Source organism: Ornithinimicrobium ciconiae, assembly GCF_007197575.1.
Classification (GTDB): Bacteria; Actinomycetota; Actinomycetes; order Actinomycetales; family Dermatophilaceae; genus Ornithinicoccus; species Ornithinicoccus ciconiae.
Genome location: NZ_CP041616.1, coordinates 3,538,783 through 3,595,804, shown reverse-complemented (window position 1 = coordinate 3,595,804; position 57,022 = coordinate 3,538,783). Strand labels below are relative to the sequence as shown.

The following is a 57,022-nucleotide window of genomic DNA, read 5'->3' as shown; positions in this document are numbered from 1 at the left end:
CCGTCGACCGCACCGCGTCCGATCTGGTCTGGCTCTACACCACCGATTTCCTCACCCCGACCAGGCTGTCTCTCGCCGACGTCTTCGGCGCCGCCGACCCGGAGCTGCTGAAGTCGATGCCCACCTTCTTCGACAGCAGCGGGTTGGTCGCCACGCAGCGGTTCGTCACCTCCGCGGACGGCACGCGGGTGCCCTACTTCCTGGTGCACCGCGCCGACCTGCCCGCCGACGGCACCACCCCGACGCTGCTCTATGCCTACGGCGGTTTTGAGATCTCCCTGACGCCGACCTACTCGGGTGGCCTCGGCTCGGCCTGGCTGGAGCGGGGTGGGGCCTACGCGCTGGCCAACATCCGCGGTGGCGGGGAGTATGGCCCGGCTTGGCACCAGAGCGCGCTGAAAGCCAACCGGCACCGCGCCTACGAGGACCTGGCGGCAGTCGCGCGCGACCTGATCGACACGGGGGTCACGCAGGCGAAAAAGCTTGGGGTGCAGGGTGGCTCGAACGGTGGATTGCTCACCGGCAATATGCTCACGCAGTATCCCGACCTGTTTGGGGCCGTGGTCATCCAGGTGCCGCTGCTCGACATGGCGCGCTACTCCCACCTGCTGGCGGGAGCCTCCTGGGTGGCGGAGTATGGCGATCCCGACGTGCCCGAGGAGTGGGAGTTCCTCCGGACGTTCAGCCCCTATCACCTCTTCGACCCCGCCCGGGACTATCCGCCGGTGCTGTTCACCACCTCGACACGGGATGACCGGGTGCACCCCGGGCACGCGCGCAAGATGGCGGCCCGGATGCTGGCGGCCGGCAAGGACGTGACCTACTACGAGAACATCGAGGGCGGCCACGGGGGTGCCGCCACCAACAGCCAGCTCGCGCACATGCAGGCGCTGGCCTACCGCTTCCTCGCCGAGCGGCTCGGCGTGGCGGGCCCCGGGTCGATGGGTGACGGGTCAGCGGACGGCAGTGGGGTGGCCTGACCGCGGCGCGCATACCAGCGCTGCATGACCCCGTCCATCTCCTCCAGGAGGAAGGCGAAGAACTCCTGCAGGTCGGTCAGCCGGCGGGCCGCCTCGCCCCCCGGCTCCACGACGGCCAGGCCCCGGCCGAAGCCGACAATCCAGGCGTGCAGCGAGTTGGTGTCCTGCGCCAGCAGCCGGATCAGGGAGTCGCTGTCCACGACATACTGCTCCCGGCGGGTGCCGGGCACGGTGCGCCGGGAGATCATCCCGATCTGGGCGAGCCAGCGCACGGCCGAGGAGACGGCCGCGGGGCTGATCTGCAGCGCTGCCGCCAGCTCTGCTGCGGTCATGCTGCCCTGCTCGCTGACCAGGATCGCGGCATAGACGCGAGAGGGCATCCGCTGGACCCCGGAGGCCGTGATGGTCGCCGCGAGGTCCTCGACATAGGCCAGCTGCTCTCGGGTGAACTGCCGGGACGCCGTCTCGTCGGACATCGCACCGCCCTCCTGGAGTTTATTAGATTCACAAGATCGTGAATATCCTGTAGATTCTAACTCATGGACAATCCCATTGTCGTGGACCAGCTGCACAAGTCCTTCGGCTCGACCCAGGCGCTCGACGGACTCGACCTGTCCGTGGCGCAGGGGGAGGTGCACGGCTTCCTGGGACCCAACGGTTCGGGCAAGTCAACGACCATCCGGGTGCTGCTGGGGCTGCTCCGTCCCGACGGGGGGCGCGTCAGTCTGCTCGGCGGCGACCCGTGGCGTGACGCGGCCCGCCTGCACCGGCAGCTGGCCTATGTCCCCGGAGACGTGGCCCTGTGGCCCGGCCTGACCGGCGGCGAGGTCATCGACCTGATCGGCCGGCTGCGCGGGGGACTCAACGAGAGCCGGCGCGCCGAGTTGCTGGACGACTTCGAGCTCGACCCGACCAAGAAGAGCCGGACCTACTCCAAGGGCAACCGGCAGAAGGTCGCCCTCGTCGCAGCGCTCGCCTCCGACGCCGATCTGCTCATCCTGGACGAGCCGACCAACGGCCTGGACCCGCTCATGGAGGAGGTCTTCCAGACCTGGATCCTCCGCGCCAAGGACGACGGGCGCACGGTCTTGCTGAGCAGTCACATCCTCGCTGAGGTCGAAGCCCTCTGCGACCGGGTCTCGATCATCCGGGCCGGCGTCTCGGTGCAGAGCGGCACGCTGGCCGACCTGCGCCATCTCACCAGCACCACCGTCACCGCAGAGACCGGGCGGCCGGCCGATGGCCTGGGCACCATCGCCGGGGTGAGCGACCTGCAGCGCACCGACGGCCGGGTCACCTTCAAGGTGGACACCGATCACCTCGATGAGGCGATCGCGCACCTGTCTGAGCTGGGCATCCGCTCCCTGCAGGCTCACCCGCCGACGCTCGAGGAGCTCTTCCTCAAGCAGTATGGCGACCGCCTGCCTCCGCAGGACGACGAGACTGAGCGCGGTGGACCCGCGTCCGGCAGCGGTGGGGCGGGAGCGGACCGGTGACTACGCAGACCTCCTCGAAGCAGGTCCGCAGTCACGGCGCCGACTCCACGGAGCGGGCCTCGGGCCTGACGGGCACCGGCGAGCTGGTTCGGCTGTTCCTGCGCCTCGACCGGCTGCACCTGCCCCTGTGGATCCTCGGCATCGTCGGCATCGTGGCGGCCTCGGCGTCTGCCGTGCAGGGTTTCTATGACACCCCCGAGCTGCGGGCGGGCTACGCCGCGACGGTGAGCAGCAGCCCGGCAGCCATCGTGATGAGCGGCCCACCGCAGGCGCTGGACACCGTCGGGGGCATCACGCTCTTTGAGATCAACCTGACCTCGCTGGTGGGCATCGCGCTGATGGCGATCTTCCTGACGGTGCGGCACACCCGCGCGGAGGAGGAGGCCGGGCGCACCGAGCTGCTGCGGGCCGGGGTGCTCGGCCGGCATGCACCGCTCGCGGCGGCGCTGATCGTCGTCGGAGCGGCCAGCATGCTGGTCGGTGCCCTGATCGCCCTGAGCCTCATCGGGCTGGGGCTGCCGGCCGACGGGTCGCTGCTGTTCGGCGCGGCCACGGCCTGCCTGGGGCTGGTGTTCGTCGCGGTGAGTGCCGTGACGGCACAGGTGAGCGAGCATGCCCGTGCCACCCTCGGCCTGGCGGTCGCCGTCCTCGGTGTCGCGTGGGCCCTGCGCTCCCTCGGGGACGTGCGCGACAACGGCGCCTCCTGGCTCTCACCGGTGGGCTGGGTGCAGGCGGTGCACGCCTTTGGAGACCAGCGGTGGTGGCCACTGGTGCTGCCCGTGGCGCTGACCGCCGTGCTGATCATGGTCGCGGCCCTGCTCACCCGGCGCCGAGATGTCGGCGCCGGGCTGGTGGCGACCCGGCCGGGCCCCCCACGAGCCTCGGCGGTGCTCTCCTCGGCAGCGGGCCTGGCGCTCGTGCAGCAGCGGGCCACGCTGTTCTGGTGGAGCGTCGGACTCTTCCTCACCGGCCTGACCTTCGGGTCCTTCGGCAACGAGATCAGCACCATGGTGGAGGACAACCCGACCCTCTCGGAGGTCCTGGGTGGTGCGAGCGGGGAGGATCTGATCGCCGCCTACTTCGGTCTCATCATGCTGATCCTGGTCCTGATCGTCTCCTGCTTCACCGCCTCCTCGGTGCACCGCCTGAGGGGCGAGGAGGGGGCCGGCCGGACCGAGCTCGCCCTGTCCACCCGCACGCCGCGGACAGCCTGGCTGCTCGGCTGGCTGACCGTCAGCATGCTCGGCTCCGTGCTGGTCCTGACCGCTGCGGGGGCGGGGGTGGCTGTCTCCGACGCCGTGGCCAGCGGCTCGGCCGCGCGCACCGGGGAGCTCATCGGTGCGGCCCTGGCCTACCTGCCCGCGCTCGGTGTGATTGGTGGGCTCGCCACCGCGCTCTACGGCTGGGCGCCCCGGCTGGGCGTGCTGACCTGGGTGGTCATCGCAGGGTGTTTCGTGCTCGGCTGGCTGGGCGAGCTGCTCAGGATCCCGGAGCAGGTGCGTGACCTCTCGCCCTTCAACCTGACACCGCGGCTTCCGGCGGAGACGGTGGATTGGTCCGTGCTGATCCTGCTCTTGGCCGTCGCCCTGGCCCTGCTGGTGCTGGGGGTCGTGGGATTCAGGCGCCGGGATGTCGTCAGCAGCGCGTGATGAGGTGGTGACATGATGGGTGCCGTGAGGATGACAGCAACTTCCCTGACCCGTTCCGGGCGCGCGGGCACCCGTGCAGCCCGCTTCGCCCCCGCGCTCGCCGCCGTCGCGGTCGGTGCCCTGGCGCTCTCCGGCTGCGCCGGGGAGGTGCCCTCCGGAGTCGCCGCCGTCGTGGACGGCCGACAGATCTCCGTCGCGGAGGTGCAGGAGGCCACGGAGCAGTTCAACTCGCTGCCGGTCAGCCCGATGACATCCAGCGACACACTCACGCTGCTGATCTACGGCGAGGCCGCCGAGGCTGCCTACACCGAGGCGGGCCTCCCGCCGATTCCCGACTCACAGCTCGTCGCCCAGTTGCAGGGCGGCGGCGTCGACGAGCCCAGCGACGGGCTGGTGGACCTGTTCCGTGCAGTCAGCCACCTGCAGGGCGTGGGCGGTCTGCCGCCCGTTGACGACATGGAGGTCGCAGTCAACCCCCGCTTCGGCGGGTGGGACGACTCCGTGGGCCAGATCATCGCCCAGACGCCGGCCTGGATCACCGAGGTCACCACCGGGGCGCAGAACTGAGCGCTGCTGCCGGACTGAGCGCTGTGCCCGGTGCCGGGCCAGCGAGGGGTGACGCTATGGCGTGGTCGCCGGGACCGAGCACCGGACGCCTCAGCCTGCTGCTGACCACCCCTCGGCTGGCCCCCGGGCTCCTCTCCCGCGAGGCATGGCGGCGTCTGGAGGAAGCCAGCGCGGTGCTGGCCCGGTCCCTCGCGGACCCGCAGCCCCGTGCCATCTCGGCCGCCGGCCCGGCGGTGAGCGTCGCTGAGGGCGACCCACGCGCGCTCGCGCGAGAGCTGCTGGAACGTGCCGACCAGAGTCCCGTCGTGTGGATCGGGTCGCCCGATGGTGACCCGGGGCTCACGGAGGCGCTCGCGACCGAGGCCACCCGCCGCGGTGGGGCGGCCACCCCCGAAGTGGAGGTGTTGGTCGGGTCCTGGGACCAGCCCGGTGCCCGGCTGCTCGACGTCATCACGGTGATGGACCGGTTGCGCTCACCCTCCGGCTGTCCGTGGGACGCCGAGCAGACCCATCAGAGCCTGGTCCCCTATCTCGTCGAGGAGGCCCACGAGGCGGTCGAGGCGATCGAGTCCGGGGATGACGAACACATCCTGGAGGAGCTCGGCGACGTGCTGCTGCAGGTCGTCTTCCACGCCCGGATCGCCGCCGAGCGGGAGGACGGGTTCGACATCGACGACGTCAGTGCCCGCCTGGTCGACAAGCTCGTCCACCGGCACCCGCACGTCTTCGGCGACGTGGATGCCGCCGATGCCGCTGCGGTGGAGGCCAACTGGGAGGAGCTCAAGGCCGCCGAGAAGCCGGACCGCGAGCACCCCCTGGACGGCATCCCGGCTGGTATGCCGGATCTCGCCCGCGCCGTCAAGGTCACCACCCGCCTGGAGCGGGCCGGTCTGGGCCAGTGGCTGCGAGCCGAGGTGGATCGGCGACTCGTGGGTGGGTCGGCCGCCGGGGAGTCGGTGGCTTCGGGCGAGTCGGCGACCGCAGGAGTGCCGGTGACTGCGGGGGAGGACTCTGTCGTCGCGGCGCGACTGTTTGAGGTCGTGCTGGACGCCCGTGCGCTCGGGGTCGACCCGTCGGCCGCGCTGCGTGCCCTGCTGCGTGACCTGCGAGCCGCAGACCTCGACACACCCTCGCCGTGAGCGCCGACCAGCGGCGCCACGTGCGCATCAGCACCCGCAACGCCACCTTCCAGCAGTGGCAGTCGCTGCTCGGCAACCGGACCAAGCGCAACCGCCACCGGGAGTTCCTCGTCCAGGGGGTGCGCCCGCTGACCCTGGCCCTGGAGCGCCAGTGGCCGGTGCGTGCCCTGCTGCGCGGAGACGCCCCGTTGTCGGACTGGGCTCAGGGAGTGTGGGAGCAGACCGCGGCCGGGCTGCACGGCATACTCACCCCCGAGCTGATGGCTGAGCTCGGCGGGAAGCAGGAGGCCACCCCGGAGTTGCTGGCCGTGCTCGAGCTGCCCCCGGACGATCTGGACAGGCTGCAGACGCCGGCCCGGGTGCCGCTGGTGACGGTCTTTGACCGGCCGGGCAGTCCCGGCAACATCGGCACGCTGACCCGCTCGGTCGATGCCTTCGGTGGCAGCGGGGTGGTGGTGACCGGTCACGCGGCCGATCCCTATGACCCGCGGTGCGTGCGCGCCAGCACCGGCTCGATGCTGACGGTGCCGGTGGTGCGGGTGCCCTCGCACGTCGAGCTGCTGGCCTGGATCGCACAGCCGGCCCAGGCGGTGGTGGGTGCCGGCGATGCGGCGGGCAGTCCCGGTGGGTTGAGCGCGCGCGAACAGTGGCAGGTCGTCGGGCTGGACGAGGCCGGTGACGTCCCGGTGCGCGAGGTGGATCTGACCCTGCCGACCGTGCTGGTGATCGGCAACGAGACCCGAGGCCTCACCCGGGCCTGGCGGGAGGCGTGTGACCACCTGGTGAGCATCCCGATGGTCGGGTCGGCCAGCTCGCTGAACGCCGCGGTTGCCGGTTCGCTCGTGCTGCACGAAGCGCTGCAGCAGCGACTGAGGACCTGACCTGGTCAGTCCTCGGCTGCGCCGGTGCCCACCAGGGCGGCGTAGACGTCGAGCACGGTGCGCTTCTGCGCGGGAGTCAAGTTGGGGTCCTCCTGGAGCGCCGCGCGCGTGCGTCGACGGCCAGCCTCCAGCTCATCGGTGGTGCGGGTCTCCTCGACTAACTCGTCGGGGTCGATGCCGAGGATGGTCGCCAGGCTCCGCAGGACCTGGTCGCTCGGGGTGCGCAGACCGTTCTCGATCTGGGACAGGTAAGGGCCCGAGATCCCCGCCATCGTGGCCAGCTGGCGCATCGGCAGCGCAGCCAGCTCGCGCTGCTGACGGATCAGCGCGCCGAGGGAGGAGGGGATGGAGGTCATCGACCCAGGGTAATGGCTGGGGGCTAGTGTGAGGTTATATCGGTCCGAGGCGGGAAGGCAGGACGAGATGTCGAGCACGCACGAGGTTGTCCCTGGTCAGCGCACGGTATTCCTGGCAGATCTGCCGGATCTGGTGGGGCAGCAGCTCGGACCGTCCCGACCGATCGTGGTCACCCAGGAGCGCATCGATGCGTTCGCCGAGGCAAGCGGTGACCGGCAGTGGCTGCACACCGATCTCGAGCGGGCTGCCCGCGGCCCGTTCGGCGGTACCATTGCGCACGGCTATCTGACGCTCGCACTGCAGACCGTGATGCTGTGGGATGTGCTCGAGGTCAGTGACGCCGACAGCGTCGTCAACTACGGACTCAACAAGGTCCGGTTCATCACACCGGTTCCGGTCGGGTCCGAGCTGGTGATGACCGTTGAGGTCACCGACGTCTCACCCGTGCGTGGCGGACACCAGCTGGCCTACACCGCCACGATCAGCCTCCCCGGAGCCTCCCGGCCCTGTTGCGTCGCCGAGGTGCTCTTCCGTTATCTCAGTTCAGAAGGTTCGTGACCATGTCTATCCCTGGAATGTCCGGTGCAGGCGAATCCTTGTCGGTGCCCGGCGCCTCGTTGCTGCGGCTGATGACGCAGAAGGCGACCACGCCTGACCCACGGCTCGTGGAGGCGATGGCTCCGGTCATTGAGTTCCTGGGCAAGAACGACCCGCTCGGGCTGGTCCCGGCGACCGTCACGGTCCTCCAGCGTGCGCTGAAGAGCCCGTTGGCGATGTTCAACGCCTACGCCCGGCTGGGCCAGGGCATGGTCCAGCTGCAGATGGCCACCACCGCCAAGGCCGTCGGGGTGGCCACGGAGCCAGTCCTTGCCCCCGAGCCCGGCGATCGACGGTTCACCGAACGCACCTGGAGCGACAACGCCGCCTTCTTCGCGCTGCAGCAGACCTATCAGCTGGCGTGCCGGTTTGCTGAGGACGTGCTCAAGGCCGGCTCCAGCGGTGACCCGGATGACCTCAATGACCGCAAGGCGGCCTTCCTGGTCCGGTTGGCAACGGAGGCGCTGTCGCCCACAAACTTCCCCGCGACCAACCCCGAGGCGCTGATCAGGGCCTTCCAGACCGGCGGCCAGTCCCTGGTGAAGGGGGCGGCCAACATGCTGGAGGACTATGTCGAACGAGGGGGGATCCCGGAGCAGGTCGACAGTTCCGGGTTCGAACTCGGCGACAACCTGGCTGCGACCCCCGGCAAGGTGGTCTTCCGCAACGACTTGATCGAGCTCATCCAGTACGCTCCGCAGACCGAGCAGGTGCACGCGGTCCCGATCCTGTGCAGTCCGCCGTGGATCAACAAGTTCTATGTGATGGACCTCGCCCCCGGCCGCAGCCTGGTGGAGTGGATGCTCACCCACAATCGCACCGTCTTCATGATCAGCTATCGCGACCCGGGGGTGGAACTCAGCCACCTGACGATGGATGACTATCTCGCGCAGGGTGTGCTGACGGCCCTGGACGTCGTCGAGGAGATCACCGGGGCACCCAAGATCGACGTCATGGGCCTGTGCCTCGGTGGTGCGATGGCGACGATGGGAGTGGCCAACCTCACGGCCAAGGGCGACAAGCGGGTCAACTCGTTGACGACGCTCAACACCCTCATCGACTACTCCGAGCCGGGCGAGCTGGGCATCTTCACCGACGACCAGACCCTCAAGCGGATGAGGGCACGGATGGCGGACCGCGGCGGTGTGCTGCCGGCCAAGGACATGTCGACGACCTTCGACCTGCTCCGGGCGCGAGACCTGGTCTTCCGCTATGTTCCCGGCCGGTGGCTCATGGGGGATAAGTCCCCAGCCTTCGACGTGCTGGTCTGGAATGCCGACTCCGTCCGGATGCCGGCCACCATGCACACCGAGTATCTTGAGGCGCTCTATGGTCAGAACCGGCTGGCCCGCGGCGACTACGAGCTCGGTGGCGAGCGGCTAGACCTCAAGAACGTCAAGGTCGACCTCTATGTCGTCGGTGCCATCAACGACCACATCGTGCCGTGGACCTCGTCCTTCGCGGTGACCGGACTGACCGGGGGCAAGGTGCGCTATGTGCTGAGTAATGGCGGGCACATCGCTGGTGTGGTCAACCCGCCCGGCCCCAAGGCCTGGTATGAGGCGCTGCCGGCAGGCAAGGACAGCACGACCGGCACCGCCGAGTCCTGGCGTGGGTCGGCGACCCGCACGCCAGGCACCTGGTGGGAGGACTGGGTCACCTGGGCCACGAAGCGCGCCGGCAAGCTGGTCGACCCGCCCCAGCTCGGCAGTGAGAAGCACCCACCGCTGACGGACGCCCCGGGTGACTACGTCCGCTGACCCGCAGCGCGGACCGGAGCGGCGCGCGGTGAGGAACGCGGTGTGCCCGGCCCCACGGCATACGCGCATTTGACCGTGTTAGCAGATGTCTGCTAACGTTGCTAACAAGCAGCGAGGGAAGACTTCCTGCAGGCACCAGATCCCCACACCTGAGGAGAATCACCATGGCTGACGCCAAGACCACCGCCCAGAACGTGACCGCCGACCTTGAGGCCACCGCGGGCCGCATCCGTGAGCTCAACGAGAAGCTCATCACGGCCGCCAAGCAGAACGGCAACGTCTCGCTGGACGTCTACGAGAAGACGCTGACCGACATGCTGTCCTTCTCGCAGCAGGCCGCGGACTCGACCCAGAACGAGGTCATCTCCGCGATCACCAAGGCCCACAGCGACTACATCACCTCGATCACCAAGGTCTTCACCGGCGCCGCTCGTGACGCCCTGAAGTGACTCTGAGCATCATCGCCTGAGGGGAGGCGCCGTCCACCGACGGTGCCTCCCCTTAGTCATGCTCACTCGCTGTCCCCGTAACATCGGCGGAGCTAGTGCCGGGGTCGGCACCGCCGCACACCTTTTCCGTGAGTCCGACAGGAGTCTGCTGACATGACCGAAGCAGTGATCGAACCAACGCCGGTAACCGACAGTTCCACCTCAGCGACGGACGTCCCGTTCGAGCCGATCGTCGGGGCGCACCTGGAGCACAGTGCGGATCCACAGGTCCGGCGGTGGACGTTCGCCGCCTTCGACATTGCTGCGGCCTGGACCACCAGTTGGATCGACTATGCCAACGCCGCGATGGCGCGACGCAGCACTCCACTTGATGTCCTCGACGACGTGCAGCGCTTCTGGTCTGCTGCCCTCGACCGGCCGAGTCCGACCTGGTCCACCCCCTTTGAGGTGGTCCGCGAGTGGCCCGCTGCGCGGCTGCTGGACTTCTCCACCGGGTCGGGCGCGGACGTGGTCCCGACGCTCTTCCTGCCGCCTCAGGCGGGCCACGCCTCGACGATCGTGGACTACACGCCTGAGCAGAGCCAGGTGCGCACCGCCTTGGAGCAGGGGTTGACACGCCTGTATGTCCTGGACTGGTTGGGCGCGACCCCGCAGACCGCGGACACCACGATCGAGGACTACGTCGCGGTCCTGGACGAGACCGTCAAGTGGATCGGCGGCCCGGTCAACCTGGTGGGGGACTGCCAGGGCGGGTGGCTGGCGACGATCTATGCCGCGCTGCGTCCGGAGGCCGTTGCCTCTTTGTCCATCGGTGCTGCGCCGATCGATTTCCACGCGGGACAGAGCGCCATCCACGACTGGATTTCTGAGCAGCAGGCCACCCAGGACCCGATGTGGATCTACCGTTCGCTCGTGGAGGCCAACGCCGGTGTGCACAAGGGCGACTTCCAGGTCGCCGGGTTCAAGATGATGGAGCCCGCTGGAGAGCTAAGCCGCCTGGCAGACCTGTGGGCGCACATCGACGACCCGGAGTTCGTGGACCGCTATCGCGACTTTGTCTCCTGGTTTGAGACTCCGCAGGACATGGCCGGCGCCTTCTACCTCTGGACTGTCGAGCACCTCTTCGTCAACAACGAGCTGACCGCCGGCGTCCTCCGGGTCGGAGACGAGACCGTCGACCTCTCCCGGATCTCCATGCCTATCCATCTGCTTGCCGGCAGCAATGACCACATCACGCCTCCGGAGCAGGTGTGGGCGCTGGCTGAGCACGTGTCCACCCCGGCCAAGGACATCGGCAGCCACCTCGTGGAGGCGGGGCACCTTGGGTTGTTCATGGGACGTCGCGCGCTGACGGAGCACTGGGCGCCACTGTTCCGCAGCGTGAGGGAGAGGAATGCCCGCGAGGCACGGACCGCTGCGGCGCCAGCTGTGAAGGCCCCAGCTGTGAAGAAGGCTCCGGTGGCGAAGTCGGCCCCGGCGGCCAAGGCTCCCGTTGCGAAGAAGGCTCCGGTGGCCAAGGCTCCCGTTGCGAAGTCGGCTCCGGTGGCCAAGGCTCCGGCCGCGAAGTCTGCTCCGGTGGCGACGTCTGCTCCGGTGACGAAGTCGACTCCGGTGGCCAAGGCTCCCGTTGCGAAGTCTGCCCCGGCGGCCAAGGCTCCCGTTGCGAAGAAGGCACCGGTCACGAAGTCGGCTCCGGCGGCCGAGGCTCCCGTTGCGAAGAAGGCACCGGTCACGAAGTCGGCTCCGGTCGAGAAGAAGGCCCCGGTCGCCAAGGCTCCCGCTGCCAAGCAGACACCGGCCTCGAAGTCGGCTCCCGCCGAGAAGGAGGCCCCGGCGACGAAGCCCGCTCAGGCGGCCCAGGCCACACCGGCGAAGTCGGCTCCGGCCGCAAACCCGACTCCGGTTGCTACGCCTGCGCCAGCCAGCGAGTCCACAGGCGTGAAGGCTGACTCAGCGAAGGCAGACGCCCCGCGCGAAGGCACCTCGCCGCAGAACTGAGTCCCGTCTCACTCGACAGGTGCCCACGTGTTGCGCGGACGCACCTGTCGAGTGAGGGGGTCACATATCCATGCCGCCGTTGACGCCCCAGACCTGTCCGGTGATGTAAGAGGACCTGTCGGCGCAGAGGAAGTGCACGACGCGTGCGATCTCGTCGGGGTCAGCGAGGCGAGCCATCGGGATCTGGCCCTTGATCTTGTCGAGCACCTTCTCGGGGACCGCCTCGACCATCTCCGTGTTGACGTAGCCGGGGGTGACCGTGTTGACCGTCAGTCCGATCGAGTCCACGTTGAGTTTGCCGGACCGCTGCAGGTGGAAGGCGGCCTCTCGGGCGAGGGTCTTGGTCAGACCGAAGAGCCCCGACTTGGACGCGGCGTAGTTGGCCTGACCGATATTGCCCATCTCGCCGATAATTGAGGACACATTCACGATGCGTCCGGTTCCACGCTCAAGCATGTGCTTCAGAGCGGCCTGAGCCATATAGAAGGTGCCCGAGAGGTTGACCTGGACCACCGCATCCCAGTCGTCGTCCTCCATCTTCAACACCGTGCGGTCGCGGGTGATGCCGGCGTTGTTGACCAGGATGTCGAGCCGGCCGTGCTGCGCGATGACGTCCTTGATCGTGCGGCGGCAGTCCTCGGCGGAACCCACGTTGCCCTGGTGCGCGGAGAAGGCGCTATCCGGGAACTGCTCGCGCAACTGACCGAGAAACTCATCGGCGCGCTGTTGGTCCCGTCCGAACCCCATGGCCACCGTGGCTCCCTGGTCGGCCAGGCTCCGGCTGATGGCGGCCCCGATGCCTCGGGTGCCTCCAGTGACGAGGGCGACGCGGTCGACGAGCTTGCTCCCGCGTGGACCGGTAGTTGACACAGACATCTGGCACTCCTTGGGCGAGGGTCGACTTCCGCTCACGCTATCGCTCCCCGCCGACTCGTGCACTGGGCGTGATCAAAGCACCCGAGGTGCAGGCGGCCACCGGTTCGTCCGGCGGGGTGGATTGCCGCCACGCGGTGCGCCCGGTGGGGGTTGGGCAGGGTGGGCCGTTAGGCTCGGGTCAGACCTGACGTGTGCTCATCCAGTGCATGTCTCTGCGCACAGCGTGAAGGAGTAGTCGTGGCTGTCATCGACGCGATCATCGCCCGGGAGATCCTGGACTCTCGGGGCAACCCGACGGTCGAGGTCGAGGTGGGACTGGACGACGGCACCGTCGGCCGGGCCGCCGTGCCCTCCGGCGCCTCCACCGGTCAGTTCGAGGCTGTCGAGCGCCGGGACGGCGACGAGGGCCGCTATCTCGGCAAGGGTGTGGAGCAGGCCGTCGCCGCCGTGATGGATGACCTCGAGCCGCGGCTGCTCGGATTCGACGCCAGCGAGCAGCGCCTGGTCGACAACGAGATGCTGGCCATCGACGGCACCGACAACAAGGGTGAGATCGGCGCCAACGCGATCCTCGGTGTGAGCCTGGCCGTGGCCAAGGCCGCTGCGGAGTCGGCCGGGTTGCCGCTGTTCCGCTATGTCGGCGGCCCCAACGCCCACGTCCTGCCGGTGCCGATGATGAACATCCTCAACGGCGGTTCGCACGCTGACTCCAACGTGGACATCCAGGAGTTCATGATCGCCCCGATCGGTGCCGGCTCGTTCCGCGAGGCGCTGCGCTGGGGCACCGAGGTCTATCACGCGCTCAAGGCGGTGCTCAAGGAGCGCGGCCTCAGCACGGGCCTGGGTGACGAGGGCGGCTTCGCCCCCAACCTGGAGTCCAACCGTGCGGCCCTCGACCTGATCCTCGAGGCCATCAGCAAGGCCGGCTACACCCCCGGCAGCGACATCGCCCTGGCACTGGACGTGGCCGCCAGCGAGTTCTTCGAGGACGGCTCCTACGTCTTCGAGGGCGGGACCAAGACCGCCGAGGAGATGGTCGACTACTACGCCGAGCTCGTCGATGCCTATCCGCTCGTGTCCATCGAGGACCCGCTCAACGAGGATGACTGGGAGGGCTGGAAGGCGATGACCGACCGTCTCGGCTCCCGCGTCCAGCTCGTGGGCGACGACCTGTTCGTCACCAACCCCGAGCGGCTGCAGCGCGGCATCACCGAGGACACCGCCAACGCCCTCCTCGTCAAGGTCAACCAGATCGGCACGCTCACCGAGACCCTCGACGCGGTCACCCTCGCGCAGACCAACGGCTACCGCTGCATGATGAGCCACCGCTCCGGCGAGACCGAGGACGTCACCATCGCCGACCTCGCCGTCGCCACCAACTGTGGCCAGATCAAGACCGGTGCCCCGGCCCGCTCCGAGCGGGTCGCAAAGTACAACCAACTCCTGCGCATCGAGGAGGAGCTCGACGACGCCGCGGTGTATGCCGGTGCCGGCGCCTTCCCGCGGTTCGCGCCCTCCGCCTGAGCCCCGCGGCGGACCGGTCCCGCCGACCCGACCACGGACCGACCTGAGTGACACGACGGACGCAGCACCCGGCATACCGGAGAAAGGACGCACCGATGGCAAGCAGCCGCGGACCCGCGCGCGGGTCGTCGCGACCTGCCGCGACGCGCCCCTCCTCGCGGCCACGTCCGGGCAGCTCACCGCGCAAGGGTCCCCGCACTTCCAGTGCGACGAGCGGCAGCGGACGGCGGCAGCCGCCCCCGCACCTGTGGCGCCTGGGTGCGCTGATCGTGCTCATCGGTTTCCTGGGGCTGTTTCTGACCCCGACGTTGCGGGGCTATCTCGATCAGCGCGCGGCCATCTCCAAGGCAGAGCAGCAGATCGCGGCCGAGCAGGAGGACATCACCGCGATCGAGAAGGAGCTGGCTCGCTGGGAGAACGACTCCTTCGTCGAGCAGCAGGCGCGCGAGCGGCTGCGCTTCGTCAAGCCTGGCGAGGTCGCCTTCACGGTGCTCGACGACACCGGTGAGGAACTGACCGAGCCGCTGCCGGGGATGACCCCGGTGACCAACGACGTGCACGCCCATCGGCCCTGGTATGGCCAGGTCTGGGAGTCGGTGGTCACCGCCAACGAAGGACTGCCGGAGACCGATGCCCCAGAGCGTCCCTGACCCCGTGAGCACCCCGGGCCAGCCCCACCAGGCGCCGACGGAGGAGGACCTGGCCACCATCCACCGCCAGCTCGGCCGGCTGCCGCGGGGCGTGGTCGCGATCGCGCACCGCTGCCCCTGTGGATGCCCCGACGTGGTCCGCACCGAGCCCCGGCTGCCCGACGGCACCCCGTTCCCGACCTCGTTCTACGCGACCTGCCCGCGCCTGACCGGCGCGATCTCCACTCTGGAGAGCGACGGGATGATGCGCGAGATGACCGAGCGTCTTGCCACCGACCCCGACCTGGCTGCGGCGTATGCCGCAGCGCACCAGGACTATCTGTCCCGCCGGGCCGAGCTGGGCTCGGTCCCGGAGATCGAGGGGATCTCCGCCGGAGGCATGCCGACCCGGGTCAAGTGCCTGCACGTGCTGGTCGCGCACTCCCTGGCCGTCGGTCCGGGCATCAACCCCCTCGGTGATGAGGCGCTCGCGGCGCTGCCGCAGTGGTGGCACGACGGGTGCTGCGACCCCGACGAGCCGGAGCCCGTGGCAGAGACACCTGACCAGGCCGCGCCGCGGGGAGGGGACGCATGAGCCGCGTGGGTGCGATCGACTGCGGCACCAACTCGATCCGGCTGCTCATCGCCGACGTCGAGAACGGCCAGCTGCAGGACGTGCACCGCGAGATGCGGATCGTCCGGTTGGGACACGGGGTCGACGCCACCGGCCGGATCGGGGACGAGCCGATGGCACGCACCCTGGCCGCCGCCGCCGACTATGCGGCGCTGTGCCAGCAGGAGGGCTGTGAGTCCGTGCGGTTCGTAGCGACCTCCGCCTCGCGCGACGCAGCCAACGCGGAGGAGTTTGTCGCCGGGGTGCGTCAGGCTTTCGCGGCCTTCGGCACCACCCCCGAGGTGGTCACGGGACGCCAGGAGGCCGCGCTCTCCTTCGCCGGAGCGCTCAGCGGGCTGGCGGGGTCCGCAGCACCCCACCTGGTGGTCGACATCGGCGGCGGCTCCACCGAGTTCGTGCGGGGCGACACCACCGTCGAGCAGGCCCTCTCGGTCGACATCGGTTGTGTCCGGATGACCGAACGGCACCTGCGCAGCGACCCGCCGTCCGAGGCCGAGATCTGGCCGGCCCTGGGGGACATCACGGTGGCGATCAACGCCGCGGCAGAGCAGGTTGACCTCACCGGGGTCAGCACGTTGGTGGGGGTGGCCGGGTCGGTCACCACCGTCACCGCGCACGCCCTGCGCCTCGACAGTTATCGACCCGAGGCGATCCACGGCTCCGAGTTGTCGGTCGAGCAGGTCATCGCCGCCTGCACCGAGCTGGTGCAGATGAGTCGCGCCGACCGGGCGGCCCTGCCCTATATGCACGAGGGGCGGGTCGACGTCATCGGTGCGGGCGCGCTGGTGTGGCGCAGCATTGTCCAGCGACTGGCCCACGACTCTGGCCTGACCACCGTGCGCACCTCCGAGCACGACATCCTCGACGGCATCGCCCTCTCCCAGGCCACCGCGGGCTAGGTCGGTCGCCCTGATGGCCGGCACCGGCTCGCGGCCCCCTGGTGAGACCGACTCGCCGGGCAGCCCCGCCACGCCGGAGCACACCGACCCGCACCCCCTCACCGGCCAGGAGTTCCCCTCCCCGGTGCCGCCCGGCACGGGCTGGCCCGGTGACCCCGCCACCGCCGACACTGCCGTCGCCCGCACCGCCACCCAGGTGGCCCGGCTGGCCAGCCGGGCACAGACCACGGCGGAGCTCGACGCGATGGTGACGGTATGCCGTGCCTGCCCCCGCCTGGTGGACTGGCGCGAGTCGGTGGCCACGACGGGCCGGCGCGCGTCGTTTGCGGCCCAGCCCTACTGGGGTCGACCGGCGGCGGGCTTCGGCCCGGCAGGTGCCCCGGTCCTGGTCGTGGGCCTGGCGCCGGCGGCCAACGGGGCCAACCGCACCGGACGGATGTTCACCGGCGACCGGTCGGGGGACTGGATCTATGCCGCGCTGCACCGTGGGGGCTTCGCCACCCAAGCCAGCAGTGAGCATGCCGGTGACGGGCTGGAGCTGCAGGGGATCCGGATCGTCTCGGCGGTCCGGTGCGCGCCGCCGCAGAACAAGCCGACCACGGCGGAGAAGGCCACCTGTGCGCCGTGGCTGCACCGAGAGTTGGAGCTCGCCGAGCCGACCCTGCGCTCGATCCTCGCGCTGGGCTCCATCGGCTGGGACGCCACGCTGCGCACGGTCCGCGAGATGGGGTGGGTCGTGCCGCGGCCCAAGCCGAAGTTCGGCCACGGTGCCACTGCTGAGCTGACGACCCCGCACGGCCGGACGGTGCGGCTGGTCGGCAGTTATCACGTCAGTCAGCAGAACACCTTCACGGGCAAACTCACCGAGGCCATGCTGGACGAGGTCATCGCGTCCCTGTGACTGTCGTGGCGGTCGTTCGATAGGCCAGGCACCCGGTGTCTGAGCACACTCAGGAGCCGAAGAAGACCTCGTCCGGGGGATACGGCGGGCAGATCGGGGTCAGCCGGTCCTGCTCCGTTTCCGATAGCACCTCGAGGTACTGGCTGGGCCACCAGGTGCGCTGCGGAGTGAAGAATGTCGAGATATATGTCTCTCGGCTCGGTTGGTTTGCCCTGTTCACGGGCACGCCGTGGGCCTCCATACATGGGATGAAGTACTGGTCCCAGTAGTCATAGACCAGGCCGATCTGCTCCTGCGTCCAGTCCTGGCTGTAGTCGGGGTCCGGAGTGAACCTCGCATTGCACTCGTACCAGGCCAGATCCCACGCGGACAACTGGTCGGCCGGCGGCGGACCTGCTGGGTAGGAGATGCTGCCGTCCTCAACCTCGAGCGAGAACCCGGAGTCGGTCATGCACCCGGACATGACGCTGTCCCACTCGGCGCGCGGGTGGACCCAGCGCTCCAGCGCTACGTTGGGAGCCGATCCGTCGAGATCTCTGGCCATGCCGGCGAGGTACTCGGTGCGCCACTGCTCACGATCTGCTGCTGAGAGCCTGACCTGACTGACGTGGACCGTCGGCTCCCAGGACTTCGGGTCCCACTGGCCGGGAACGGTTGGTCCTGAGGTCGGTTCGGACTCGGAGGCTCCGGTCTCCAGCGGCATGGTGACCGCCGGGGCGGGTGGGGGGCTGTCCTGCTCCGCTTGGGGAGTGTCGCTCTCGCCCGGTGAGCACGCAGCCAGCGCGAGCGCCAGGGCGGTCACGAGCGCGGACGTCCGTCGCCAACCGGTCACAGCCACAAGATCTCCCCTCCAGGCCACCATGATAGCGACCCCCCAGTGCCTGCAGGGGCTCGTACGACCCGCGCATTATGATCACGGTTTCGTAGGTCGGAACCGCATTCTGGTAACGGTTTCGTAGGTCGGAACCGTATTCTGATAGCGGTTTCGTAGGTCGCAGCGTGGATGAACTGCCCGGTCCCGACGCTGGGTAGGCTTGCCGCTGGCCCTCGTAGCCCAACCGGCAGAGGCAGCCCACTTAAAATGGGTCCAGTGCGGGTTCGAATCCCGCCGGGGGCACACGGCCTATCCCGTTGGGCACACCGTTCATCTCGCCGGGCACAGACTTCACAGGATGGTTGCCGCGTCTTGGAGCAGCTTGCGCGTCTTGGAGCCGACTGCAGTCGGCCTGAAGTTGAACAACCTGCTGTATGACGCACGTGATGGGTTCTCACGGTCTGGTGCGCCGCATCTCCTCGGCGAGTGGGGGGTTGCTGGTGTCGAAGTCGGCGACGATCCGTGCCTGCACCTCGGTCGGCTTGTTCTGGCTCAACTTCGAGCGGGCGTCGAAGCGGGTCACGTGCAGGCGGAGGCCGACGGTCCCCTTGGCCGCCCGGCGGGAGCCTGCCTCGTCCTCGGACAGGCTGCGGCCACCCTCTCGATGCGCCTCGAAGTGGTCGGTCAGCCGGGACAGGACGGCATAGTTCTCCTCCTCGGACAGGATCTCCGGGACGCCGTAGAGGTGGGCGGTCACGTGGTTCCAGGTGGCAACGAGGTCGCCGGGCTCGTAGAGGCTGGCCGAGACATAGTCGTGCGGCCCCTGGATGATCACCAGCACCTCGTGCTGGCCCAGCTCGTGCAGCTGCTCGTCGGGCCGACCGAAGTGGCTGACGATGCTGATGCCATCCGCATCCTCCTCGAGCAGCACGGGGTAGTGCGAGGCGACCATGCCGTTGCTCGTGGGCGAGACGATGGTGGCCCACGGGTTGCCCCGGATGAGGCGCTTGACCTCCTCGGGCGCGGTTATCAGGTAGTGCGGCGTGTGTCTCACGGCATCCTCGTCTCGGTTGTGCTCGCGGTCATCCTGCCTGCGGGGTTCGCCGACGTGGTCACCGGGTCGATCGTCGGGACCTCAGCCACCGTCTCCGGTGACGCGGCCCCGGCCAGCCTTGATCTGGGAGCGTTGCCGCTTGCCCTCCAGCCGACGTCGCTGACTGCCCCGCGTGGGTTTGGTCGCCCGCCGCGGCGGTGGCGGTGGCGCGGCCGCCGAACGCAGCAGGGCGACCAGCCGTTCGCGTGCCGCGATGCGGTTCTGCCGCTGGGCTCGGTGCTCGGACGCCACGACCACGAGCTGGTCGACGGTCAGGTGCGGCACAAGGTTGCGCAGCATCCGGTCGCGGGTGCTCTCGGCCAGCTCGGCGACAGCGATCGAGGACGCCGGACGATAGATCAGCTCCACCCTGCTGTCGGTGGTGTTGACGCCCTGTCCGCCCGGACCCGAGGACCGCGAGAAGCGCTCCAGCAACTCACCAGCGGGGATGACCATGCCGGCTCGGAGTCCAGGACCCGGAGGGACCGTGAGGTCGCTGCCCGGTTGCGGTGACCGAGCCACGTTCAGCCCTGCAGCGCGGACCAGAAGAGGGCGCGACCGACGAGGGGGTACTGCCCCTTCGGGTGGGCCCGGAAGAGCGGCTCGCTGCCGAACAGCACGGCCGCGCCGTCGTGGTCGACGCCGCTGACGACCAGCGCCTGACCGGCTGCGGCGTCCTGGCCGCCCTCGTCGGCCGAACCGGCCCAGTGGCCGCTCACGAGCAACTCGTCCGTGGAGTAGCGCTGGTCAACCTGCACCTCTGGGCCGAGCTCGGTGAACCACCCGGGCGAGTAGACGAAGGAGTGCGCGGGGGCGTTGGCACCGATCCCCGTGTCGGCACTATCGACGGCAACCACACCATTGCCATCGCCGCGACCCTGCTCAAAGGTGAGGTCCAGCAGGTCCAGGGAGTCGTTCAACCGAGTGCCGTTGAGTCCCTTGCCGACATAGCCACCGCCGTTGGCCAAGAAAGAAGTGAGGTCGTCCCGGGCCGTCTCGTTCAGCGCGTTCCACGACAAGCCGGAGGAGACATAGACCGCGTCGATGTCGGCATAACTGAATCCGTCGTTGAGAACGGTGGCACTGATCGGTCGCACCTGGAAGCCCATCTCCTCCAGGGCCCACTGCTCGGTCTGGGGCGCGGCGGCCGCGACCACGAACTCGTCACCGACCGGTGTCCCGGCTGCCCCGACGGGGGCGGAGGTGAAGACCACGCCGAAGGCGTTGGCGGTCAGGTCGGCCTGGTCGGCGGCCTCGGCCGGCACCAGGACGGTGCCGTCGTCGAGCCACTCCACGGCTACCCCGGAGCGGGCCAGGTGGTTGAGGGCCGAGAGGTCGGCAGGGTCGTCGAGTCGCAGCAGTAGGTCACCCTCGCCGTCGACCTGGCCGGTCGGGGTGGCGGCGCCGATCACCCGGCCGGTTGTCGGCATACGGCCGTCCTGGGGGAGGGCAGCGACGTCCGCGCCCCACAGCAGTCCCAGGCTCCAGCCGGAGATGTCATACATCGAGTCGACCCGGTCGCTGATGTCGGTGCCCGGGCCCAGCAGTGCGTTGGCCAGACCACGCCTGCTCTGGTGCAGGTCCACGACATAGCTGCCGGCCGGGTAGGTGGTGCCCTCGACCGTGACGGGCTGGCGGGCGGTGCGGACCTCGATGCCGTTGGCGATCAGGTGGTTGACGAGCCGGGCCGCGGCGGGCGCGGAGCGCTGGTGGTCGCGAACGGGGATGACGTAGGCGCGCGGGTAGTCGGTGAGATAGACGTCCTCGGGCCCGATCTCAGGAAAGAGCTCCTCGGACACTTCGACAGGGTCGGCACCGGTCACGCCGCGGCGGAAGATTTCGATCTGGTCGGCGAGCAGCTCGCCCCGGTGCTCCTGCAGATAGTCGATCGAGGAGGTCATGGCCGCGTGCGCGATGTCGGTGTTGATCGCCGAACGACGCTGCAGCTCCGCCTCCGGCAGGGTGTAGGCCGAGTTGTTGACGCGCAGCGGGATCTCGACGGTGTGTGAGACGGCCCCGTGGAAGGCGGCGTACTGCGGTGTGAAGATCGGCGGCCAGTCGTCCCAGCCCTCGTCCCAGTCCCGGAACGGGATCTGCGGTGGGTTGACGCCATCATCGTCTGCGGTCAGGCCCAGGTCGAGGATGGCCTGCTCCATACCGAGCCCGTTGGGGTAGGCGTGCTTGATGAACAGGTCGTACTCGTAGTTCTCACCGTGCGGGGGAGTGGTCGGCTCGATGAGCGTGCCGTTGACATAGCCGTGCAGGTCCAGCATCACCAGTGGCTGGGTGCGGATGAGCGCATCGCGCACCGCGACAACCTCTGGCTGAGTGGCCGTGATGAAGTCACGGTTCATGTCGAACCCCGACGCATTGGCGCGGGTGTTGCTGTGGCGTCCGTCCGGGTTCATGGTGACCACGAGATAGATCCGGCTGCTCTCCAGGGTCTGCAGAACCTCGGGGTCGTCGCTGGTGGCGTAGTCCTCGATGAGACGCAGGGCCGCGTCGGTGCCCTCCCACTCGTTGCCGTGGATGTTGTTGTTGATGAAGATCGGGGTCTTGTAGTGCCGCGCCAGGCCCCTGTCGCGGGCCGCCTGGACAGGCTGGGTGAGGATGCGGTCGCGCATCACCTCCTGGGCCTTGGCCTGGCCTCGTGACTCCGGTGCGGTGAGCGTGACGAGATAGACCTCGCGGCCGGTCACGGTCTGACCGATCACCTCGGCGCTGACCCGCTGAGAAGTGCCCTGCAGCTCGTTGAGCTTCGGGGCGATCGCGTGATAGGGCGTCAGGCCGAGCTTGATCGCCGCGTCGGAGGTGTCGACCGGCGGCTCGACGAGCAGATTCTGGCGCGGGTATCCCCGGGGGGCAGCGGGGGAGTGCGGCGCGGTCTCCGTGCTGGCCGTCACGAGCGCCGCAGCGCCCGAGGTCATCGCGGTGACGTGAGGAGTAGGTGAGTCACCGGCATACGGCATCCGGGAGGGCGCGGTCCCGGGCGCAGCGGCGCCCGCCGCGACCAGGGCGGCCACGGTGGTGAGCCCCGCGAGGCGCACGAGGGATCGGCTCGACATCTGAGACTCCTCATCGAGTGCTGTCAGGGTTGGGAGAGTTTCTATGTTATAGGGGATGTTGCGGGAACAGAAAAGAATTCAGTGGAGCGGGGCGGGAACAACTCGCACCGCTCGTTCGCTCTATCCTGTGACGTGACGACACACACGTGCCGCTAACGAGGAGGGCCACAGCGATGGCAACCAACCCTGTCTTTAACCGTATCGATAAGGAAGCCCAGCAGTACGCGGGCTTCAACCAGGCTCCGCAGCAGGGCTATGGCGCGCCGCAGGGGGCTCCCCAGCAGGGCTATGGTGCGCCGCCCCAGGGACAGCCCCAGATGCCGATGGGCTACCCCGGCGCCTCGGAGTCCATGAGCCCCGAGCAGCTGGAGCAGATGTATCGCCAGGCACCGGCCGGGCCTGCCCAGACCGGCCGCGTCACGCTCGATGACGTGGTGATGAAGTCCGGCATGATCTTCGGCGTCGTCGTCGTCATGGCGGCCCTGGCCTGGAACTTCGTCGGCGCCCGCCCCGACCTGGGCATGCCGATCTGGCTGCTCGGGATGTTTGGCTCACTGGGCCTCAGCTTTGCGATCGCCTTCAAGAAGACCGTCAGCATCCCGCTGATCATGGCCCACGCCGTCCTGCAAGGTCTCTTCCTGGGTGCGGTCAGCGTGACCTTCAACGCGGTGTATGACGGGGTGGTCACCACCGCCGTCGTCGCCACGATGGCTACCGCCGCAGGCATGTTCATCGCCTGGAAGGTTGGCTTCATCAAGGTCACCAGCAAGTCCCGCCGCATCTTCGGCATGATGGCTATGGGCTACCTGGTCTTCCTCCTGGTCAACCTGGGCGCCAGCTTCATGGGCTTCGGCGACGGCTGGGGCATCTACAGCGGACCGCTGGGCATCATCATCTCCCTGCTGGGTGTCGGCCTGGCGTCCTACTCGCTGGCCGTCGACTTCGACTCCATCGACCGCGGCATCAAGGCCGGGGCGCCGGAGAAGTACTCCTGGCTGATGGGCCACGGCCTGATCGCCAGCCTGGTGTGGCTCTACATCGAGTTCCTGCGTCTGTTCGCGATCCTGCAGAACAACTGACGCACGTGAGCGCCCTCGATCGGCACGCGGCGCGTGAGCAGATCGAGACAGAGTTACGGCGCGTGGTCCGGCGGTGGCAGCAGCTGCCGTTGGGCCACGCGCTTTCTGTGTCCCCCCGCGTGCGCGAGGTCGCGCAGGGCCTCGCCGACGAGGTGGCCTGCGAGGTGGGTATGCCGCTCACTCCCGTCCCCGACCTGGGTCCCGCGGTCCTGATGGATCAGTTGCGTGTCATGGTCTATGACCACGGGCAGGCGGGGCTGGACCCGGTGCCGCTCGCGGCCACGCTCACCGCCCTGCGCCGCGATCTCTGAGTCCTCAGCACACCCCGCCATGACAGAGCGCCGGCACCCCGAAGGGTGCCGGCGCTCTGCGGGTCAGCGGAGGATCAGCTCAGGCGCTCGAGGATGACGGCCATGCCCTGGCCGCCACCGACGCACATCGTCTCCAGGCCGAACTGCTTGTCGTGGGTCTGCAGGGCGTTGATCAGCGTGGTGCTGATGCGGGCGCCGGTGGAGCCGAACGGGTGGCCCAGGGCGATCGCACCGCCGTGGACGTTGAGCTTGTCGAGGTCCATGCCCAGGTCGTCGGCGCTGGGCAGGACCTGCGCGGCGAAGGCCTCGTTGATCTCATAGAGGTCCATGTCGCCGATCGACATGCCAGCGCGGGCCAGGGCCTGGCGGGAGGCCTCCACCGGACCCAGGCCCATGATCTCGGGGGACAGCGCAGAGACACCGGTGGACACGACGCGCGCCAGCGGGGTCAGGCCCAGCTCCTTGGCCCGGGTGTCGCTCATGATGACCAGGGCCGCGGCCCCGTCGTTGAGGGCGCAGCAGTTGCCGGCGGTGACGGTGCCCTCCTCGCGGAAGACCGGCTGCAGCTGGGACACCTTCTCCAACGTCACGCCGGCGCGCGGCCCGTCGTCAGTGCTCACGACGGTGCCATCGGCCAGGGTGACGGGGGCGATCTCCCGCTCGAAGACCCCGGCCGCGATGGCAGCCTCGGCACGGTTCTGGCTGGTCACGCCCCACTCGTCCTGGCGCTCTCGGGAGACGCCGCGGGAGGTGGCCACGTTCTCCGCGGTCTGCCCCATCGCCAGATAGATGTCCGGCAGCAGACCCTCGGCACGCGGGTCGGTCCACGTCCGGTTGGTCTCGGCGATGGCAGCGCTGCGCGCGATGGAGTCGGCGAACTTCGGGTTCTGGGTGTCTGCGGCGCTGCCACCGGCTCCCGCGAAGTTCACATAACGGGAGACAGCCTCCACCCCGGCGCTGATGAAGACGTCGCCCTCGCCGGCCCGGATGGCGTGCAGGGCCATGCGGGTCGTCTGCACCGAGGACGCGCAGAACCGGTTGACCGTGGCGCCCGGCAGGGTGTCCAGACCCAGGAGCACGGAGACCACGCGAGCCATGTTGCTGCCGTGCTCGCCGGAGGGCTCAGCGCAGCCGAGGTAGAGGTCGTCGATCGTGGTGGCGTCCAGGGCGGGCACCTGGTCGAGGGCAGCCTGGATGGCGACCGCAGCGAGGTCATCGGGGCGGACGGTAGTCAACGACCCCTTGAAGGCACGCCCGATCGGGGTGCGTGCAGCGGCGACAATGACGGCCTCGGGCATGGTTCCTCCTGGTGGTCGGTGCTGCCGAGTCTAGGAGGCGCCGTGCCGCGGCAGGTCAGCGGTCCCACCGGATGGAACGACGTTGGTATGCCGTCCACCCGGCTCCCGGCCAGCCTCACCCGTCCTAGGGCCCCGGGGCGTGGCGTGGCCAGGCGCGTCAGCCGAGCCGCGCCAGCCAGAGGTGGTCGGGTGTCTCGCCTTCAACACTCACTGACGAGCCTGGTAGTCGTCTTCATAGACGTCCGGGACGCCGTCCAGGTCGCTATCCGCAGCCTCCTTGGCTTCGAGGGCGGCATAGTGCTTGTTGCGGGCAGCCAGGATGATCGACCCGACCACTGCCGCGACCACGGAGGCCAGGAAGATGCCCACCTTGGCGTGGTCGCCCAGCTCTGTGCCCACCCCGAAGCTGAGCTCGGCCACGAGGAGGGACACCGTGAAACCGATGCCCGCCAAGCAGGCGACCCCGACGACGTCGATCCAGCGCAGCGACGGGTCGAGATTGGACCGGGTGACCTTGGTGACCAGCCAGGTGACTCCCGTGATGCCGACGATCTTGCCGACCACGAGGCCGAGCACGATCCCCAGTGTGACGGTGGAGCCGAGTGCCGAGGCTAGGCCCTCCGCGCCGCCGATGGCCACCCCGGCTGAGAAGAAGGCGAATACCGGGACCGCGAACCCCGAGGACAGTGGTCGAATCCGGTGCTCGAAGAGCTCGGCCAGGCCGTGGTGCTCGTCGTCCTCGTCGTCCCCTGGCTCTCCGCGATCTGCACGCAGGCGTGCCGGGACGGTGAAGCCGAGGACCACTCCTGCGATGGTCGCGTGGATGCCGGAGGCATGGATCAGGACCCAGAAAGCGACGCCAATGGGCAGCAGCAGGAGCCAGGCAGGGAGGTGTCGATAGCGGAACAGCAACCGCTGCCGTCGAGCGAGGAGCGCATAGGCCCCCAGCGGGATCAACGACCAGAGGAGCATGCTGAACTGGATGCCGGAGGAGTAGACGAGCGCGATGATCAGGATCGCGATGAGATCGTCCACGACGGCGAGCGTCAGCAGGAAGATCCGGAGCGCGGGCGGCAGGTGGGAGCCGATGATCGCCAGCACCGCGACCGCGAACGCGATGTCGGTCGCGGTCGGGATAGCCCAGCCGCGGAGCGCCTCGGAGTCACCCCAGTTGATGGCGGCGTAGACCAGGGCCGGGATCAGCACTCCACCGAACGCCGCCGCAACGGGCACGATCGCGCGGTCCCACTGACGCAGGTCGCCAATCATGATCTCGCGCTTGAGCTCGAGGCCGACCATGAAGAAGAAGATCGCGAGGAGCCCGTCCGCGGACCAGGCGCCGATGCTCAGGTTCAGGTGCCACGGCTCATAGCCGATCGTCGTGTCCCGGATCGAGAAGTAGCTGTCGGCGAAGGGCGAGTTGGCCCAGATGATGGCGATGATCGCGGCCCCGACCAGCAGCATGCCGCCGACGGTCTCCCGGCGGAGGATGTCGCCGATGCGAACGACCTCGGAATAGCTCCCGCGACCGAATGTCGTGCGAGGGGCCGGGTCGGCGGGCGGTGGGCCTGAAGTGTTAGACATCGGTGTCTCCTGGGGTCGACGGCATGACGCCGACCAGACTTCCCGGCACACCGGTCCCCACTGTACTGGCCGTCAGCGTCTGCCAGGGACCCAACGCGGGTATGCCGTCAGTCGGGTCGGTCGTGGGTCGTCTGGTTGCCGTCGTCCGCGACCCGCGAATCGATCGAGGCGGTCTCGGCTGCACCGCTCTCTCCCTCAGCCGCGCCACTCTCTCTCGTGGCAGCGTCGGGGTCGCGGTGGCGGCGCAGCAGCTGCGCCCAACGTCCGCGCTCGCCCCGGGAACGACCGTCCACGTCGACCGCGCTGACCTCGCTGCCGGGATCGAGCACGGCGCGCTGAGCGGCCTCGGGCAGCGGCTCGACGTGCTCCCCCCGGCGATGGTCCGGCCGGCGCCCGGTGTCGAGGGTGCGCAGCCCGAGGGCGTCCACCACGCTCGGCAACAGGGCAGCAGCCGCCCGCGCATAACCGGCCGAGGACGGGTGCAGCCCGTCGGCGCTGAACATCTGGGTCGGCGACTCGCGGAAGGTCGGGCCGACCAGGTCGCCGGTGGAGACGGTGCGTCCTCCCGCCTCGACCACGGCCACCGTCTGGGCTGCTGCGAGATCCCGGCTCCAGCGCTGCACCAGCGCACGCAGGGGCTGGGGGATGGGCCGCACGGTGCCCAGGTCGGGACAGGTGCCGACGACAACCTCGATGCCCTGCCCCACCAACCGGGACACCGTCTCGCTCAGGGCCCGGACCGAGGCGGCCCGGTCCAGACGTTCCTTGACGTCATTGGCGCCGATCATGATGATCGCCACCTGCGCGTCCGGCATGTCGCGCAGCCCACGGTCCAGCTGCCCCAGCAGCTGGGGTGAGGTGGCACCGCTGCGAGAGACGTTGCGCAGGTTGACCGGGTGGCCGCTCAGGGCGGCGACCCCGGTGGCCACGATCGCCCCGAGCGTCTCCTCGGACCGGCTGGCGCCGACCCCGGCAGCCGTGCTGTCGCCCAGCAGGAGGATCCGGTGGGCCTCGCCGAAACCAGCACCATAGGTGCCGTCCGACGGCGGTGGGGTGCCAGCCCCCTCACCAATCACCTTCCTGGCGACCAGCACCTCAGCCTGCAGGACGGCGACTCCCACCAGTCCCGCGGCCGCCACACCACCGCCTCCGTATGCCGCGGCGCTAGCGATCCGCCGCGCTCGCGATGCCCTGCTCATCCTGTCTCGACCCCAGTCCCTCGCACCTCTGGACAGCCCGTGTCATCGGGAAGGCTGTCTCCAGCAGACCCAACGCTAGCGGTCCGCGGAAGGTGCCGCAGCCAGGAGCCGCAGGCCCTCGTCGAGGGAGACCCGGGGGGTCCAGTCCAGGGCCGCCCTGGTGTGCCGCTGATCGAACCAGTGGGCCGTGGACAGCTGCTCGGCCAGGAACCGCGTGAGCGGGGGCTCGGTGATCTCCGGCAGTCCCGGGACGGCCGCGGAGATCGCCATGACTGCCTCCACTCCGGCCCCGGCGACCCACGCCACCGGCACCGGGATCCGGAACCGGGGCGGCGGTGCCCCGCCCGCGCGGCAGATGTCGGCGATGAGTTCACCGATGGGGCGCGGCTCACCGTTGGTGACGACCAGGGCCTGACCGTGGGCCTGGGGTGCTCGGTCCAGCGCCGCGACGATGGCGTCGGCGGCGTTGGTGACATAGGTCGTGTCGACCAGGCTGGTGCCGGCGCCCAGGACCGGCAGCCGGCCGGCCCGTGCCCGGTCCAGGATGCGACCGATGAGCTGGGTGTCACCCGGCCCCCACACCAGGTGGGGCCGGATCGCGACGACGGCCAGCTCCGGGCTGTCGGCGCCCAGCGCGATGAGCTCGGCGGCCGCCTTGCTCCGGGCGTAGTGCCCCCGGGCGCGCTGGGGATCGGCGGGACCGGCGCCCGCGCCGGCCAGCGAACGTCCGGCGTGCGCCACCGAGGGTGAGGAGACCTGCACGAACCGGGAGGCACCGGCAGCGCGAGCAGCATCGACCAGCGCGCGGGTCCCGCCGATGTTGGTGCGTTCATAGTCCGCCCACCGCCCCACCACGTCGACCTTGGCGGCGAGGTGGACCACCGCGTCCTGCCCCGCCACCGCGGTGGCGACGAGCGCCGGGTCGGCAACGTCGCCGAGGACCTCGCGGTGCGGGCCGCCGGCGGGACGGCGCTGGAGCACCGTCACCGCGTGCCCTCGGTCCGCGAGTGTGTCGGCGACCGCGCGACCCAACATCCCGCTCGCGCCAGTGACCAGGACCCGCAGTGTCGGCATCAGTAACTCCGTCGGCTCGGTGCCCGTCGCTGGTCGCGGAACGTCTCGCGGGCGACCGTGGGGCCGTGGAGCAGGCCGGTGGCCCACCGGGCGAGCTCGATCCGGTCGACCTTGGCGGCGTGCCGGATGTCGACGGGCAACCAGTCCCGGCGCAGCACCGCCGACACGGGCACCCCAGCGGCCTCGCGGACCGCGCGGGCCACGTCTGACGGCACCGCGGTGTCGGACTGGGGCAGGGCCCGGTCCACCAGGGACGTCAGCGGCAGGTCCCGCCTCGGCGCGGCACCCTCTGGCACCACCACGGCGACGACCTGCTGGGTGCCCTCGGGACCGACGCCGACGACGGCGGCCCGGCGGACTCCGGGAACGGTCTCGATGGCGTGCTCCACGGCATAGGGGGCGAGCGGACCATCGGCAGTGGTGATCACGTGGGCCAACCGGCCCTGCACCCACAGTCTCCCGCGGGAGTCCAGGTGGCCGACGTCGCCGGTGCGGTGCCAACCGACCGGGCGCGCGCTAGCGGCCTGGGTGCCCCAGAGCTGGTCATAACGCTCCTTGACGTGCGGCCCGCGCACGACGATCTCGCCCAGAGTCCCTGCGGCAGCGGACAACTCGCTCGACGAGGTGCCATCGGGGTGCAACGGAGCGATGCGCACAGTCACGCCCGGCAGGGGCGTCCCGACACAGACGCCGGGCTCGCGGTCCGCGGGGTCGTCGGGATCCAGGGTGGTCGGATCGAGGGTCGCGACGGGGAGCGCCTCGGTCATGCCGTAGGGCGTGTGCGTCGCGGCGTTGGGCAGCAGCTCCTTGAGGCGGTGCAGCAGGGGCAGCGGCACCGGCGCACCGGCGGACAGGACCAGTCGAGGGCGCTGGAGCTGCTCGCGCTGCTGTGGGCTCAGGTCGGCGGAGGTCGCCACGACATTGTCCAGGGCGGCGGGGGAGGCGAAGACCACGGTGGCGTCGACGGCCTCGACCGCATCAGCCAGGGCGGCGGCAGTGAGCGTGTCCGGGGCGGTGACCTCCATCGCCGGCACCGCGGAACTCAACCCCATCGCAGGGCCATAGAGGGCAAACGGCGCAAAGGCCGCGACGAAACGCTCCCCGGGCACCAGGTCGAAGGCATCGCGCAGCAGGGCGACCTGGGTGCTGACCTGGCGTCGGGTATAGACCACGCCCTTGGGCGGGCCGGTGGCGCCGGAGGTGAAGAGCACCGCCCCGTCCAGGTCGAGCTCTGCTGTGGCCCTGAGGAGTCCGTCACTGCCGAGGTCGTGGCCGGCCCCCTCGGCGATCAGCGTGGCGATGTCCTGCGGTCCCAGGCGGATCCACTGGCCGGGGACATTGGCCGCGACGACGATGGCCCGGGCCGCGGGAAACCCGATCACGTGGTCGGGTGCAGCGCCCTTCAGCGCCACGCCCAGCCGGCGCAACCCCAACCCCGCGTCGGCGACGACGGCGACGGCGCCCAGCCGCCACACGGCATACAGGACGGTGGTCAGGTCGATCCCGGGCTTGACGAGCAGCGCCACCCGCTGTCCGCGCCGGACCCCACGGGAGTGCAGACCGCGGGCCAGGTCATCCACCCGGTCGGCCAGGGCGCCGAAGGTGATGTCGCCACCCCCACCGGTCAGCTCCACGATCGCGGTGCGCTGCGGGGCACTGGTGTCGACCTGGATCGGCACCATCGGCGCGGGAGCCGCGGCCACCCGGGGCGTCTGGGTGCTCAGCCACCTCCAGATCAGGTCCACACCCTCGGGCCGGTCCTCCAGCACCAGGTGTGAGGCGCGCGGATAAGTGTGCACGTCCGCATGCGGCAGGCGGCGTCGCAGATCCCGCAGATAACGGTGGGAGAAGACGGGGTCGGCCAGGCCCCACACCATCAGCGTCGGCACGTCCGCAAGTGCGCCCAGGCCCCCCGCGATCCGGTCCAGCTCAGCGGCACTGGGGTGCTGGGGTGTGGTCGGGATGTCCTGGACGAAGTGCGCGATCGCGGCCCGGCGGTCGGTGGTGAGGTAGGGCGCGGCGAAGGCCTGGCGGACCGGCGCAGGCAGGGCAGGGCGGCAGGTCGCTGTGGCGGCGCGCACGAAGCCGAGGGTGCGCCGACAGACGAGATCCAGCAACGGGGGAGTGCGCACCGCGGCGATAGCGGTCGGCCAGGGAGATCCCTCGGGCTGGTGGACGGCCGTGTTGGTCAGCACGACCCGCTCCAGCTGGTCCCGGTGCTCCAGGGCCCAGCCAAGGCTGATGGGTCCGCCCCAGTCGTGGGCGAGGGTGCTGACCGGGCCGGTCAGCTCCAGCGCAGCCGTGAGCCGGCAGAGGTCCTGCACGCGCTGACCCAGGGTCCGGGGGGTGGGCGTGCGCTCGGAGAAGCCCATGCCCAGGTGGTCGACGGCGACGACCCGCCAGCCCGCGGGGGCGGAGTCCAGCACCCGGCGCCACAGGTAGGACCAAGTCGGGTTGCCGTGCACACAGAGCAGCGTGTGCTCGACCGGGACGCCGGCCGCCTGCAGCTGCGGGCCGTTGTCGAGCACGTGCCAGGTGCGGGTGACCCCCTCTACGTCGGGGGCCTCGACAGTGCGTGACCACGCCGGATCGAGTCCGGGCAGGTCCGGGGGGAGGGTCGCTCCCGCGGTCACCAGGCCAGTTCCAGGCAGGACATGTTCAGCCCGGAGCCGATGCCCATCATCAGCACCCGGTCGCCCGGCGTCAGGTGCTCGACCTGCTTGGCCAGCGTCACCGCCACCGCGGCGGGACCGATATTGCCGAACGTGGGGAAGGTCAGCGGGATGCGGTCCTTCGGCAGGCCCAGGACCTCCGCCGTGCGCCCGGTGTGGACCGTGGACACCTGGTGCACGACATAGCAGTCCATGTCGGCCCAGTCGAAGTCCTCCTTGGCGTCCTCCCACAGCTCGGACGCCAGCTGCATCCCCGCCACCAGCAGCCCCTTGGTGTCGGTGCTCATCCGCTCATAGTCTCCGACGCACAGCTCGTGGTGCTGGGTTGCGGCACGGCTGGCGCCGCCGATGACCCGGTGACCCTGCGGGTGCTCACTGGCCCGTCCCAGGACCATCGCGGCCGCCCCGGAGCCCAGGGTGAGGGTGGCGAACTCGTTCTGCAGGTCCTCGGCGGTGGCCTCAGGACTGGACAGGCGCCGCAGCGCGCTCTCCTGCGCGGGGCGCGACCCCTCACCGTCGACGACCAGGGCGTAGTCGATCTGACCGGCGTCGATCATCGTGGCGGCCAGCTGCATGCCGTTCACGAAACCGAGGCAGGCATTGGTCAGGTCGAAGTTGAGGCAGGTCGAGGGCAGTCCGAGCTCTGCGTGGACCTTGACCGCGATGGAGGGCTCCAGGTGCTCACGGGAGACCGAGGTGTTGACCATCAGGCCGATGCGCGCCGGGTCCACCCCCGCCTCGGCGATGGCCTTGGCCCCGGCGTCGATGGCCCCGTCGACGAAGGTGGTCCCCTCGGGCCACCAGCGGCGCTCCTGGATGCCAGCGAGCTTGGTCAGCATGCCCGGCAGCATCCGGGTGCGCTCGTAGGTCTCCGTGAGACGGGCGTCAAACTCTGCCGAGGTCACCACCACGGGGGCGTCGACTGCGGTGACGGAGAGCACCGCAGTGTCGTGGTGCCGAAAAGTGATGTTGCCGTTCATGGAACCTCAGGGCTCTTTGAGTCGTCAGTCAGATGGATCAATAAGAACACAGCCCGCCCAGCGGTTGTGAAACGATGGTGTGCTCAAGGCAGACTCACGATAGCCACTGCCGCACCGGAGGGAAGGTTTAACAGATGCGTAGGAACACCACGACATGGGGGATGATCGCTGCGAGCGGAGCCCTGGTGCTCACCCTGGCCGCCTGCGGGGACGACTCGCCTGAGGTCGAGGAGCCCACCACCAACGCCGCCGACGCCGACGGCTCCGAGGACATCACCGACGAGGCTCCGGCCACGGACGACGCCCCGGCCACTGATGAGGCCCCCGCCACGGACGACGCCCCGGCGACCGATGACGCGCCCGCCACTGATGACGCCGGTGGCGACGTCGGCGGCGACGTTGCTGCCGGCACCGAGGTCAGCACGGACGACTTCATCAGCATGCTCAAGAGCCCGGGCAACGACCAGCTGAGCAGCTTCAGCATGCAGATGGACATGGACGTCCAGGGCCAGGCGATGGTGATGAGCGGCAAGGCAGACCTCGGTGGGTCCGCCGGCCCCGCCATGGACATGCAGATGGAAATCCCAGGCATGGGCAGCATCAACATGATCATGGTCGACGGCAACGCCTACATGTCGGTGCCCGGCGTGACCGAGGACGGCCAGTTCCTTCAGATGCCTCTCGAGGAGGTCATGGGCGAGGACGCCGACGACTTCACCAACCAGGTCGACATGACCTCGCAGTGGGACGACTGGGAGACCGGTGCCCAGCAGATCACCTTCGTCGGTCCCGAGGACGTGGACGGCGAGACGCTCAACCACTACACGATGCTGATGGACACCACCGAGCTCACCTCGCTCGAGGGCGAGGACACCGCCGGTATGCCGGACGAGATCACCTACGACGTGTGGCTGGACGACCAGAACTTCATGCGTCAGGTGACCTTCGACATCATGGGCAGCGTCACCACCATGAAGATGGCTGACTGGGGCCAGCCGGTGGACATCACCGCGCCGGACGCCTCCCAGATCATGGAAATGCCGGGGATGCCGACCACGTCCCCGTGACCCGCACGACCGCACTACCCCCGTCAGCATCTGCTGGCGGGGGTAGTGCGCGTCCGGGACCGGACGCGCGCGCACCAGGGCCAGGTAGGGCAGGATGGGACGGTGCGCGGCTGACCTGCCACTTCCCGGTGTGCCGACTCGCGAGTAGCGGCCCGGCCGTGGCACCGTCGGTCTGCACGCCGCGACAGCCTCACGACGCCCGAGAAGTTGGAGACGGATGTTCTCTCGTATTGCCATCGTCAACCGTGGGGAAGCCGCTGTTCGGCTCATCCACGCCGTGCGGGACCACAACGCCGCCGGCGGACCCCCGCTCCAGACGATTGCGCTCTTTACCGACCCCGAGCGCACCGCGATGTTCGTCCGTGAGGCAGACATCGCCCACCCCGTGGGCCCGGCCTCGGCACGGCCCTACCTTGACCTGGCGGTGCTGGAGAAGGCGCTGGTCGACACCCGCGCCGATGCGGTGTGGGTCGGCTGGGGGTTCGTGGCCGAGGACCCCGCGTTCGTGGACCTGTGTGACCGACTGGGAGTGACCTTCATCGGTCCGTCGGCCGAGGCGATGCGCAAACTCGGCGACAAGATCGGCTCCAAGCTCATCGCCGAGGAGGTGGGTGTCCCCGTCGCGCCCTGGAGTCGCGGCGGACTCGACAGCGTGGAGGACGCCGTGGCGGCAGCCGCGGAGATCGGCTACCCGCTGATGCTCAAGGCCACCGCCGGTGGTGGTGGGCGTGGCATCCGCAAGGTGACCGACGAGGCCAGCCTGCGCGAGGTCTATCAGCGCACCCGTGATGAGGCCCAGCGGGCCTTCGGCAGCGGCGTGGTCTTCCTCGAGAGCCTGGTGACCGACGCTCGGCATGTCGAGGTGCAGGTCATCGCGGACGCGCACGGCACCGCGTGGGCAATCGGGGTGCGGGACTGCACGGTGCAGCGACGCAACCAGAAGATCATCGAGGAGTCGGCCTCCCCCCTGCTGACGCCCGAGCAGGCCGCCGAGCTCAAGACGGCTGCCGAGCGCCTGGTGCTGGCGGTCGGCTACCGCGGCGCCGGCACCGTGGAGTTCCTCTACCAGCCGGCGACCCAGCAGTTTGCCTTTCTCGAGGTCAACACCCGCCTGCAGGTGGAGCACCCCATCACCGAGGCCACCACGGGAATCGACCTGGTGCGTGCCCAGCTGCACGTCGCCGCTGGGGGGCAGCTGGAGGGGGAGCGTCCCGCTGAGACCGGGCACGCCGTCGAGGCGCGGCTCAACGCCGAGGACCCCGACCGTGACTTTGCCCCGGCCCCGGGGCGGATCACCCTCCTGGAGTTCCCCACCGGACCGGGGATCCGGGTGGACACCGGCGTCGGGGAGGGAGACAGCATCCCGGCCGACTTCGACTCCATGATCGCCAAGATCATCGCGCACGGACGCGACCGTGCGGAGGCACTCGCCCGGCTGCGGCGGGCGCTCGGCGAGACGACCGTCGTCATCGAGGGAGGGGCCACGAACAAGAGTTTTGTCCTGGAGCTGCTCCAGCAGCCCGAAGTGGTCGACGGCGAGCCTGAGTGGTGCGACACCGGGTGGATCGACCGGGTGCGCGCGGAGGGACGACTGGTCACCCACGAGCACTCAGGTGTCGCGCTGGTCGCGGCGGGCATCGACGCCTATGTCGACGAGATGCAGCTCGAGGTCACCCGCCTGATGGAGACCGCCCGAGGCGGTCGGCCCCAGGTCCAGCACCAGACCGGCCGTCCGGTCGACCTCAAGCTGCGCGGCGTGCCCTACCAGGTCACGGCCGTGCAGACCGGGCCGCAGGGATTCCGGGTCACGGTGGCCGGAGCCGGGCAGGAGCAGACCGTCGACGCCGAGGTCGAGCGGCTCGGGCAGTTCCACGGTCGGCTCACCATCAACGGCCGGCGCCACCGCATCGTCAGCGCGATCCACGGACCGACGCACCTCGTCGAGGTCGATGAGGTCATCCACCGCGTCAGCCGTGACGAGGGCGGTGTGCTGCGGGCTCCCTCGCCGGCGCTGGTCGTGGCCACCCCGGTGGCGGTCGGGGACGAGGTGGCTGCTGGTGGGCAGGTGCTCGTGCTCGAGGCGATGAAGATGGAGACGGTGGTGCATGCCCCGTTCGCGGCCCGAGTGCGCGAGCTGATGGTGCGCACCGGCAGCCAGGTTGAGACCGGCGCGCCGCTGATCCGGTTGGAGCCCACGGCCGAGGCTGAGGAGGCCGCAGAGCCGGACGACGCGACGGGCCCCGACCTCGACCTTCCGGACGCTGACTGGGGCTCCCTCGAGGCGCCGGCCACGGCCGAGCTGCAGGCCCGGGCGACGATGCTGCGCGCGGCACTGGTCTCGCGTGTGCTGGGTTATGACGTGCCAGCGGGGGAGGAGGGCGGGCTGATCGCCAGCTATCTCGACGTGCGCACGGCGCTGCGCCGGGAGGGCATCGATCCCCTGGAGGGGGAGATGGCACTGCTGGCGACCTTTGCCGACCTCGCCGAGCTCAGCCGCAACAGACCGAGCGATGACGAGGACCGCACCGAGCTGCGGGTGCACAGCGCCCGCGAGCACTTCCACACCTATCTGCAGAGCCTGGACCTGGAGCGCGGCGCGCTTCCGGAGTCGTTCAGCGACCGACTGCGCACCGTCCTGGGCCACTACGGGGTCACCGAGCTCGAACGCAGCGAAGCGCTCGAGCACGCCCTGTTCCGGGTCTTCCTGGCCCAGCAGCGCTCCGCCAAAGACCTGCAGGTGGTCACCGCCCTGCTGCAGGCGTGGCTCGCCGAGCCGCCACCGCCGAACAGCGCGGCCACCCGCGCCCGGGCCATCCTGGAGCGACTAGTGCGCGCCACCCAGCTGCGCTATCCCGTCATCGGGGACATGGCCCGCAGCATCCGGTTCCGCTGGTTCGACCAGCAGATGGTCGACGCAGCACGGGCCGAGGCCCTCGACGGGCTCGCGGAGGAGGTTGCGGCGCTCGCCGAGGCGGACGAGGTCCCTGACCGCGCCGCCCGCATCGAGAAGATCGTGGCCATCCCCGTCCAGATCGCCGGCATCCTCTCCGACCGGCTGGAGCAGGGCGTCCCGCGACGTGAGCCGCTGATCGAGGCCCTGGTGGGGCGGCACTACCGCGAGTTCGACCTGCACGACGTGCAGCGCTTCTCCGCGGCAGATCGCGAGCTGGTCCGCGCCGACTACGTGCTCGACGAGCGGCCCACCCGGCTCGTCACCACCGTCGGAACCCTGGAGGAGCTGCGTGACCCCGGCTCCGCACTGGTCTCCGCCCTGACCGAGGAGGTCAGCGCCGGTCGTGAGGCAGGGGACGTGGTCCTCGACCTCTATCTGCACTGGCCGACCATGTCCGACCACTCCGACGAGGCCAGCGCCGAACTGGCCGACGTGCTCGCTGGCCTCGACTTCGCCCCGGTCTGCCGCCGTGTCGCCGTCGCGGGTTGCCCCGGTGCCGGACGTGAGGTCCACTACCTCACCTTCCGTCCCGATGGTGCCGGTGGTACGCACGAGGACACCCTCGTGCGTGGCGTCCACCCGATGGTCGGTCGCCGGCTGGACCTGTGGCGGCTGCGGGAGTTCGACATCACCCGGATCGAGGCGCCGGACGACGTCCTGCTCTATGAGTGCGTCGCGCGCAGCAACCCTGCCGACCGGCGCCTGGTGGCTCTCGCGCAGATCCGCCAGCTGTCCGTGATCCGGGACGAGCACGGCGACGTCGTGAGCATCCCGCAGGGGGAGCGAGCGGTGGAGAGCTGCCTGGAGGCGATCCGGCGGGCCCGCACCGCACGCGGTGCCGCCGGTGCACGACTGGAGACCAACCACGTGTGGGTGCAGGTCTGGCCGGTCATCGAGGCAGCCCCGCACGAGCTGGCGGCCCTGCAGGACAAGATCACCCCGCTGAGTGAGCGCGCGGGGCTGGAGGAGGTCGTCGCCCAGGGCCGGGTGGCCCGTGCCGACGGACCACCGGTCGCGGTCGCCATCCGGTTTGCCGCGAACAAGTCCGGCACGGGGGTCGCCGCCACCTTCGAGGCTCCGCCGACCGAGCTGCTCAAGCCACTGGACGACTACGCCGGCAAGGTGCTGCGCTCGAAGCGGCGCGGACTGGTCTACCCCTACGAGCTCTCGGACACGCTGACCGGTCCCGGTGGCAGCCTGGTCGAGCACGACCTGAACGAGCAGGGTCGGCTGGTCCCGGTGGACCGCGCCCCCGGCCTCAACACCGCCGCCATCATCTGTGCGGTCGTCACCACCCCCACCGAGCTGCACCCCGAGGGCATCACGCGGGTCGTGCTCAGCGGTGACCCGACCAAGGCACTGGGTGCGCTGTCCGAGCCGGAGTGCCGGCGGGTCATCGCGGCCATCGACCTCGCGGAGCAGATGAGGGTGCCGCTGGAGTGGTTTGCGCTCTCGGCCGGCGCCCGGGTCTCGATGGACTCCGGCACCGAAAACATGGACTGGGTCGCCGAGGCCCTCAAACGCATCGTGGAGTTCACCCAGGACGGTGGCGAGATCAACGTCGTCGTCGCCGGCATCAACGTCGGGGCCCAGCCCTACTGGAACGCCGAGGCCACGATGCTGATGCACACCAAGGGCATCCTGGTGATGACGCCGGACAGTGCCATGGTGCTCACCGGCAAGCAGTCCCTCGACTTCTCCGGTGGCGTCTCCGCCGAGGACAACTACGGCATCGGCGGCTATGACCGGGTGATGGGACCCAACGGGCAGGCGCAGTACTGGGCCCGCGACCTGGCCAGCGCCGTCGACACCCTGATGGCGCACTACGAGCACACCTACACGGCACCTGGTGAGGCGGGGCCGCGCCGCGTGGAGACGGGCGACCCCGCCGACCGGGACATCACGACATACCCCCACCAGCACCCGGCCGCACCGGACTTCACGACCGTGGGAGACATCTTCTCGGCCGAGAAGAACCCCGACCGCAAGAAGGCCTTCGACATCCGCACGGTCATGGCCGCCCTCGTCGACCAGGACCACCAGACGCTCGAGCGATGGGCCGGGATGGCTGACGCGGACACCGCAGTCGTGCAGGACGCCCACATCGGTGGGCACGCGGTGACCCTGCTGGGCATCGAGTCCCGGCCGGTGCCACGGCACGGCTTCCCGCCCACCGACGGCCCGGACACCTACACCGCCGGCACCCTGTTCCCCCGCTCGTCCAAGAAGGCCGCGCGGGCGATCAACGCGGCCAGCGGCAACCGCCCGGTGGTGGTCCTGGCCAACCTGTCCGGCTTTGACGGGTCACCGGACTCGATGCGTCACCTGCAGCTGGAGTACGGCGCGGAGATCGGCCGGTCGATCGTCAACTTCAAGGGCCCGATCGTGTTCTGCGTGATCTCGCGCTATCACGGTGGTGCCTTCGTGGTCTTCTCCAAGCGGCTCAACCCGCAGATGACGGTGCTGGCCGTCGAGGGCTCGTTCGCCTCGGTCCTGGGCGGGGCCCCGGCTGCCGCCGTCGTCTTTGCCGGCGAGGTGGACAAGCGTGCCGCGGCCAGCCCCGAGGTCACGGAGCTGGAGGAACGCATCGCTGACGCCCCGCGGGAGGACCAGGCCCGGCTGATGGTCGAGCTCGCCGACGTGCGGGCCGGTCTGCGGGCGGACAAGATCAGCGAGGTCGCCGCCGAGTTCGACGCGATCCACAGCATCCACCGAGCGGTGGAGGTCGGCTCGGTCGACGCGGTGATCGCGGCCGCACAGCTGCGGCCTGCGGTGATCAACGCGATCGACCACCGACGTTCACCCGCGTAGTCGCAGGCGGAACCACCTCGGGGCGGTGCGGTTCATCGGCCAGCCGAGCCCGGCGGTGGCCGCCGGTTCGGTGCCGAGCAGCTCCCACCGCGGGAAGGCGTGCTCGACATCGGCCTGAGTCACTCCCTCGAGGAGCCTGCGCAGCCGCGTGCGCCCGAACGCCAGCATCAGCAGGCGTGCACCGGGCTCAGCGGACCGCGTGACGCTCTCGCCCATCGCGGTGCGCTGCTCTCGCCCCAGCCCCTGGAAACAGCCAATGTCGAGGAAGAAGCCAAAGGTTCCCAGGTCGGCGGCGGCCAGGTCGGTGACGTCGGCCACGGCATAGGTCACGCCCACCCCGGCCTGTGCGCGGGCGGCCTCGATGGCTCTCGGCACGAGGTCAACCCCGACGGCCGTCCACCCGCGTCGGGCCAGCTCGGGGGTGTGGCGCCCGCGCCCGCACCCCAGGTCCAGCGCCCGTCCGAGTGGTTCGGGCGTCACGGCCCGCTCGCGGTCCAGCTGTGTCCCGGTGCTCGCGCGCGAGACCTCGGCATAGCGCTCCCAGGGAGTGATGCCGAGTCGGTAGAAGCGGTCATAGCGGGTCACGGGCAGCTCCGTCCACGAGGCTAGTGTGTCGCGCCTTTAATTCATTGATTAAGTCATAGAATGGGGTATGCCACGCTCCAAGGCCGTGCTGGAGCTGACCGAGGAGGAGCGCGAGCAGTTGGTGCGCTGGGCGCGGCGGCGTAAGTCCTCCCAGGCGCTGGCGTTGCGCTCACGGATCGTGCTGGCCTGCGCCACGGGCGCCTCGAACAAGGATGTCGCGGTACAGCTCGACATCTCCCAGCCCACGGTGGGCAAGTGGCGCTCGCGGTTCCTCGAGTTGCGCCTGGACGGGCTGGTTGATGACCCGCGTCCGGGCCGGCCGCCCACGGTCACCGTCGAGCAGGTCGAGGACGTGGTGGTCGCGACGCTGGAGTCCACGCCGAAGAACGCCACGCACTGGACCCGGGACAAGATGGCGCAGCGCAGCGGGCTGAGCAAGTCCACGATCGGGCGGATCTGGAAAGCCTTCGAGCTCAAGCCGCACCGTGCCGATGGGTTCAAGATGTCCAACGATCCGCTGTTCGTGGACAAGGTCTACGACGTGGTCGGACTGTACATCGACCCACCTGAGTCCGCGGTGGTGTTGTGCGTCGATGAAAAAAGTCAGGTGCAGGCGCTGGCTCGCTCCCAGCCAGCGTTCCCGATGATGCCGGGCATGCCCGAGAAGCGCACCCACGACTACGTGCGCCACGGCACCACCAGCTTGTTCGCGGCGTTCAACATCGCCGATGGCACCGTGATCTCCTCCCTGCACCGGCGCCACCGGGCATTGGAGTTCAAGAAGTTCTTGACCAAGATCGACACTGAGGTTCCCGACGACCTCGACGTGCACCTCGTCTGCGACAACTACGGCACCCATAAGCACCCCAGCATCAAGAAGTGGCTCGAGAGCCATCCGCGGTTCCACATGCACTTCACCCCGACCTACTCCTCCTGGATCAACCAGGTCGAGCGGTTCTTCGCCTACGTCACCGCAGATCTCCTGCAACGCTCCGATCACCGCAGCGTCCAAGCGCTCGAGGCCGACATCCGCAAGTGGGTCAAGGCATGGAACGAGAACCCCAAGCCGTTCATCTGGACCAAGACCGCCGAGGAGATCCTCACCTCGCTCGCGCGACTTCTAAAACGAACTAACGGCGCGGGACACTAGCGGTGAAAATCACACACGAGGTACAGTCCAGCATGACTGGACCCAGCAGTTGCACCAGAAGCCGTCGTTTGCGACGTGCTGTAGCGGTTGTCTTCGCTAGCACTACCTTGCTTCTCGCCTCTGCCCTGCCATCGAATGCCACGTACTGGTCCGCGGGTGTTGGGACGCACATATTCAACGTCCAGATCACGGGTGTCAACAGCACGTGGTATGACCACATCAAGTCGGGGGTGAATAGTTGGAATAATGTTGGCGCACCGAGACCCAAGATCACGGTACTGGACCCGACGCCATCGCGGACAGTCACAGCCGGTTCTTACACCGCCACCTGGTATGGGCACTACGATGCAGGGGGCACCCGAGCGAACCGCACTTTCACCATCAGACTGAACACTCGGACTCTCTCCCGCGACGCCGGTACCAACTTGTCCAGCTGGGCTCGCGGCACGTCTACGCATGAGTTCGGGCATGCCTTAAGCCAGGCCGACAACCCCTCGACCACTTCGCTCTCGATTATGAAGTACACCCGGGATCGAACCCGAATGTCTCCGTATGTATACGATACTGAAGGAGTGAGGGATGCTTACAATCTTTAAGCACTGCAAGATCGGCCTCCTTGGTGCGGTGACAGCAGGAATGATCGGAGTGTCTGGCTGTGGGACTGGAGATGAAGAACGCTCCGCTCCCGGCGGCGAGGTGCGGGAAGAGGTCGCAACTCACATTAGCAGCGCAGACTTCCCCTACTATGAGACCGCCGCTGACATGTATGCCTCCTCGACTACCGTCGTCACTGGCAAGATCATTGCGCAGCGAGTAGAGGTAATCGACATATCTATCCCCATGGTGACTGATGACGAAGCGGTGAATGCCCAAGCCGGGGAGCAGATTGGAAAGCCAGTGCCTGCTGATATGGTGTTCACGGTCTATACCGTACAGATCGAAGATGTCGTTAAGCGCGAACTATCAGACTTTGAACCGACCAGAGACACGATTGAGGTCAAGATTCCGGGCGGAAAGATAGACGATACTGACTTCGTTTTGCAGGGTGCCCCAAGGTTGGCGATTGACGCAGAAGAGGATTTTGTATTCTTTCTTGAGGAGTACGGGTCGGATATGCCCGCTTCGCCACTGAATAGCGACCAAGCCGTCTTGCAGTACGATGATGCAACAGGAAAAGTCAGTGCTCTAGAGGAGTCAGAGGTCTCTGCTACTTTCCTCAGGGATGTGCAGAAGTTGGCTACGGACTAGTGGGCCGCGTTTGAAGTTGCTTGACGGTTCGCTTTCTTGAGGATCTCGTCGGCGGTCTTGGTCCACACGAACGGGTGGCACCGGTCGTTCCAGCCGTCGATGAAGGCGCGGATCTTGGCGTTGAGGTCCTTGACCGAGCCGAAGGACCCGCGGTGGATGGCCTGGCGCTCGATGATGGAGAACCAGACCTCGACCAGGTTCAGCCAAGACCCGGACGTGGGGGTGTGGTGAACGTGGATACGGGGGTTCTTGGCCAGCCAGGCCCGCACCTCGGCCTTCTTGTGGGTGGCGTAGTTGTCCATCACCAGGTGCAGCTCGCCTTCGGGGTAGGCGCGGGCGACCTGTTTGAGGAAGGCCAGGAACTCCTGGTGCCGGTGGCGCGGCTTGCACGCCCCGGTGACCTTGCCCGTGGCGATCTCCAGCGCCGCGAACAGGGTCGTGGTGCCGTGCCGCTTGTAGTCATGGGTGCGCCGCTGCGGCAGGCCGGGCTGCATCGGCAGCATCGGTGCGGTCCGGTCCCAGGACTCTTGACATGGGGCGATAGTTCTTGCAGCCTCAGGGGCGGGTTTTGACCTCGTAACGCATCGTGAGGTTAGTGCCTGGGTAGGTCGTGTTCGTCGCGGTCAGGTGCTCGCACAGCTCCGCGGCAGCGGCGGTGGCCCGGGCGGTGGGTAACGGGTCGAGGCGGATCGTCAGCATCCCGTCAACGGTGGGGTCGATGTCACCGGTGCCGGTCAGGATCTGCCGGGCCAACCCGTGGGCTTCGTGGTTGGCCCTGGCGTAGGTGGTGTGGACCCGGACCCCCGGGCGATCGTCGTGGCGGTGTTGAACGCGGCAATCCTGATGCAGTGGTGCACCAGCTTCGTCTGGGTGTCCAGGACCTGCTGGCCCGGGTGTAGATCGCCCAGGCGCACCCGCACCGGCAACTCCTTGTGCGCGGCTTGTGTGGTCGTCAGTTCGGCCTCGGCGCCCCGCAGGTTCTCGGTCAGCCGGTCATGCTCCTCGTTACTGATCACCACGTCCTGGCCTGGTCGGGGTGAACGCGCGGCCAGGAGCGCGGCGTCAGTACTGGCGACGGCACGTTCGTACCGTGCCCGGGCCGCGGTCACGACTTGGTAGGCGCGTTTCTTGGCCGGGTTGGGCACCGACCGCTGCGGGTCGTCCACGGTGGAGGCGTAGGAGTCGTGGGAGTCGAGGTCGAAGTGCATCCGGGCGTACCGGAAGTAGTTTTCCTGACGCCACCTTGACCCCATCCGGTACACGACCTCGCCCGCGCTCAGGTCGGTGCGGGTGGTCAGGATGTGCAGTTGCTTGGGCACGCCTTTCTTGTCATCGATCCGGGTGATTTGCCGCATCGTGAACACCTCGTCCTCCCCGCTCTCCTCGTTCTTGGTGTCCAACGGGAGGTCGACGGTGGTGTCGGCCAAGTAACTGTTTAGGAACTAACGACGCGCCGCACTAGCGGTAGCGGGTCAGCGCCCGCAGCGCGGCGGCTCCGTAGCCGCCGCCGAACAGGATCGCGTGCACGAGGAGCGGCGCCAGCTGATACCAGGGCACGCGCTCGCGCCAGTTGTCGGCGAGCGGGCTGACCTCCTGGTAGGCGTCGAGGCACTCCGGGCCGAAGCCACCGAACAGCTGCATCATCGCCAGGTCGACCTCGGGGTGTCCCCAGAAGCAGGCCGGGTCGATGAGCCAGTTGCGACCGGTCGTGTCCACGAGCCGGTTGCCGCCCCACAGGTCCCCGTGCAGCAGGGCAGGGCTGCTGATCGGGCCGCACAGTTCCTCGGCCCGGGGTTCGAGCTCGGACAGTATGCCGGTCGCTGCCGGGTCGAGCCGGCACTCACCCACCGCGCGGGTCACCAGGGGAGCAAGGCGTCGGCGCAGGTAGAACTCCGGCCAGCTCGGCGTCGGCGTTAGGTCAACGGGGACCGAGCCGAGGTAGCCGTGGCTGTCACCTGCCAGTCCTCCGAAGCCGACGGGATCCCCGCTGGTCCCCGAGCCGTCGACCCCAGGCCCTGATCCGGCACCGTGGAGGTGAGCCAGGGACCGGCCGAGGGCGACCTCGGTCTGGCGTGCCGGCATACCGTCCTCCTCGATCCACTCGAGCACCAGGCCGCTGGAGGACTCACGCAGAACCTGCGGGACGCCCACCTCCTCGGGGCAGTGCTCGCGAAGCGCACGCAGCCCGGCAGCCTCTCGCTCAAACATGCCGGGTGAGGGTGAGGCGTGGGTCTTGGCAAAGAGCGGACCGTGCGCTGTGTCCAGGCGGTAGGCCTGTGCGATGTCACCGCCACGCACCGGTGTGGCCCGCTGCACCTGCAGGTCGGCGACCAGGTCTGCAGGCAGGCTGTCCTCCTCCATGGTGCTCCCTTCGTGGGCCTCGGCTGTCAGGACCCAGCCTGTCAGCGCGCGGCGGTCCGCGCAGTCGGAAGACGGCCAGATACCGGAAGCAGTCCGTCCGCAATCGGTCCTATCGTCGCGTTCATGGACGACAACGAGATCACGGACTGGCTCCTGGCCGGCGACCCGGCGATCCGCTGGCAGGTGCTGCGCGACCTGACTGGTGCTCCCGCTGAGGAGGTGGTGACTGAGCGTGCCCGCGTGGCCCGCGAGGGCTGGGGCCACCGGTTGCTGGGGCTGCAGGCCGACGGGCAGTGGGCCGGCGGAGCGTGCTTCCCGGGCCGGGGCTGGCGCCCACCCGGACCGGTCGTCGGCGACCCGGACGGGCAACCCTGGGTGGCGACCCTGCCGACGCTGCGGTTGCTGCGCGAGTGCGGGGTTGATCCTGCCGACCCGTCGGTGCGCGCCGCGGTGGAGGGGGTCCGGGAGCACTGCCGGTGGGAGTATGCCGGCGAGCCCTTCTTCGAGGGCGAGGTCGAGCCCTGCATCAACGGGGGCACGGTCGCGATCGGTGCCTACTTCGGGCAGGACGTCGAGGGCATCGTCACCCGTCTGCTCGGTGAGCAGCTGGAGGACGGCGGGTGGAACTGCGAGGCGGAGAACGGCTCGACGCGCTCCTCGTTTCACACCACGATCTGCGTGCTGGAGGGGCTGTTGGAGTATGAGCGGGCCGGCGGCACCCAGGACGTCTCGGCAGCGCGCCGGGCGGGGGAGGAGTATCTCCTGAGCCGTTGGCTGTTCCGCCGGGCCAGCACCGGGGAGGTGGTCGATCCGGACTGGTTGCAGTTCTCCTTCCCGACCCAGTGGCACTATGACCTGCTGCGCGGGCTCGACTACTTCCGTGCCGTAGGTGGGGCACCGGACCCGCGGCTGGCGCGGGCCGTCGAGCAGGTCCGGGAGCGACGGCAGCCCGATGGATGGTGGCTGCAGGAGAACACCCACCCCGGCCTCATCCACTTCGAGCTGGAGGACGGTGACGGTGCGCCGAGCCGGTGGAACACGCTGCGCGCGCTGCGGGCCCTGCGCTGGCACGACGCGGATCGCTCCTGACACACTGGCATCGTGGGCTGGTGGACCGAGCGCGTGGTGCCCCGGCTGACCCATGCCACCTTGGATAACCCGGTGGTGGCCGGTTATCGGGCGCGGGTGTGTGCCGGGCTGAGCGGCGATGTGGTGGAGATCGGCTTCGGCACCGGGCTGAACCTGCCTCACCTGCCGACTGCGGTGCGCTCGCTGGCAGCGGTGGAGCCATCCGATCTGGCCTGGGAGCTCGCTGCAGAGGCTGTCGCGGCCAGCCCCGTGCCGGTGACGCGCACCGATCGGCGTGCGGAGTCGCTCAGCCTGGACGACGCCAGCGTGGATGCCGTGCTGGTGACCTTCTCACTGTGCACGGTCCAGGACCCGGCCGCGGTGCTGAGGCAGGCCCGGCGGGTGCTGCGCCCCGGTGGGCGGCTGCACTTCCTGGAGCACGGGCTCTCCCCGGATGAGGAGGTGCAGCGCTGGCAGCGCCGGCTCAACCCACTGCAGGGACGTCTCGCGGGTGGTTGCCACCTGACCCGCTGGACCCCGGACCTGCTTGAAGCGGCCGGGTTCGCGGTGCCCGAGGTGGAGTCCTGGTATCTCCCCGGCCCCCACCTATCCCGCCCGTGGGGTTATGTCTGCCGAGGGCGCGCCGAGCCGCTCTCCTGAGCCAACCACCTGCGGGTGGCGTACACCACGGGGGCGCTGGAGCCGGGCAGCAGGACGGCGGGGGCCAGCGGCCACTGGGTCTGCACCTGCACCGACGGGGCGAGCCGGTAGGGGCGGGCCAGGATCAGACTGCCGAGGGTCTTGCGGAGCCGGCACATCTCCGCGCGGATCGTCACGACCCGGCCGGGGTCGGCGAAGACGGCGTCTGCCAGCTCCGTGGCGCGCAGCCCGACCTGCCCGACCCGGACCAGCGCGACCAGCAGCTCCGCGTGGCGCGGGGTGAGTCGGCGCGTCCATCGGGCCGAGCCGGCATACACCTCGATCATCGGCTCAGCAGTCAGGTCGAGCACCGCCCGGGTGGCAGGAGCCTCCTCGTGGTCCCGGCGCAGCAACCAGCCACCGGGGAGCGGGTCAAGCAGCACGTCCCCGAGGCCTGGGAGGTGGAGGCGTCCTGGTTGGGGGTTGTCGGGCAGGGAGACGATCTGGTGCCCGACCAACCCGGAGCTCGCCGCGACGTGACCGCTCGGGTCGATCACGGCCGCCGGTCCGTCGATGCCGCCCAGCAGGTGGGCGGAGGCGGTCCGCAGCTCGTCGAGGGCTTGGCGGTGCCGTTCCAGCAGCTCCAGCTCGGCCAGGCGTGCCGCGAGCGCCACGGTCGAGACGAGCACCGGATGGGTGGCGGTCCTCGGCCCGCTGATGTCCACGACCCCGAGGAGCTGCCCGGTCCAGGGGTCACGCAGCGGTGCGGCCGAGCAGCCCCAGCGGGCGTGGGACTCCACGAAGTGCTCCGAGCCCTGGATCTGGACGGGCTCCCCGAGGACCAGGGCGGTCCCGATGGCGTTGGTGCCGACATTGCCTTCCGTCCACGCCGACCCGGCCACAAAGCCCAGGTCGTCGGCCATCCGGCGGACGGGCGGGCGGCCACGACGCCACAGCACCCGCCCCTCGGCGTCGCTGACGACCAGCAGGTGGCCCGCGTCGACGACCGCCTCCAGGGAGGACTCCAGCAGCGCCAGGAGTCCCTCGAGTCCGGTGGTCGAGCGGCGGTGGTGCACCTCCGACTCCGTCAGCGGCGGGATGTCGGCGTGCCCGTGCGGGTCCACGCCGGCCGCGCTCACGCGGCGCCAGGACGCCTGGATGTCGGTGCGCCCCGGCTGCGCTGGGGTGGTGCCGGACAGGTGAGCCTCGCGGGCACGGCGGCGGGCCAGCTCGGTCGACTCCACTGGCCCTCCCAAGGATCTCGGCGGGGGCCGCCGCCAGATCGGGGTCTGCAACCTTCTGCAACCCTGTCCTCGGCGCTCCCGGCAGTGTTACCTAGGTCACGTTACCGCACCTCAAAGGAGTCAGACCGTGACCCAGACGATGGACCCCGAGCAGACGCAGGCCCAGGACCCGACGAGTCAGGACAAGGGACCGCAACAGGTCGCCGCCGAGTGGTTCGCGGCCTTTGAGGCAGCCCTTGCGGCCGAGGACGTTGCCGCCGCTGCCGACCTGTTCGCGCAGGAGAGCTACTGGCGCGACCTGATCGCGCTCTCCTGGAATATCACCACCGTCGAGCACCCCGCCGGGGTGCGTGACCTGCTGACCAACACCCTCGGCCACGCCGCCCCCAGCAGCTTTGCCACCTCCGAGCCGCCGGAGACCGCGGACGGGGTGACGACCGCCTGGTTCACCTTTGAGACCGCGGTCGGGCGCGGCCAGGGCCTGGTCCGGCTGATCACCGAGGACGACGGCACCAAGGCCTGGACCCTGCTCACCGCGCTCTCCGAGCTCAAGGGTCACGAGGAGCCGCGCGGCCACCGCCGGCCCCAGGGTGCAGAGCACGGCGCGACCAAGGACCGGGTGACCTGGTTGGAGCGTCGGCAGGCCGAGGACGCCGGCGTCGGCACCACCTCACAGCCCTACGTCCTCGTGGTCGGTGGGGGACAGGGTGGCATCGCCCTGGGCGCGCGGCTGCGCCAGCTGGGCGTCCCGTCCCTCGTCGTGGACAAGCACGCCCGGCCCGGTGACCAGTGGCGCGGCCGCTACAAGTCGCTGTGCCTGCACGACCCGGTCTGGTATGACCACCTGCCCTATCTGAAGTTCCCCGACAACTGGCCGGTCTTTGCGCCCAAGGACAAGATCGCGGACTGGCTGGAGAGCTACACCACGGTGATGGAGGTGCCCTACTGGTCGTCCACCATCGCCACGCACGCGGCATACTCCTCCGAGGACGGGGAGTGGACCGTCGAGGTTGAGCGCGACGGCACCCCGGTGACCCTGCGGCCCACCCACCTGGTCCTGGCGACCGGGATGTCGGGCAAGCCCCATGTCCCCGTGCTGCCGGGGCAGGACGTCTTCGCCGGGGAGCAGCACCACTCCTCAGCCCACCCGGGACCGGATGCCTATGCGGGCAAGAAGTGCGTGATCATCGGGTCCAACAACTCGGCCTTCGACATCTGTGGCGCGCTCTGGGAGCACGGTGCCGACGTGACGATGGTGCAGCGCTCCTCCACCCACATCGTCCGCAGTGAGACCCTCATGGAGGTCGGGCTCGGGGATCTCTACTCAGAGCGGGCGCTCGCCGCCGGAGTGACCACCGAGAAGGCCGACCTGATCTTCGCCTCGCTGCCCTACCGGATCATGCACACCTTCCAGATCCCGCTCTACGACAGGATGCGCGAGATCGACGCCGACTTCTATGCGCGTCTGGAGGCCGCCGGCTTCCAGCTCGACTTCGGAGACGACGACTCCGGGCTGTTCCTGAAGTACCTGCGGCGCGGATCCGGCTACTACATCGACGTGGGTGCGGCCGACCTGGTCGCCAACGGGCAGGTGAAGCTGGTCCAGGGGCAGGTCGACCACCTGACAGAGCGCTCCGTCGTGCTGAGCGACGGCACTGAGCTGGAGGCTGACCTGGTGGTCTATGCCACCGGCTACGGATCGATGAACGGGTGGGCCGCCGACCTGATCAGCCAGGAGGTCGCCGACACGGTCGGCAAGGTGTGGGGCCTGGGCTCGGACACCACCAAGGATCCCGGTCCGTGGGAGGGCGAGCAGCGCAACATGTGGAAGCCGACCCAGCAGGAGGCGCTGTGGTTCCACGGCGGCAACCTGCACCAGTCGCGCCACTACTCCCTCTATCTAGCGCTGCAGCTGAAGGCGCGCTTGGAGGGGCTCGACACGCCCGTCTACAACAGGGCGCCGGTGCACCACCTGCAGTGACCCGGTGCGCTGGTGCACTGTCGGTGTGATGCGTGCGCTGGTGCACCGTCGGTGTGATGCGTGCGCTGGTGCACCGTCGGCGCTGACCTGCGCCCTGGTGATCTCCGTGCTGCCGCGGCACTGCGAGACTGGCCCTGATGCGCCTGTGGAGTGAGAGCGACCTGCCGTTCGCGGCCGCCGTGCCGGCCCTGCGGGCTGCGGTGCGCGACCGCGGCGTCGCCGTTGTCCAGGCGCCGCCGGGCACCGGCAAGACCACGCTCGCGCCGCCGGCGCTGGTCGACCTGGTCCCCGGCCGTGTGATCGTGGTGCAGCCCCGCCGCATCGCGGCCCGGGCAGCGGCCCGTCGGCTGGCGACGCTGACGGGGGAGCCGCTGGGCAGATTCGCCGGGTTCACCGTGCGCGGCGAGCGAGTGGTGTCCGGCACAACGCGAGTGGAGTTCTGCACGCCGGGGATCCTGGTGCGGCGGTTGCTGTCCGACCCGGACCTGCCGGGAGTCGGCGCCGTGATCCTCGACGAGGTGCATGAGCGCGGCCTGGAGAGCGACCTGCTGGTCGGGATGGTGGCTGAGGTCCGCGCCCTGCGCGAGGACCTCGTGCTCCTGGCCATGTCCGCCACGCTCGATGCGCCACGATTCGCCGCCCTGCTGGGGGACGGCACGGCCGGCTCCGCACCGATCGTGGACTGTCCGTCGGCCCTGCACTCGTTGGACATCCGGTGGGCGCCGCCACCGGGTGCCCGCACCGATGCGAGGGGGGTTGCCGACAGTTTCCTGGAGCACGTTGCCGTCACCGTGGCCGAGGCACACTCTGGCGCAGCGTCCGCCCTCGGGCTTGCCGTCCCACCGGATGCGCTGGTGTTTGTTCCCGGCGTCCGGGAGGTGGAGCGGGTCGCACGCCGGGTGCGTCAGCTGGTGCCGGGGAGCGACGTCCTGGAGCTGCACGGACGGCTCGATGGCCGCGCGCAGGACCGGGTGACTGCGGGATCGGGGCCGGCGGACCCGCCGCGGATCGTGGTCTCGACCGCGCTCGCGGAGTCCTCGCTGACCGTGCCCGGGGTCCGCCTCGTGGTCGATGCCGGGCTGGCCCGGGAGCCTCGTCGCGATGCCGCCCGGGACATGTCCGGGCTGGTCACCGTGGCGGCCTCGCGGGACGCCGCGATCCAACGGGCTGGCCGTGCTGCCCGTCAAGGGCCGGGGGTCGCGGTCCGGTGCTATGACGAAGTCACCTTCGCGGCCATGCCGGCGCACATCACCCCTGAGGTCTCCGTGGCCGACCTGGTCGCCCCCGCGCTGACACTGGCGTGCTGGGGGTCCCCGCGGGGCGAGGGGCTGGCCCTGCCTGATGCCCTGCCCATTGGGGCCGTGGCCGACGCCGAGACGGTGCTGCGCCGCCTCGGTGCGGTCGACGAGCAGGGCCGGGGGACCCGGCTGGGGCGACGACTGGCAGAGGTGCCGGCTGATCCCCGCCTGGCACGGGCACTGCTGGACGGGGCCGACCTCGTGGGCCGGCGCACCGCTGCCGAGGTGGTGGCCGCCCTCGCTGACGACCACCGCCCGGACGGGGCAGACCTGGCCGCCCTCCTTCGTGATCTGCGCCGGGGCAGCGCACCTGCCGCGGGTCGGTGGAAGGAGGAGGTGCGGCGCCTGCAGGACCTGGTTGACCGGCATACGCGGTCGTCCGAGCGGAACGCGCGCGAGGAGGTGGGGAGGCCGCCGGGAGCGAGCACGAGGGCCGGGGACCGGTCCGGCGTGGACGTGCGTGATGCCAGTGGGCTGGTCGTCGCCCTGGCCCACCCGGACCGGGTCGCACGGCGGACCGGGGAGGTCTATCTGCTCGCCTCCGGCACCCGGGCCGCCCTCCCACCCGGAGGACTGCACGGGCACGAGTGGCTCGCCGTCGCGGAGGTGGCCAGGGTCGAGGGACGGGTGGCCGCCGGGACCGGGGCGGTGATCCGCGTCGCGGCACCGTTGAGTCGTCGGACCGCGGAGCTGGCGGGGGCAGGGTTGCTCACGCACAGCACGACAGTGACCTTCCGCGACCACCGGGTGACCGCCCGGCGAGTCCGCACCCTGGGCGCCATCGAACTCTCCTCCTCGCCGGTGCGCCCCAGCGCCACAGAGGCCCGGGCAGGCCTTGAGTCCGCGCTCGCGACCCACGGACTGGGGATCTTCACCTGGTCCCCGGCCGCCGACGCGCTCCGGCGCCGACTGGCACTGCTGCACCGGGTGCGCGGTGAGCCGTGGCCGGACATGTCCGAAGCGGCCCTGACCGCCCGGTGGCGGGAGTGGCTCGGACCGGAGATCGACGCGCTCGCCGACGGCGGTCGGACAGACCGGATCGACCTGCACGACCCGCTGCGCCGATTGCTGCCCTGGCCCGAGGCGTCCAGGCTGGGGGAGCTGGCACCGGAGCGCCTCACGGTGCCGAGCGGGCGGGACGTGCGGATCGACTATCCCGCCGTGGATGACCCGACTGGTCGCCCCGTCGTGGCGGTCAAGCTCCAGGAGTGTTTCGGGTGGGCGCAGACGCCGCAGGTGGCCGGGGTACCGGTCCTGTTCCACCTGCTCTCACCAGCTGGGCGACCGCTCGCCGTCACCGATGACCTGGCCTCGTTCTGGTCCGGTCCCTATGCCCAGGTGAGGGCCGAGATGCGGGGACGTTATCCGAAGCACCCGTGGCCGGAGGATCCGTGGACTGCCCCGGCGACAGCACGGACCCGCCGGCGGATCTAGCCCGGGCCACGGCTGCCTCGCGCTGTGACGGCCGGCGCTCCGGATGCTGGTCACTGGAGGCAGGGGATCCACCACGTCGCCGGCGCGGAAGCACTCCCGGCTCAGCGGAGCTGGAGAGCTCCTGGGCGTTCACTCCCGCCCGAGCACCGACTCCTGACTAGGCAGCTGGTCCTGACGCAGCAGGCCGACCGGGCAGGTCATGCCGTTGGGACCGTGGTTGCAGTAGCCGAAGGGGTTCTTGTGGAGGTACTGCTGGTGGAACCGCTCGGCGTAGTAGAAAGCCCCGACCTCTGACGCGGACGCCAACTCGGTGCTGATCTGGCCGTAGCCGTTGTCGGTCAGCACCTGCTGGAAGGCGTCATGGGTGGCCAGCGCTGCCGCCTCCTGCTCCTGGGTCGTCCAGTAGATCGCGGAGCGATACTGCGTGCCGCGGTCGTTGCCCTGCCGGTCCGGTGTGGTGGAGTCGTGGTTCTCCCAGAACTCCTTGAGCAGGGTCTCGGGGTCGGTCTGCGAGCGGTCATAGGCGATCAGCACCGCCTCGGTGTGCCCGGTGCGCCCGGTGCATACCTCCTCGTAGGTCGGGTTCGGCGTGCTGCCACCCATGTAGCCAGCGGCCGTCGTGATCACCCCGGGCAGTTTCCAGAAGATGCGCTCGGCGCCCCAGAAGCAGCCCATGCCGATGTAGAGGAGCTCGGCGTGGTCTCCCCACGGGCCGTGCAGCGGGGTGCCGAGCACCTCATGGGTCTTGGGGATGTCGGGCAGTGCCTCGTCGCGGCCGGGCAGTGGAGGACCTGGGATCTGGGGTGGGCTCTGACGCATGACTCCAGTATGCGCCGACCCGTCCTGATAAACACCCGCCGAGGGCTTGCGCTGCACGGCTCGTCCCGGGCCGTCCAGGGCGTGTTCTGGTCGCGACCGACCTGGTCATGTGGCAGGTTTGCGTCCCATGGACGTTGCGCTGCGGTTCGGATTGCCTGTGCTGCTGATCCTGCTGGGCGCTGCCCTTTATCTGTGGGGCCGACGCGAGCGTGCCGAGGCACTGTCGCAGATGGGCAGCAAGGGTGGCTTCGGCGGGCCGCCGGGCACTCTGGACATCGGCACCGAGGTCGGCTTCGGCGTCGAGGGCCCTGGTCCCGATCCGGCGGCTGCCCGCCCCAAGATCCTCGGCGGTCTGGTCCTCCTGGCCGTCGGCGCGCTGCTCCTGCTGATCATGGCCGTGTGGCAGCTGCTGGACTGATCTGGATCAGGGCTCGACAGGCACGTCCGCAATCGGACCCTCGGCCGGTATGTCGGCCCCTTCCTCCGTTGTGCCCGGAACCTCGGGCGGTATGTCGGCTCCTTCCTCAGGTGTGCCCGGCACCTCAGGCGGTCGGGCCGGTGGGGGCGGAGCGTCTTCCGGGACCAGGAGTTGCACGTGAGGGATGTCCCAGGCGTGCAGCGGTGTCGCCCGCACCTCCAGCGTGCTGGCCGACGCCGTCTGCAGCGCCAGTAGTGACGCCAGGCCCAGTCCTGCGGCCGACAAGAGCGAGAAGTGTCGATCACGCATGGGCCGAGACCGCCGTATCGGTGGGCTGGCCGCCCTCGGGTGATGGAGCGGACTCATCCTCGGTCTCCTGGTCCGGTTGTCCTCCGGCAGTCGGCTTTGCGGGTCGCAGGAAGACCATGACGGTGACGATGCCGCCGGCGAGCGCCGCCAGCAGCGTGGGGTCGGAGAGCTTCTGGAGGAAGGCGCCGACCTGAGGCACGGTGAACCACTCAGCACCGAGGACGTCCCACTCTGATGGTGTCCACTCGTCGACGTGGTCGTTGTTGTCGCCCTGGATCGTGAAGGCATCGGGTGTGCCGCCGATGATGCGGTGGATGATCAGCGCTCCGGCGCCGGGCTCTCCTTCGGGGACCGGGAAGGAGACGATGTCACCCTGCGCGTAGGTGTCCTGGGCACGGAGTACGACGAAGTCGCCGTCGTGGTAGGTCGGCTCCATGCTCTGGCCTGTCACGACGACGAAGGTCGCTGGGCCACCCAGAGCGACCGGGCGCAGCGTGAACGCCCACGCGACGAGGAATAGCGCGAGTAGCCCCCAGGACACGAGGCGTCGGGTCATGTTGGCTCCTTCGGGCGATTGCGGTTGCTGACGGTGGTCCGGTGGCTCCCCCCGAGGAGCCACCGGACCACCAGTTGTGGGAGGGCTCAGCCGAAGTAGACCCGGACGTCGTTGATGCTCTCCGGTGCTCGCGGGCTCGGGAACGCGAGCGTGTGCGAGGCGCCGGTGATGAGCGGCGAGTTGCCGCCACTGAGCACTGGAACGCCGTCGATCGCGACGAACACCTTGGCCCCACTGTCCCAGCAAGCCTCGGCGATGTTCTTCACCGTGACGGACCCTACGGAGTTGCTACCTGTCTCCAGGCCCCAAACGACCTCCACGGGGTTGTCGGCCTCTTGGCAGGTGACGGAATCGCCGCCAGCCTGGAGGGGCTTGGCGTTGACGGTCAAGACCGACGCGGAGGCGTAGGCCAGGCTGGCGACGGCGGCACCAGCCACGATCGCGGTTGCTACACGCTTCATAACATTCCTCTTCTCATACAGGGGGATTTCCACAGAGCCTCGGCGGGCGGATCCCCCCGAGATGCGCTCACCGTAGGAAGGGAGTGTCGCGCCGAGGTCGCGCGTGTGTCGCACATCTGTAGCGGTGAGAAGGGTGTCTACCGGTCTTGGCCTGCGGGGCAAGGAAATACGGGGAGGCGCCTCAGGCCTGCGCCTCGAGGAAATTCAGCACCTCGGTGTCATCGACCCCGGGGAAGACGCCCGGTGGCATGGCCGCGAGCAGGTGGGAGTGGACGCGGGCGCTCGGCCAGGCCATGCCCGACCAGCGCTGGGCCAGCTCGGCTGGCGGCTGGGCGCAGCAGGTCGGGTCGGGGCAACGCGACTTTGAGCGCTCGGTCGTCTCGCGTCCGCGCATCCACTTCACCTGTGCATAGGGCACCCCGACGCTGACTGAGAAGGTCCCGTTGGGCGTGCGGTCCACGACGGCCGAGCACCAGTAGGTGCCGGACCCCGTGTCGGTGTACTGCTGGTAGGCGTTGGACAGATCGGGCTGCTCGAAGACGACGCGTGCGGTCCAGTGGCGGCAGACTCGTTGTCCCTCAATCGCTCCGGTGGCATCGCTGGGGAAGCGGACCCCGTCGTTCTCGTAGGCCTTGTAGATCAGCCCCGCCTCGGAGATGCGCATGAAGTGCACTGGCAGGTCGAGGTGACGGGTCGCCAGATTGGTGAACCGGTGGGCTGCTGTCTCGTAGGACACGGCATAGGCGTCACGCAGATCCTCGATCGCGATGTCCTTGGCGGCCTTGGCGCGCGTGAGCAACTGCACGGCGCTGCTCTCCGGGATGAGAAGGGCGGCGGAGAAGTAGTTGATCTCGACTCTCTGGGAGAGGAACTCGCCATAGTCAGCGGGCACCTCATGTCCGAGGACGACGTGCCCCAGTGCCTGCAGCGCCAGGGAGCGTGAGTCGCTCTGTCCGGCATCCGGCTGGGGGAGGAAGATGCGGCGGTTGGCCAGGTCCGTCACGGACCGGGTGGAGGTGGGCAGGTCCGCGGTGTGCACGAGGTCGAAGCCGAGGTGAGCTGCCAGCTTGTTGACCGCGGTGCGGGTGATCGGGCCCCCGCGGTGGTCGATCGCCTTCAGCAGGTCACCTGCTGCCTGCTCGACCTCAGGGAAGTAGTTGTTGGCGGCGCGCATCCGATGACGCAGCTCTGCGTTGGCCCGACGAGCTTGCTCCGGTGTCGCGGCACGCTCGGCCTGCACTGCTGCGAGGGCCTCGTGCATGCCGACCAGTGCCTCGAGAGCCTCGGTGGGTAGCCGCGGCCCGATCTTGACGGCCGGCACCCCCAGCGACTCAAACGAGTCCGCACGCTGGGCCTTCTCCAGAGCGATCTCCAGGGCGGCCCGACGACTCGGCGGCCGGGCGCGCAGCAGGTCCGCGAGATCGGTGCCCAGGGCCGTCGCGAGGGCAGCGAGCGTGGAGACCTTGGCCTCGCGCTTGCCGTTCTCCAGCAGCGACAGGGCGGAGCTGGAGATGCCCGCCACTCCCGCGACGTCATCAAGGGTCCGGCCCGTGCCGCGGCGGATGTGGCGCAGCTGGCGACCGATGGTGATCGGGTCAGGGCCAGTCGCGAGATCTGTCATTGCGCCACAATAACGCAAGAAACGCAGAAATTTACAGGCATCCTGGTCGCAAAATGGGTGGAAGTTGACCCAATGTGGGTGCAACGCACCAGAACGGCACTTCTTGCGAAGGCGCCGGCACATGCACAGAACGGCGCTTCCGAGCGGAATCGCCCACCGATCCGAGAGGACGTCTCATGACCGTCACGCTGAACAACCCCGAGGCCACCACCGAGCAGACCGGCGCGTCCGCCACCCAGGCCGCCGCCGCGGAGAAGTTGCGCACCGAGTGGGCCGCCAACCCGCGCTGGTCCGGCATCGAGCGCACCTACAGCGCCGAGGACGTGGTGCGACTGCGGGGCAGCGTGGTGGAGGAGCACACCCTCGCTCGCCGCGGCGCCGAGAAGCTCTGGGAGCAGCTGCAGACCAAGCCCTTCACCCGGGCCCTGGGTGCGCTGACCGGCAACCAGGCGGTCCAGCAGGTCCGCGGAGGCCTCGAGGCGATCTACCTCTCC

Annotated in this window: 50 protein-coding genes, 1 tRNA gene and 1 pseudogene (2 of these 52 running past the window's edge); 28 read left to right on the top strand and 24 right to left on the bottom strand. The window is 69.4% G+C overall.

The features are described from left to right. A protein-coding gene (locus FNH13_RS16655) for a prolyl oligopeptidase family serine peptidase (RefSeq protein WP_228266453.1) crosses the window boundary here: on the top strand, positions 1–980 show its end. The gene continues 1,246 nt to the left of window position 1, outside the view; the window shows 980 of its 2,226 coding nt (coding positions 1,247–2,226); the start codon falls outside the window, past its left edge; the stop codon is at positions 978–980. Here the strand turns inward: FNH13_RS16655 and FNH13_RS16650 are convergent. Continuing rightward, a complete protein-coding gene (locus FNH13_RS16650) occupies positions 896–1,456 on the bottom strand; it encodes a GbsR/MarR family transcriptional regulator (protein WP_143784484.1) in 561 nt (186 codons plus the stop codon). The two genes, FNH13_RS16655 and FNH13_RS16650, sit on opposite strands and share 85 nt — an antisense overlap. Before the next feature lie 63 nt (positions 1,457–1,519). Here FNH13_RS16650 and FNH13_RS16645 point away from each other — a divergent pair, with 63 nt between their 5' ends. The 5 genes from FNH13_RS16645 to FNH13_RS16625 are packed head-to-tail and all read left to right on the top strand — an operon-like array spanning position 1,520 to position 6,712. After that, positions 1,520–2,476, top strand: coding sequence for an ABC transporter ATP-binding protein (locus FNH13_RS16645; protein WP_143784483.1), 957 nt, complete (start codon positions 1,520–1,522; stop codon positions 2,474–2,476). Continuing rightward, positions 2,473–4,125 carry an ABC transporter permease gene (locus FNH13_RS16640; RefSeq protein ID WP_143784482.1) on the top strand — a complete coding sequence of 551 codons (1,653 nt, stop codon included), beginning with the start codon at positions 2,473–2,475 and terminating at the stop codon, positions 4,123–4,125. The genes FNH13_RS16645 and FNH13_RS16640 overlap by 4 nt, the downstream gene beginning before the upstream one ends. Before the next feature lie 30 nt (positions 4,126–4,155). Beyond that, on the top strand, positions 4,156–4,692 hold the full coding sequence (locus FNH13_RS16635; RefSeq protein WP_143784481.1) for a hypothetical protein: 537 nt from the start codon (positions 4,156–4,158) through the stop codon (positions 4,690–4,692). A 56-nt stretch (positions 4,693–4,748) separates the two neighbouring features. Then, complete coding sequence (locus tag FNH13_RS16630; RefSeq protein ID WP_143784480.1) at positions 4,749–5,831, top strand: MazG family protein; 1,083 nt, start codon at positions 4,749–4,751, stop codon at positions 5,829–5,831. Further along, entirely contained in the window at positions 5,828–6,712 is an 885-nt protein-coding gene (locus FNH13_RS16625; protein ID WP_202878812.1) for a TrmH family RNA methyltransferase, read from the top strand. Before FNH13_RS16630 ends, FNH13_RS16625 begins: the two co-directional genes overlap by 4 nt. Positions 6,713–6,717: 5 nt before the next feature. Here FNH13_RS16625 and FNH13_RS16620 read toward each other — a convergent pair whose 3' ends face one another. Continuing rightward, positions 6,718–7,068 carry a helix-turn-helix domain-containing protein gene (locus FNH13_RS16620; RefSeq protein WP_143784479.1) on the bottom strand — a complete coding sequence of 117 codons (351 nt, stop codon included), beginning with the start codon at positions 7,066–7,068 and terminating at the stop codon, positions 6,718–6,720. A gap of 67 nt (positions 7,069–7,135) precedes the next feature. On the opposite strand from FNH13_RS16620, the gene FNH13_RS16615 reads away from it, so the two are divergent. The 4 genes from FNH13_RS16615 to FNH13_RS16600 all read left to right on the top strand — a co-directional run bounded on the left by FNH13_RS16615 (position 7,136) and on the right by FNH13_RS16600 (position 11,873). After that, the gene (locus FNH13_RS16615; RefSeq protein WP_143784478.1) at positions 7,136–7,627 is read left to right on the top strand and encodes a MaoC family dehydratase; all 492 of its coding nucleotides are present in this window, start codon (positions 7,136–7,138) and stop codon (positions 7,625–7,627) included. 2 nt (positions 7,628–7,629) lie between these two features. Beyond that, on the top strand, positions 7,630–9,426 hold the full coding sequence (locus FNH13_RS16610; protein WP_202878811.1) for a PHA/PHB synthase family protein: 1,797 nt from the start codon (positions 7,630–7,632) through the stop codon (positions 9,424–9,426). 164 nt (positions 9,427–9,590) lie between these two features. Further along, on the top strand, positions 9,591–9,875 hold the full coding sequence (locus FNH13_RS16605) for a hypothetical protein (protein WP_143784477.1): 285 nt from the start codon (positions 9,591–9,593) through the stop codon (positions 9,873–9,875). A 153-nt stretch (positions 9,876–10,028) separates the two neighbouring features. Then, positions 10,029–11,873 (top strand): alpha/beta fold hydrolase, encoded by a 1,845-nt coding sequence (locus FNH13_RS16600; protein ID WP_143784476.1) that lies wholly within the window; start codon positions 10,029–10,031, stop codon positions 11,871–11,873. Between the two features lie 60 nt (positions 11,874–11,933). Here FNH13_RS16600 and FNH13_RS16595 read toward each other — a convergent pair whose 3' ends face one another. Next, entirely contained in the window at positions 11,934–12,749 is an 816-nt protein-coding gene (locus tag FNH13_RS16595; RefSeq protein WP_143784475.1) for a beta-ketoacyl-ACP reductase, read from the bottom strand. 237 nt (positions 12,750–12,986) lie between these two features. Here FNH13_RS16595 and eno point away from each other — a divergent pair, with 237 nt between their 5' ends. The 5 genes from eno (at position 12,987) to FNH13_RS16570 (ending at position 17,336) form a co-directional block, all read left to right on the top strand. After that, complete coding sequence (gene eno / locus FNH13_RS16590; protein ID WP_143784474.1) at positions 12,987–14,273, top strand: phosphopyruvate hydratase; 1,287 nt, start codon at positions 12,987–12,989, stop codon at positions 14,271–14,273. A gap of 95 nt (positions 14,274–14,368) precedes the next feature. After that, positions 14,369–14,923 (top strand): FtsB family cell division protein, encoded by a 555-nt coding sequence (locus FNH13_RS16585; protein ID WP_143784473.1) that lies wholly within the window; start codon positions 14,369–14,371, stop codon positions 14,921–14,923. Next, positions 14,904–15,497: a DUF501 domain-containing protein gene (locus FNH13_RS16580; protein WP_143784472.1), complete on the top strand. Its 594-nt coding sequence runs from the start codon at positions 14,904–14,906 to the stop codon at positions 15,495–15,497. The genes FNH13_RS16585 and FNH13_RS16580 overlap by 20 nt, the downstream gene beginning before the upstream one ends. Beyond that, positions 15,494–16,435: a Ppx/GppA phosphatase family protein gene (locus FNH13_RS16575; RefSeq protein WP_143784471.1), complete on the top strand. Its 942-nt coding sequence runs from the start codon at positions 15,494–15,496 to the stop codon at positions 16,433–16,435. Before FNH13_RS16580 ends, FNH13_RS16575 begins: the two co-directional genes overlap by 4 nt. 13 nt (positions 16,436–16,448) lie before the next feature. Then, positions 16,449–17,336, top strand: coding sequence for a uracil-DNA glycosylase (locus tag FNH13_RS16570; protein ID WP_143784470.1), 888 nt, complete (start codon positions 16,449–16,451; stop codon positions 17,334–17,336). A 49-nt stretch (positions 17,337–17,385) separates the two neighbouring features. Here the strand turns inward: FNH13_RS16570 and FNH13_RS16565 are convergent, their stop codons facing one another. Next, entirely contained in the window at positions 17,386–18,174 is a 789-nt protein-coding gene (locus FNH13_RS16565; protein WP_143784469.1) for a hypothetical protein, read from the bottom strand. A gap of 205 nt (positions 18,175–18,379) precedes the next feature. On the opposite strand from FNH13_RS16565, the gene FNH13_RS16560 reads away from it, so the two are divergent. Next, positions 18,380–18,453, top strand: a tRNA-Leu gene (locus FNH13_RS16560). Positions 18,454–18,604: 151 nt separating this feature from the next. On the opposite strand, the gene FNH13_RS16555 is transcribed toward FNH13_RS16560, so the two are convergent. From FNH13_RS16555 to FNH13_RS16545, 3 genes are all read right to left on the bottom strand, one after another. Then, on the bottom strand, positions 18,605–19,204 hold the full coding sequence (locus FNH13_RS16555) for an FMN-binding negative transcriptional regulator (protein WP_143784468.1): 600 nt from the start codon (positions 19,202–19,204) through the stop codon (positions 18,605–18,607). 81 nt (positions 19,205–19,285) lie between these two features. After that, positions 19,286–19,699, bottom strand: coding sequence for an alternative ribosome rescue aminoacyl-tRNA hydrolase ArfB (arfB, locus tag FNH13_RS16550; RefSeq protein ID WP_143784467.1), 414 nt, complete (start codon positions 19,697–19,699; stop codon positions 19,286–19,288). A gap of 68 nt (positions 19,700–19,767) precedes the next feature. After that, entirely contained in the window at positions 19,768–22,308 is a 2,541-nt protein-coding gene (locus tag FNH13_RS16545) for a M14 family zinc carboxypeptidase (RefSeq protein ID WP_143784466.1), read from the bottom strand. A 173-nt stretch (positions 22,309–22,481) separates the two neighbouring features. On the opposite strand from FNH13_RS16545, the gene FNH13_RS16540 reads away from it, so the two are divergent. Together FNH13_RS16540 and FNH13_RS16535 are read left to right on the top strand one after the other, a co-directional pair. Next, entirely contained in the window at positions 22,482–23,387 is a 906-nt protein-coding gene (locus FNH13_RS16540; protein WP_143784465.1) for a Bax inhibitor-1/YccA family protein, read from the top strand. 5 nt (positions 23,388–23,392) lie between these two features. Then, on the top strand, positions 23,393–23,698 hold the full coding sequence (locus FNH13_RS16535; protein ID WP_143784464.1) for a hypothetical protein: 306 nt from the start codon (positions 23,393–23,395) through the stop codon (positions 23,696–23,698). Positions 23,699–23,772: 74 nt separating this feature from the next. Here the strand turns inward: FNH13_RS16535 and FNH13_RS16530 are convergent, their stop codons facing one another. From FNH13_RS16530 to FNH13_RS16505, 6 genes are all read right to left on the bottom strand, one after another. Then, positions 23,773–24,996 (bottom strand): acetyl-CoA C-acetyltransferase, encoded by a 1,224-nt coding sequence (locus FNH13_RS16530; protein WP_143784463.1) that lies wholly within the window; start codon positions 24,994–24,996, stop codon positions 23,773–23,775. Between the two features lie 207 nt (positions 24,997–25,203). Further along, positions 25,204–26,580, bottom strand: coding sequence for a Na+/H+ antiporter NhaA (gene nhaA, locus FNH13_RS16525; RefSeq protein WP_143784462.1), 1,377 nt, complete (start codon positions 26,578–26,580; stop codon positions 25,204–25,206). 107 nt (positions 26,581–26,687) lie between these two features. Further along, complete coding sequence (locus FNH13_RS16520) at positions 26,688–27,779, bottom strand: SGNH/GDSL hydrolase family protein (protein ID WP_143784461.1); 1,092 nt, start codon at positions 27,777–27,779, stop codon at positions 26,688–26,690. Between the two features lie 75 nt (positions 27,780–27,854). Then, positions 27,855–28,853, bottom strand: a complete 999-nt coding sequence (locus tag FNH13_RS16515; protein WP_407669911.1) for an NAD-dependent epimerase/dehydratase family protein — start codon at positions 28,851–28,853, stop codon at positions 27,855–27,857. Then, positions 28,853–31,486 (bottom strand): alpha/beta fold hydrolase, encoded by a 2,634-nt coding sequence (locus tag FNH13_RS16510; protein ID WP_228266452.1) that lies wholly within the window; start codon positions 31,484–31,486, stop codon positions 28,853–28,855. Before FNH13_RS16510 ends, FNH13_RS16515 begins: the two co-directional genes overlap by 1 nt. Continuing rightward, a complete protein-coding gene (locus tag FNH13_RS16505) occupies positions 31,483–32,505 on the bottom strand; it encodes a 3-oxoacyl-ACP synthase III (RefSeq protein WP_143784460.1) in 1,023 nt (340 codons plus the stop codon). Before FNH13_RS16505 ends, FNH13_RS16510 begins: the two co-directional genes overlap by 4 nt. A 134-nt stretch (positions 32,506–32,639) precedes the next feature. Here FNH13_RS16505 and FNH13_RS16500 point away from each other — a divergent pair, with 134 nt between their 5' ends. Then, positions 32,640–33,572: a hypothetical protein gene (locus tag FNH13_RS16500; protein ID WP_143784459.1), complete on the top strand. Its 933-nt coding sequence runs from the start codon at positions 32,640–32,642 to the stop codon at positions 33,570–33,572. 217 nt (positions 33,573–33,789) lie between these two features. Then, on the top strand, positions 33,790–39,336 hold the full coding sequence (locus tag FNH13_RS16495; protein WP_143784458.1) for an ATP-binding protein: 5,547 nt from the start codon (positions 33,790–33,792) through the stop codon (positions 39,334–39,336). On the opposite strand, the gene FNH13_RS16490 is transcribed toward FNH13_RS16495, so the two are convergent. Continuing rightward, the gene (locus FNH13_RS16490) at positions 39,325–39,921 is read right to left on the bottom strand and encodes a class I SAM-dependent methyltransferase (protein WP_143784457.1); all 597 of its coding nucleotides are present in this window, start codon (positions 39,919–39,921) and stop codon (positions 39,325–39,327) included. The genes FNH13_RS16495 and FNH13_RS16490 overlap by 12 nt on opposite strands. A 67-nt stretch (positions 39,922–39,988) precedes the next feature. Between FNH13_RS16490 and FNH13_RS16485 the strand changes: the two genes are divergently transcribed. Both FNH13_RS16485 and FNH13_RS16480 read left to right on the top strand, forming a co-directional pair. Beyond that, the gene (locus FNH13_RS16485; RefSeq protein ID WP_143784456.1) at positions 39,989–41,071 is read left to right on the top strand and encodes an IS630 family transposase; all 1,083 of its coding nucleotides are present in this window, start codon (positions 39,989–39,991) and stop codon (positions 41,069–41,071) included. A gap of 579 nt (positions 41,072–41,650) precedes the next feature. Continuing rightward, the gene (locus tag FNH13_RS16480) at positions 41,651–42,319 is read left to right on the top strand and encodes a hypothetical protein (RefSeq protein ID WP_143784455.1); all 669 of its coding nucleotides are present in this window, start codon (positions 41,651–41,653) and stop codon (positions 42,317–42,319) included. Here the strand turns inward: FNH13_RS16480 and FNH13_RS16475 are convergent. From FNH13_RS16475 to FNH13_RS16460, 4 genes and pseudogenes are all read right to left on the bottom strand, one after another. After that, positions 42,316–42,834, bottom strand: a pseudogene (locus tag FNH13_RS16475) (IS630 family transposase); the annotation flags it as partial. The gene FNH13_RS16480 and the pseudogene FNH13_RS16475 overlap by 4 nt on opposite strands. Before the next feature lie 40 nt (positions 42,835–42,874). Continuing rightward, on the bottom strand, positions 42,875–43,072 hold the full coding sequence (locus FNH13_RS16470; RefSeq protein ID WP_143784454.1) for a hypothetical protein: 198 nt from the start codon (positions 43,070–43,072) through the stop codon (positions 42,875–42,877). After that, positions 43,054–43,746 (bottom strand): hypothetical protein, encoded by a 693-nt coding sequence (locus tag FNH13_RS16465; RefSeq protein ID WP_143784453.1) that lies wholly within the window; start codon positions 43,744–43,746, stop codon positions 43,054–43,056. Before FNH13_RS16465 ends, FNH13_RS16470 begins: the two co-directional genes overlap by 19 nt. A 31-nt stretch (positions 43,747–43,777) precedes the next feature. Next, entirely contained in the window at positions 43,778–44,680 is a 903-nt protein-coding gene (locus FNH13_RS16460) for a fructosamine kinase family protein (RefSeq protein ID WP_143784452.1), read from the bottom strand. A gap of 123 nt (positions 44,681–44,803) precedes the next feature. Here FNH13_RS16460 and FNH13_RS16455 point away from each other — a divergent pair, with 123 nt between their 5' ends. Both FNH13_RS16455 and FNH13_RS16450 read left to right on the top strand, forming a co-directional pair. Further along, entirely contained in the window at positions 44,804–45,769 is a 966-nt protein-coding gene (locus FNH13_RS16455) for a hypothetical protein (protein ID WP_143784451.1), read from the top strand. A 12-nt stretch (positions 45,770–45,781) separates the two neighbouring features. Beyond that, positions 45,782–46,408: a class I SAM-dependent methyltransferase gene (locus tag FNH13_RS16450; RefSeq protein WP_143784450.1), complete on the top strand. Its 627-nt coding sequence runs from the start codon at positions 45,782–45,784 to the stop codon at positions 46,406–46,408. Here FNH13_RS16450 and FNH13_RS16445 read toward each other — a convergent pair. After that, positions 46,372–47,631, bottom strand: coding sequence for a helix-turn-helix domain-containing protein (locus FNH13_RS16445; protein WP_143784449.1), 1,260 nt, complete (start codon positions 47,629–47,631; stop codon positions 46,372–46,374). The two genes, FNH13_RS16450 and FNH13_RS16445, sit on opposite strands and share 37 nt — an antisense overlap. A 139-nt stretch (positions 47,632–47,770) precedes the next feature. On the opposite strand from FNH13_RS16445, the gene FNH13_RS16440 reads away from it, so the two are divergent. Further along, a complete protein-coding gene (locus tag FNH13_RS16440) occupies positions 47,771–49,612 on the top strand; it encodes a flavin-containing monooxygenase (RefSeq protein ID WP_143785188.1) in 1,842 nt (613 codons plus the stop codon). 137 nt (positions 49,613–49,749) lie between these two features. Continuing rightward, entirely contained in the window at positions 49,750–52,344 is a 2,595-nt protein-coding gene (gene hrpB, locus FNH13_RS16435; RefSeq protein WP_143784448.1) for an ATP-dependent helicase HrpB, read from the top strand. 129 nt (positions 52,345–52,473) lie between these two features. Here hrpB and msrA read toward each other — a convergent pair whose 3' ends face one another. After that, positions 52,474–53,163 (bottom strand): peptide-methionine (S)-S-oxide reductase MsrA, encoded by a 690-nt coding sequence (gene msrA / locus FNH13_RS16430; protein ID WP_143784447.1) that lies wholly within the window; start codon positions 53,161–53,163, stop codon positions 52,474–52,476. Positions 53,164–53,290: 127 nt separating this feature from the next. Here msrA and FNH13_RS16425 point away from each other — a divergent pair, with 127 nt between their 5' ends. Further along, positions 53,291–53,581, top strand: coding sequence for a hypothetical protein (locus FNH13_RS16425; RefSeq protein ID WP_143784446.1), 291 nt, complete (start codon positions 53,291–53,293; stop codon positions 53,579–53,581). A gap of 6 nt (positions 53,582–53,587) precedes the next feature. Here FNH13_RS16425 and FNH13_RS16420 read toward each other — a convergent pair whose 3' ends face one another. From FNH13_RS16420 to FNH13_RS16405, 4 genes are all read right to left on the bottom strand, one after another. Beyond that, entirely contained in the window at positions 53,588–53,890 is a 303-nt protein-coding gene (locus FNH13_RS16420; protein ID WP_143784445.1) for a hypothetical protein, read from the bottom strand. Then, complete coding sequence (locus tag FNH13_RS16415; RefSeq protein ID WP_143784444.1) at positions 53,883–54,446, bottom strand: signal peptidase I; 564 nt, start codon at positions 54,444–54,446, stop codon at positions 53,883–53,885. The genes FNH13_RS16420 and FNH13_RS16415 overlap by 8 nt, the downstream gene beginning before the upstream one ends. Before the next feature lie 86 nt (positions 54,447–54,532). Next, entirely contained in the window at positions 54,533–54,907 is a 375-nt protein-coding gene (locus FNH13_RS16410) for a hypothetical protein (RefSeq protein ID WP_143784443.1), read from the bottom strand. Positions 54,908–55,088: 181 nt separating this feature from the next. After that, complete coding sequence (locus tag FNH13_RS16405; RefSeq protein ID WP_143784442.1) at positions 55,089–56,528, bottom strand: helix-turn-helix domain-containing protein; 1,440 nt, start codon at positions 56,526–56,528, stop codon at positions 55,089–55,091. A 176-nt stretch (positions 56,529–56,704) separates the two neighbouring features. On the opposite strand from FNH13_RS16405, the gene aceA reads away from it, so the two are divergent. After that, positions 56,705–57,022, top strand: partial view of an isocitrate lyase gene (gene aceA, locus FNH13_RS16400; protein WP_143784441.1) — the 5' end (the start) only. The gene runs 1,011 nt beyond the window's last position; the window shows 318 of its 1,329 coding nt (coding positions 1–318); its start codon is at positions 56,705–56,707; the stop codon falls past the right edge of the window.

Excerpts from the sequence above, each read along its gene's own strand:
- FNH13_RS16610 (WP_202878811.1), top strand. The coding sequence starts at position 7,630 with ATGTCTATCCCTGGAATGTCCGGTGCAGGCGAATCCTTGTCGGTGCCC.
- FNH13_RS16600 (WP_143784476.1), top strand. The coding sequence starts at position 10,029 with ATGACCGAAGCAGTGATCGAACCAACGCCGGTAACCGACAGTTCCACC.
- FNH13_RS16520 (WP_143784461.1), bottom strand. The coding sequence starts at position 27,779 with ATGAGCAGGGCATCGCGAGCGCGGCGGATCGCTAGCGCCGCGGCATAC.
- FNH13_RS16530 (WP_143784463.1), bottom strand. The coding sequence starts at position 24,996 with ATGCCCGAGGCCGTCATTGTCGCCGCTGCACGCACCCCGATCGGGCGT.
- FNH13_RS16425 (WP_143784446.1), top strand. The coding sequence starts at position 53,291 with ATGGACGTTGCGCTGCGGTTCGGATTGCCTGTGCTGCTGATCCTGCTG.
- nhaA (WP_143784462.1), bottom strand. The coding sequence starts at position 26,580 with ATGTCTAACACTTCAGGCCCACCGCCCGCCGACCCGGCCCCTCGCACG.
- FNH13_RS16580 (WP_143784472.1), top strand. The coding sequence starts at position 14,904 with ATGCCCCAGAGCGTCCCTGACCCCGTGAGCACCCCGGGCCAGCCCCAC.
- FNH13_RS16460 (WP_143784452.1), bottom strand. The coding sequence starts at position 44,680 with ATGGAGGAGGACAGCCTGCCTGCAGACCTGGTCGCCGACCTGCAGGTG.
- msrA (WP_143784447.1), bottom strand. The coding sequence starts at position 53,163 with ATGCGTCAGAGCCCACCCCAGATCCCAGGTCCTCCACTGCCCGGCCGC.
- FNH13_RS16630 (WP_143784480.1), top strand. The coding sequence starts at position 4,749 with ATGGCGTGGTCGCCGGGACCGAGCACCGGACGCCTCAGCCTGCTGCTG.
- FNH13_RS16650 (WP_143784484.1), bottom strand. The coding sequence starts at position 1,456 with ATGTCCGACGAGACGGCGTCCCGGCAGTTCACCCGAGAGCAGCTGGCC.
- FNH13_RS16480 (WP_143784455.1), top strand. The coding sequence starts at position 41,651 with ATGCTTACAATCTTTAAGCACTGCAAGATCGGCCTCCTTGGTGCGGTG.
- FNH13_RS16485 (WP_143784456.1), top strand. The coding sequence starts at position 39,989 with ATGCCACGCTCCAAGGCCGTGCTGGAGCTGACCGAGGAGGAGCGCGAG.
- FNH13_RS16540 (WP_143784465.1), top strand. The coding sequence starts at position 22,482 with ATGGCAACCAACCCTGTCTTTAACCGTATCGATAAGGAAGCCCAGCAG.
- FNH13_RS16495 (WP_143784458.1), top strand. The coding sequence starts at position 33,790 with ATGTTCTCTCGTATTGCCATCGTCAACCGTGGGGAAGCCGCTGTTCGG.
- FNH13_RS16575 (WP_143784471.1), top strand. The coding sequence starts at position 15,494 with ATGAGCCGCGTGGGTGCGATCGACTGCGGCACCAACTCGATCCGGCTG.
- FNH13_RS16545 (WP_143784466.1), bottom strand. The coding sequence starts at position 22,308 with ATGTCGAGCCGATCCCTCGTGCGCCTCGCGGGGCTCACCACCGTGGCC.
- hrpB (WP_143784448.1), top strand. The coding sequence starts at position 49,750 with ATGCGCCTGTGGAGTGAGAGCGACCTGCCGTTCGCGGCCGCCGTGCCG.
- FNH13_RS16405 (WP_143784442.1), bottom strand. The coding sequence starts at position 56,528 with ATGACAGATCTCGCGACTGGCCCTGACCCGATCACCATCGGTCGCCAG.
- FNH13_RS16420 (WP_143784445.1), bottom strand. The coding sequence starts at position 53,890 with ATGCGTGATCGACACTTCTCGCTCTTGTCGGCCGCAGGACTGGGCCTG.
- FNH13_RS16570 (WP_143784470.1), top strand. The coding sequence starts at position 16,449 with ATGGCCGGCACCGGCTCGCGGCCCCCTGGTGAGACCGACTCGCCGGGC.
- FNH13_RS16595 (WP_143784475.1), bottom strand. The coding sequence starts at position 12,749 with ATGTCTGTGTCAACTACCGGTCCACGCGGGAGCAAGCTCGTCGACCGC.
- FNH13_RS16620 (WP_143784479.1), bottom strand. The coding sequence starts at position 7,068 with ATGACCTCCATCCCCTCCTCCCTCGGCGCGCTGATCCGTCAGCAGCGC.
- FNH13_RS16440 (WP_143785188.1), top strand. The coding sequence starts at position 47,771 with ATGGACCCCGAGCAGACGCAGGCCCAGGACCCGACGAGTCAGGACAAG.
- FNH13_RS16635 (WP_143784481.1), top strand. The coding sequence starts at position 4,156 with ATGACAGCAACTTCCCTGACCCGTTCCGGGCGCGCGGGCACCCGTGCA.
- FNH13_RS16415 (WP_143784444.1), bottom strand. The coding sequence starts at position 54,446 with ATGACCCGACGCCTCGTGTCCTGGGGGCTACTCGCGCTATTCCTCGTC.
- FNH13_RS16500 (WP_143784459.1), top strand. The coding sequence starts at position 32,640 with ATGCGTAGGAACACCACGACATGGGGGATGATCGCTGCGAGCGGAGCC.
- FNH13_RS16410 (WP_143784443.1), bottom strand. The coding sequence starts at position 54,907 with ATGAAGCGTGTAGCAACCGCGATCGTGGCTGGTGCCGCCGTCGCCAGC.
- arfB (WP_143784467.1), bottom strand. The coding sequence starts at position 19,699 with ATGGTCATCCCCGCTGGTGAGTTGCTGGAGCGCTTCTCGCGGTCCTCG.
- FNH13_RS16515 (WP_407669911.1), bottom strand. The coding sequence starts at position 28,853 with ATGCCGACACTGCGGGTCCTGGTCACTGGCGCGAGCGGGATGTTGGGT.
- FNH13_RS16455 (WP_143784451.1), top strand. The coding sequence starts at position 44,804 with ATGGACGACAACGAGATCACGGACTGGCTCCTGGCCGGCGACCCGGCG.
- FNH13_RS16605 (WP_143784477.1), top strand. The coding sequence starts at position 9,591 with ATGGCTGACGCCAAGACCACCGCCCAGAACGTGACCGCCGACCTTGAG.
- FNH13_RS16645 (WP_143784483.1), top strand. The coding sequence starts at position 1,520 with ATGGACAATCCCATTGTCGTGGACCAGCTGCACAAGTCCTTCGGCTCG.
- FNH13_RS16505 (WP_143784460.1), bottom strand. The coding sequence starts at position 32,505 with ATGAACGGCAACATCACTTTTCGGCACCACGACACTGCGGTGCTCTCC.
- FNH13_RS16615 (WP_143784478.1), top strand. The coding sequence starts at position 7,136 with ATGTCGAGCACGCACGAGGTTGTCCCTGGTCAGCGCACGGTATTCCTG.
- FNH13_RS16585 (WP_143784473.1), top strand. The coding sequence starts at position 14,369 with ATGGCAAGCAGCCGCGGACCCGCGCGCGGGTCGTCGCGACCTGCCGCG.